The following is a 57671-nucleotide window of genomic DNA, read 5'->3' on the forward strand; positions in this document are numbered from 1 at the left end:
TTGGAACACTTAGACGAATTATGGTCGAGTGTCTTAGCCCAAGTTGAAACCAAAATCTCCAAACCGAGTTTTGAAACGTGGTTAAAATCGACAAAGCTTTTATCCTATCAGGATGATACAGTCACTATTTCAGCGCCTAATTCTTTTGCACGTGATTGGTTAGAAAACCACTATGTGCATTTGATCACCGGAATTTTATCCGACACTACTGGCGATGATATGATGATTAAATTTGTTGTGCCTAAAGATCAGGATATGGATGATTTTCAACTTCCTGCGCCTCGCGTTAAACCGGGACAAGACCAGCAGCACGAGTTTTTACCTGGCATGCTAAACCCAAAATACACTTTCGATACATTTGTAATTGGTTCAGGCAACCGTTTCGCACACGCCGCCTCTTTGGCTGTGGCCGAAGCGCCAGCAAAAGCTTATAATCCGCTGTTTATCTATGGGGGAGTAGGACTTGGCAAGACACATTTAATGCATGCAATCGGACATTATGTCCTCGAACACAATCCAAATGCGAAAGTCGTTTATTTATCTTCAGAAAAATTTACGAACGAATTTATCAATTCCATTCGCGACAATAAAACAGGTGAATTCCGCGACAAATATAGAAGTGTCGACATTCTTTTAATCGATGATATTCAGTTTTTAGCGGGCAAAGAACAGACTCAAGAAGAGTTTTTCCATACGTTTAACACATTGCACGAAGAGTCAAAGCAAATCATCATTTCAAGTGATCGGCCGCCAAAAGAGATTCCAACACTGGAAGATCGGCTCCGCTCCCGCTTTGAATGGGGCTTAATCACAGACATTACGCCGCCCGATTTGGAAACACGTATCGCTATATTGCGTAAAAAAGCAAAAGCAGATGGACTTGATATTCCGAATGATGTAATGACGTATATTGCAAATTCAATTGACTCGAATATTCGGGAACTTGAAGGTGCATTGATCCGAGTTGTGGCTTATTCTTCTTTGATCAACCGTGATATGAGCGCAGAACTTGCTTCAGAAGCGTTAAAAGATATTATGCCGAACTCCAAACCTAAAATTATTACTATTTTGGACATTCAAAACGCTGTTGGTGAGCAATTCAACGTTAAATTAGAAGATTTTAAAACAAAACGCCGCACGAAAGATATTGCTTATCCACGTCAAGTTGCTATGTACTTGTCACGTGAGATGACGGATTTCTCGCTGCCTAAAATTGGCGAAGAGTTTGGTGGACGTGACCATACAACCGTGATTCACGCCCACGATAAAATTTCTAAAATGTTAACGGATAATCAGCAGCTTCAACAAGACGTCAAGGACATCAAAAGTGCGCTTGGCAAGTAAAAATGATTGTGGATAAACCCATAAATCATCAAGCAGTTTATGCACAGGCTGTCTACATGTGGATAAACTGCTTTTATTGACTTTTAAAGGCTTATCCACATATTCACAGGCCCTACTACTACTATTACTTTAAAAGCCCTTAAATAAAATATATATATAAGCGAGGTTCGAGAATGAAATTCGAGATAAAACGTGAGCGACTAGTTGAAGGATTAAACGATGTAATGAAAGCAGTAAGTTCAAAAACAACCATTCCGATTTTAACGGGGATTAAAATGGATGTGTCTTCAGAAGGAATGAGATTAACAGGAAGTGATTCGGATATTACAATCCAAACATTTATTCCTGCAGAAGAAGATGGCGAACAAATCATCCAAGTTACTAATGGAGGAAGCATTGTTCTTCAAGCTAAAGTTTTCGGCGAAATCATCCGTAAGTTGCCAACAAACGAAGTTGAAATTGAAATTACAGGAAACTTCCAAACACATATCCGTTCAGGAAAATCTGAATTTCATTTAATCGGCTTGGATGCAATGGATTATCCACAATTACCTGATATTCAAGACGATCGCTTGTTTACCATTCCAGCAGATCTATTAAAAACGATTAACCGTGAAACGGTGTTTGCTGTTTCAAGTTCAGAAACACGTCCTGTACTAACAGGCGTTCACTGGGAAGTGAAAGATGGCGAATTGGTTTGTGTGGCAACAGATAGTCACCGTCTAGCTCGTCGTAAAACAAAACTTGAGACATTGCCAGAAGGGGAGTACAGCGTTGTAATTCCAGGGAAAAGCTTAACTGAGCTTAACAAAATCCTTGATGACACTTCTGAAGCAGTTGAAATCGTGATGACGAACCAACAAGTATTGTTCAAGTCAAAACACATTCTTTTCTTTTCTCGTCTATTAGAAGGCAACTATCCAGATACAAGTCGTTTAATTCCAGCGGAATACAAAACAACTGTAACTGTAAACGGCCGTTCACTTTTACAAGCAATCGATCGTGCGTCTTTGTTAGCTCGAGAAGAACGTAATAATGTAGTGCGCTTTTCTGCAAAAGAAGGTACTGATGTTGAAGTTTCTTCTAATTCACCTGAAGTAGGTAAAGTAGAAGAGCAATTGCAAGCTCAAAGTATAGAAGGAGAAGAACTAAAAATCTCTTTCAGCGCTAAATTCATGATGGATGCACTTAAAGCCATCGATGGACAAGATGTGGTGATTCAATTTACTGGAGCTATGCGTCCATTTATCTTGAAATCAGCATTAGATGACTCAATTTTGCAGTTGATTCTTCCTGTCCGAACATATTAAAAATAAAACAAACCCTCAGGATAGCCATATAGGCTATCCTTTTTTACTTTTTAGCTAAAATAGGGTAAAATAGAGGGATAGACTATGAATCGAAGGATGAGTGCATTTTGAGAGAAATCGGGATTGAGACTGAATATATAACATTAGGACAATTGTTAAAAATGACGGATACAATAAGTTCAGGCGGAATGGCCAAATGGTTTTTAAGTGAGCATGAAGTTTTTGTCAATGGTGAAGCTGAAAATCGTAGAGGACGCAAGTTGCGTGCAAGCGATCTTGTAAATATTCCAGGGTTTGGAGATTTTCGTATCGTGACGGCTGAAGGCATGAGCTTCGATGCGGATTGACCGCCTTGAGCTTGTCAATTATCGAAACTACGAATCATTAGAACTGGAATTTTCTCCAGAGATTAATGTGTTCATAGGAGAAAATGCGCAAGGCAAAACCAATGTCATGGAATCTCTGTATGTTTTATCTATGGCAAAATCGCATCGCACGTCTAATGACAAGGAATTGATACGTTGGGATGCTGATTATGGTAAAATTAAAGCTGATGTTTTCCGGAAATACGGCAAACTGCCCCTGGAAATCTCTTTGTCAAAAAAGGGAAAGAAAGCGAAAGTCAATCATTTAGAACAACGTAGGTTGAGTGATTATATTGGCCAATTAAATGTTGTCATGTTTGCTCCAGAGGATCTTCACCTTGTAAAAGGAAGTCCACAAGTGCGCAGACGTTTTATCGACATGGAAATTGGGCAGATCTCTCCCGTCTATTTGCACGATCTAGTAAATTATCAAAAACTCCTCAAACAAAGAAATCATATATTGAAACAACATTATGGAAAACAAACAATCAATGACGTCATGTTCGATGTGTATACCGAACAATTTATCGAAGCAGCCGTCAAAATTATCCGCAAACGGTATCAGTTTATGGAGCTTTTGCAAAAATGGGCTGAACCAATTCATCACGGCATTTCTCGGGGGCTCGAACAACTTCAAATCCGCTATCAACCGATTAGCGGTTTAAAGCCTGAATGGACGCCTGAAGAAATGGCGTCTTTTTTAGAGCAGAAACTGATAGAAGTCCGCAAACGAGAAATAGAACGTGGCGTGACACTTGTCGGACCTCATCGTGATGAACTGCAATTTTTTGTGAACGGCTACGATGTTCAAACTTACGGTTCACAAGGACAACAGCGCACAACTGCTTTATCGTTGAAATTGGCCGAAATTGAGCTGATCAAACAAGAAGTTGGAGAAGCACCTGTGCTATTGCTCGATGATGTACTTTCTGAACTCGATGATTACCGCCAATCACATTTATTAAATACGATTAAAGGCTCGGTCCAAACTTTTGTTACCACCACGAGTGTTGAAGGTATACAACATGAAACAATTCAAAACGCGCGTCTTTTCGAAGTTTCACACGGCACTGTAACAAAGTGAAAACACTTTAATATAGCAATATAACGTTGATCGGGAATAAATAGGATTATGAAATGCGTAAGAAAGAGCAGGTGAATGGAATGGCTATGGAAGAAAAAGGTCTACAAGGATCATATGAAGCGAGTCAGATTCAAGTACTAGAAGGATTAGAAGCGGTTCGTAAAAGACCAGGTATGTATATAGGATCTACAGGTGCAAGAGGGCTACACCATTTAGTTTGGGAAATTGTTGATAATAGTATCGATGAAGCATTGGCTGGTCATTGTACAGAGATTCGTGTATCGATCGAACCGGACAATTGGATTCGTGTAGAAGATAATGGACGCGGAATTCCTGTTGGGATGCAAGAGAAAATGGGGCGTCCAGCAGTAGAAGTTATTATGACCGTCCTTCATGCAGGCGGTAAATTTGGTGGCGGCGGTTACAAAGTATCCGGTGGTCTCCACGGCGTAGGCGCTTCTGTAGTAAACGCTTTGTCTGAAACAACTGAAGTATATGTAAATCGCGATGAAAAAAGACATTATATTAAATTTGAGCGTGGAGCGGTCACCGAAGAACTGAAAGTGATTGGAGATTCAGATCACACAGGGACGACAATCCGTTTTAAAGCAGATGCAGAAATCTTCAAAGAAACTACGGTTTATGAATTTGATATTTTAGACCATCGCTTGCGTGAACTTGCTTACTTAAACCGTGGCTTGAAAATTGTTGTAAAAGACGAGCGCGAAGGCGAAGAAAAAGAAAAAGTCTACCATTTCGAAGGCGGCATAAAGTCGTACGTCGAACATTTAAATAAATCAAAAGATCCTCTTCATGAAGAAGCTATTTTTGTTGAAGCGGAAAGAGATGGCATTACCGTTGAAGTTGCGATGCAATACAATGCGGGCTATGCAGCCAATATTTTCTCTTTTGCCAATAACATTAATACGCACGAAGGCGGAACACATGAATCTGGATTTAAAACGGCTTTGACACGCGTGGTCAATGATTATGGCCGTAAAAAAGGCATGTTAAAAGAACAAGATCTTAATTTGACTGGAGACGACGTGCGTGAAGGGTTAACAGCCATTATTTCGGTTAAACATCCAGACCCACAATTTGAAGGTCAAACAAAAACCAAATTGGGCAATACGGAAGTTAGCACCATCGTCAATAATTTGTTCTCAAACGGATTTGAACGATTCTTATTAGAGAATCCTGCTGTTTCGAAGAAGATTGTTGAAAAAGGGATTATGGCTTCTCATGCACGAATGGCCGCTAAAAAAGCGCGTGAATTCACACGCCGTAAATCGGTGCTAGAAGTATCGAGTCTTCCAGGGAAACTTGCTGATTGTTCATCGCGTGATCCAAAAATCAGTGAAATTTACATCGTTGAGGGTGACTCGGCTGGTGGATCGGCTAAATCAGGCCGTGATCGTCATTTCCAAGCAATTTTACCGTTGCGCGGAAAAATTTTAAACGTTGAAAAAGCACGACTGGACCGTATTCTAACTAACGATGAAATTCGCAATATCATTACCGCATTAGGTACTGGAATCGGCGAAGAATTCAACCTTGAAAAAGCTCGTTACCACAAAATTGTTATTATGACAGATGCCGATGTTGATGGAGCGCACATTCGTACATTGTTGTTAACATTCCTTTTCCGTTATATGCGTCCATTGCTTGAAGCTGGTTATATTTATATTGCTCAGCCCCCATTGTTCCAAATCAAACAAGGGAAGCATGTGGAATATGTCTACACAGACGCCCAGCTAAAAACGGCACTAGAAAACTTATCTCCAACGCCAAAACCAAATATTCAGCGCTATAAAGGGTTAGGAGAAATGAATGCAACACAATTATGGGACACAACAATGGATCCAGATGTTCGTACGTTGTTGCAAGTCACATTAAACGATGCGATGGTCGCAGACGAAACTTTCCATATTTTAATGGGGGACGAAGTTGAACCACGCCGTAATTTTATCGAAGAAAATGCGAAATACGTTAAAAACTTGGACGTTTAAGTGATATAGAGTTGAGAGGAGGCTGCGGATATGGCTGAACGGCCGAGCAGTGGTGTTGAAGAAATAAATATAAGTACGGAAATGCGGACTTCATTTTTAGATTATGCGATGAGTGTTATTGTGTCCCGTGCCTTACCGGATGTACGTGATGGATTAAAGCCAGTTCATCGCCGCATTCTTTATGCAATGCATGATTTAGGAATTACAGCAGATAAAGGCTATAAAAAATCAGCGCGTATCGTCGGAGATGTAATTGGTAAATACCATCCTCACGGTGACTCAGCTGTTTATGAAACAATGGTTCGGATGGCGCAAGATTTTAGTTACCGTTACATGCTTGTTGATGGACACGGTAACTTCGGATCAGTTGATGGAGATTCTGCGGCGGCAATGCGTTATACAGAATCCAAAATGTCGAAAATTTCGATGGAATTATTACGTGATTTAAATAAAAACACGGTTGATTATCGCGATAACTATGATGGCCAAGAAAAAGAACCAATCGTATTGCCAAGTCGATTCCCAAACCTTTTAGTAAACGGTACATCAGGGATCGCTGTTGGTATGGCTACGAATATTCCGCCACACCATTTAGGTGAAACAATTGATGCGGTTTTGGCACTTGCTGATAATCCAGCAATCACAACGGAAGAGCTAATGGAACATATTGAAGGACCTGATTTCCCGACTGGTGGTATTATCCTCGGCCGTAGCGGGATTCGTCGTGCTTACGAAACAGGGAAAGGTTCTGTTTTAATTCGTTCTGTTGTAGATATTGAAACAAAACCAAATGGCAAAGAAGTCATTATCGTTAACGAAATTCCTTTCCAAGTCAATAAAGCTCGATTGATTGAAAAAATCGCAGAACTTGTGCGTGACAAGAAAATTGACGGCATTACTGATTTACGTGATGAGTCTGACCGTAACGGCATGCGCATCGTCATCGAAGTTCGCCGAGATGCTAGTGCAAGTGTTCTTTTAAATAATTTATATAAACAAACGGCGATGCAAACAAGCTTTGGTCTTAATATGCTGGCACTTGTAGATGGCAGACCCAAAGTGCTGAGCTTAAAAGAAATTCTTTTCCATTACCTTGAGCATCAAAAAGTGGTGATTCGTCGTCGCACACAGTTCGAATTGACGAAAGCAGAAGACCGCGCTCATATTTTGGAAGGTTTGCGAATTGCCTTAGATCATATTGATGCCATTATTGCGTTGATTCGTGGATCTCAAACGGCAGAACAAGCGCGCAATGGCTTAATGACGGATTTCAATTTAACTGAACGCCAATCTCAAGCCATTTTAGATATGCGCTTGCAACGTTTAACTGGGTTGGAACGAGATAAAATTGAAGAAGAATATCAAGCATTAGTGAAATTAATTGAAGAATTGAGATATATTCTTGCAAATGAATACCGCATTCTTGAAATCATTAAAGAAGAAATGCTTGAAATTAAAGACCGTTTCAGCGATAAGCGTAGAACTGAAATTACGACTGGCGGAGCGGAAATGTTTGAAGATGAAGATTTGATCCCGGTGGAAGCAACGGTATTAACATTGACGCATAACGGTTATATCAAACGTTTGCCGGCGAACACTTACCGTAGTCAAAAACGTGGTGGACGTGGTGTACAAGGAATGGGCACAAACGAAGATGATTTTGTCGAACATTTATTGTATACATCAACTCACGACACAATCTTGTTCTTTACGAACAAAGGGAAAGTATATCGTAAAAAAGGATATCAAATTCCTGAATATGGCCGCACTGCCAAAGGCTTACCATTGGTCAACCTTTTGGAAATTAGTAAAGAAGAGAAAGTTACAGCTGTTATTCGTGTGAAAGAATTCAAAGAAGACTCATTCTTCTTCTTTACAACACGTGAAGGTCTTAGCAAACGGACCCCTGTAACAAATTATGCCAACATCCGTCAAAATGGTTTGATTGCGATCAGTCTTCGTGAAGAAGATGAGCTCATTTCAGTGAAACTAACAGATGGCACTAAGGAAATGGTCATCGGTACTAAAGATGGCGCATTGATTCGTTTCCCAGAAACCGATATTCGCAGCATGGGCCGAACAGCTAGTGGAGTTCGTGGCATTCGTCTTCGTGAAGGCGACGCAGTAGTCGGTATGGAGATTTTGGATCCTAACGACAATGTATTGGTTATTACGGAGAAAGGATATGGTAAGCAGACGAAAGAATCTGAGTACCGTGTTCAATCTCGTGGTGGTATGGGAATCAAGACGTGTCAGATTACAGACAAAAACGGACCACTTGTTGCGGTGCGGACTGTTAACGGCACAGAAGATATCATGCTAATCACGGTTAATGGTATTTTAATTCGTATGGATGTTAACGATATTTCAACTACAGGTAGAAGCACCCAAGGCGTTCGTTTAATTCGATTAGGTGACGACGAGGTAGTAGCGACTGTAGCTAAAGTTAAAAAGGATATCGACGTGCCGGAAGAGTTAGAAGAAGGCGAAGAAGATAATGCTGAAACAACAATCAACGAAAATTCTGAAGCAAACGAAAGTGTTGTAGACGATCAAGTTAGTTCTATAGAAGAAACGCCAGAAAAAGATGGAGAATAAGTTTAAACCCCTTGATTAAATCAAGGGGTTTTTGTTATGGAGAACTTTATTACGCGTTGACTAGCGCGTTGCATCTAGAAGCAAGGGTCGCGTAAACTTTTCTGAGCTTAAGAGCAAAGTAGCTGATTGATGAATAGAGCGTCAATATTTTGGAGCAACCGAGCCTGTTCGGAAGAAATTTGTAGAGCTGCGATAAAAGAGAGCCGCGATTTTTTATTCGTGAATTTTTTTCGAACCCTTACTATTCTAATAAGCGGATAATGAAAACAATCATTTGTTTAGGAAGGCTTAGTTTACCTAGCTGATCCAGTGAAAAAGGAATTTATAGAAAAACGTTTTTGAAAGTAGAGCTCTAGAGTTGAAATCGTAATATTAATTTTGTTAAATCATTTACAAAGCGCTTATCGAAGAAACGCTACAGTTGAAGGCTGACTGTTTTATTAGTTGGATGGATAGTTAAAGTTGAGTTTAGGATAAAAAATTCCCGATAATAAATTAGCATTTTTCTATGGTGTCATATGAAAAATAACAGGAAGTAAATAAGATAAGAAAATCAAGTCGTAGCAAGGTTTCAAGCACTCGTCGATAGATAGCTATCTCTATTTAAAGTGGAATATAAAGTTAGGAATTCTTATTTTAAAATAGACTTTTTTTATAAAATCAAAGATTTATTTGCATAAAGTGTTGACTCTGATATATCAGCATGGTATATTAGTTGAGTCGCCAATGAGCGCGGCAAACAAAATGAAACAAACTGAACCTTGAAAACTGAACAGCAAAACGTCAACAAACAGCAACGGCCGCGCAAAACGGCCCGCGCAAAACTTACTGATCAGCATTATGCAGATCAAAGCGAATCGTGCGTCTTCGGACGGCGATACGCCAGCAGTATTGAGCAATCAACACTACTCTATAATGGAGAGTTTGATCCTGGCTCAGGACGAACGCTGGCGGCGTGCCTAATACATGCAAGTCGAGCGGAACCAGAGGAGCTTGCTCCTTCTGGTTTAGCGGCGGACGGGTGAGTAACACGTGGGCAACCTGCCCTGCAGATCGGGATAACTCCGGGAAACCGGTGCTAATACCGAATAGTTTGCGGCCTCTCCTGAGGCTGCACGGAAAGACGGTTTCGGCTGTCACTGCAGGATGGGCCCGCGGCGCATTAGCTAGTTGGTGGGGTAATGGCCTACCAAGGCGACGATGCGTAGCCGACCTGAGAGGGTGATCGGCCACACTGGGACTGAGACACGGCCCAGACTCCTACGGGAGGCAGCAGTAGGGAATCTTCCGCAATGGACGAAAGTCTGACGGAGCAACGCCGCGTGAGTGACGAAGGTTTTCGGATCGTAAAACTCTGTTGTGAGGGAAGAACAAGTACCAACTAACTACTGGTACCTTGACGGTACCTCACCAGAAAGCCACGGCTAACTACGTGCCAGCAGCCGCGGTAATACGTAGGTGGCAAGCGTTGTCCGGAATTATTGGGCGTAAAGCGCGCGCAGGCGGTCCTTTAAGTCTGATGTGAAAGCCCACGGCTCAACCGTGGAGGGTCATTGGAAACTGGAGGACTTGAGTGCAGAAGAGGAAAGTGGAATTCCATGTGTAGCGGTGAAATGCGTAGAGATGTGGAGGAACACCAGTGGCGAAGGCGACTTTCTGGTCTGTAACTGACGCTGAGGCGCGAAAGCGTGGGGAGCAAACAGGATTAGATACCCTGGTAGTCCACGCCGTAAACGATGAGTGCTAAGTGTTAGGGGGTTTCCGCCCCTTAGTGCTGCAGCTAACGCATTAAGCACTCCGCCTGGGGAGTACGGCCGCAAGGCTGAAACTCAAAGGAATTGACGGGGGCCCGCACAAGCGGTGGAGCATGTGGTTTAATTCGAAGCAACGCGAAGAACCTTACCAGGTCTTGACATCCCACTGCCCGGTGTAGAGATACGCTTTTCCCTTCGGGGACAGTGGTGACAGGTGGTGCATGGTTGTCGTCAGCTCGTGTCGTGAGATGTTGGGTTAAGTCCCGCAACGAGCGCAACCCTTGATCTTAGTTGCCAGCATTTAGTTGGGCACTCTAAGGTGACTGCCGGTGACAAACCGGAGGAAGGTGGGGATGACGTCAAATCATCATGCCCCTTATGACCTGGGCTACACACGTGCTACAATGGACGGTACAAAGGGTTGCCAACCCGCGAGGGGGAGCCAATCCCATAAAACCGTTCTCAGTTCGGATTGTAGGCTGCAACTCGCCTGCATGAAGCCGGAATCGCTAGTAATCGTGGATCAGCATGCCACGGTGAATACGTTCCCGGGCCTTGTACACACCGCCCGTCACACCACGAGAGTTTGTAACACCCGAAGTCGGTGAGGTAACCCTTGTGGAGCCAGCCGCCGAAGGTGGGACAGATGATTGGGGTGAAGTCGTAACAAGGTAGCCGTATCGGAAGGTGCGGCTGGATCACCTCCTTTCTAAGGATAAATTCGGAACCGGGCGCCTAGCGCTCCGGGGTTGACGTTTTGCGTTCAGTTTTGAAGGTTCACCTTCAGGCGGCAACGCCTTTTTTTGTGACTTTCAACAACTTGTTCTTTGAAAACTGGATAAAACGACATTGAAACAAATGCAAGAAATTCAAGTACGCGTGACATTTTGTCACAACTTTTTAATTAACCATTGGTTAAGTTAGAAAGGGCGCACGGTGGATGCCTTGGCACTAGGAGCCGAAGAAGGACGGCACTAACACCGATATGCTTCGGGGAGCTGTAAGTGAGCTGTGATCCGGAGATTTCCGAATGGGGGAACCCACTACTTTTAATCGAGTAGTATCCATGTGTGAATCTATAGCACATGAGAAGGCAGACCCAGGGAACTGAAACATCTAAGTACCTGGAGGAAGAGAAAGCAAATGCGATTCCCTGAGTAGCGGCGAGCGAAACGGGATCAGCCCAAACCAAGAGGCTTGCCTCTTGGGGTTGTAGGACACTCTATACGGAGTTACAAAAGGTAGGATTAGGCGAAGCGACCTGGAACGGTCCGCCGCAGTGGGTAACAGCCCCGTAGCCGAAAACCTTGCCCCTCCAGAGTGGATCCTGAGTACGGCGGAACACGTGAAATTCCGTCGGAATCTGGGAGGACCATCTCCCAAGGCTAAATACTTCCTAGTGACCGATAGTGAACCAGTACCGTGAGGGAAAGGTGAAAAGCACCCCGGAAGGGGAGTGAAATAGATCCTGAAACCGTGTGCCTACAAGTAGTCAAAGCCCGTTAATGGGTGATGGCGTGCCTTTTGTAGAATGAACCGGCGAGTTACGATTGCATGCAAGGTTAAGCTGAGAAGGCGGAGCCGCAGCGAAAGCGAGTCTGAATAGGGCGACAGAGTATGCAGTTGTAGACCCGAAACCAGGTGATCTACCCATGTCCAGGGTGAAGGTAAGGTAACACTTACTGGAGGCCCGAACCCACGCACGTTGAAAAGTGCGGGGATGAGGTGTGGGTAGCGGAGAAATTCCAATCGAACCTGGAGATAGCTGGTTCTCTCCGAAATAGCTTTAGGGCTAGCCTCAAGATAGAGAATCCTGGAGGTAGAGCACTGTTTGGACTAGGGGCCCATCCCGGGTTACCGAATTCAGACAAACTCCGAATGCCAGTGATTTATGCTTGGGAGTCAGACTGCGAGTGATAAGATCCGTAGTCAAGAGGGAAACAGCCCAGACCACCAGCTAAGGTCCCCAAATATCCGTTAAGTGGAAAAGGATGTGGCGTTGCTTAGACAACCAGGATGTTGGCTTAGAAGCAGCCATCATTTAAAGAGTGCGTAATAGCTCACTGGTCGAGTGACACTGCGCCGAAAATGTACCGGGGCTAAACGGATTACCGAAGCTGTGGATGGATCTCGTAAGAGATCCGTGGTAGGAGAGCGTTCTAAGGGCGTTGAAGTCAGACCGGAAGGACTGGTGGAGCGCTTAGAAGTGAGAATGCCGGTATGAGTAACGAAAGACGGGTGAGAATCCCGTCCACCGAATGCCTAAGGTTTCCTGAGGAAGGCTCGTCCGCTCAGGGTTAGTCGGGACCTAAGTCGAGGCCGATAGGCGTAGACGATGGACAACAGGTTGATATTCCTGTACCACCTCCCCGCCGTTTGAGCAATGGGGGGACGCAGAAGGATAAGGTGAGCGTGCCGTTGGTTGTGCACGTCCAAGCAGTGAGGCGTGGAATGAGGCAAATCCCATTCCTGATACGTTGAGCTGTGATGGCAAGAGACTGAGTCTCAGAGTCCCTGATTTCACACTGCCAAGAAAAGCCTCTAGCGAGGCGGGAGGTGCCCGTACCGCAAACCGACACAGGTAGGCGAGAAGAGAATTCTAAGGTGAGCGAGTGAACTCTCGTTAAGGAACTCGGCAAAATGACCCCGTAACTTCGGGAGAAGGGGTGCTCTGGTAGGGTGTATAGCCCGAGAGAGCCGCAGTGAATAGGCCCAGGCGACTGTTTAGCAAAAACACAGGTCTCTGCAAAACCGTAAGGTGACGTATAGGGGCTGACGCCTGCCCGGTGCTGGAAGGTTAAGAGGAGTGCTTAGCGCAAGCGAAGGTGCGAATTGAAGCCCCAGTAAACGGCGGCCGTAACTATAACGGTCCTAAGGTAGCGAAATTCCTTGTCGGGTAAGTTCCGACCCGCACGAAAGGCGTAACGATCTGGGCACTGTCTCAACGAGAGACTCGGTGAAATTATAGTACCTGTGAAGATGCAGGTTACCCGCGACAGGACGGAAAGACCCCGTGGAGCTTTACTGTAGCCTGATATTGAATTTTGGTGCAACTTGTACAGGATAGGTAGGAGCCTTAGAGCCCGGAGCGCCAGCTTCGGAGGAGGCGTCGGTGGGATACTACCCTGGTTGTATTGAAATTCTAACCCACAAGCCTGATCGGCTTGGGAGACAGTGTCAGGCGGGCAGTTTGACTGGGGCGGTCGCCTCCTAAAGAGTAACGGAGGCGCCCAAAGGTTCCCTCAGAATGGTTGGAAATCATTCGCAGAGTGTAAAGGCAGAAGGGAGCTTGACTGCGAGACGTACATGTCGAGCAGGGTCGAAAGACGGGCTTAGTGATCCGGTGGTTCCGCATGGAAGGGCCATCGCTCAACGGATAAAAGCTACCCCGGGGATAACAGGCTTATCTCCCCCAAGAGTCCACATCGACGGGGAGGTTTGGCACCTCGATGTCGGCTCATCGCATCCTGGGGCTGTAGTCGGTCCCAAGGGTTGGGCTGTTCGCCCATTAAAGCGGTACGCGAGCTGGGTTCAGAACGTCGTGAGACAGTTCGGTCCCTATCCGTCGCGGGCGCAGGAAATTTGAGAGGAGCTGTCCTTAGTACGAGAGGACCGGGATGGACACACCGCTGGTGTACCAGTTGTTCTGCCAAGGGCATCGCTGGGTAGCTATGTGTGGCCGGGATAAGTGCTGAAAGCATCTAAGCACGAAGCCCCCCTCAAGATGAGATTTCCCATTGCGCAAGCAAGTAAGATCCCTCAAAGACGATGAGGTAGATAGGTTCGAGGTGGAAGCGTGGCGACATGTGCAGCTGACGAATACTAATCGATCGAGGACTTAACCAAAACCATGTACACGAAGACTTGCCCGTTCCAATGTCGTTTATCCAGTTTTGAGTGAACAAGCACTCAACCAAATAGTCCAGTGATGATGGCAAAGAGGCCACACCCGTTCCCATCCCGAACACGGCAGTTAAGCTCTTTTGCGCCGATGGTAGTTGGGGGTTTCCCCCTGTGAGAGTAGGACGTCGCTGGACCATGAAAGAAAGTCGTTACCGATTCCGGTAACGGCTTTTTTTGTGTTAAAAAACAGTAAACCTAACCTAAAGTATGCAAAGCGACCACTATTCAGCCAATGAATTTTTCTGGTAGAACTTTTAATAATAGAAGAAATACGAATATCCACATACTTATGATTAATTATTCTAAATTTTTTTTCTTTTAGTAGTTTCTTGACACACCATATGGACGCTGATAACCTTAACAATAATATTTAAAGGAAGCAGGAGGCGCGTTTATTTATGTGGGAGTCAAAATTTGTAAAAGAAGGCTTAACGTTTGATGATGTATTACTTGTACCAGCTCATTCGGAGGTATTACCAAAAGACATTGATTTAGCAGTTGAATTAACACCAACTCTTAAATTGAAAATTCCAGTAATCAGTGCAGGCATGGATACCGTAACAGAAGCGAAGATGGCGATTGCTATGGCTCGTCAAGGCGGGCTAGGAATTGTTCATAAAAATATGAGTATTGAAGAACAAGCTGAACAGGTCGTGACTGTAAAACGCTCAGAGAACGGCGTAATTACAGATCCTTTCTTTTTGACTCCTGAACATCAAGTATATGATGCTGAACATTTAATGGGGAAATATCGAATTTCAGGTGTTCCAATTGTAAACAATGAAGATGAGCTAAAACTTGTCGGAATTATTACGAACCGTGATTTGCGCTTTATTCAAGATTACTCTTTGAAAATTAATGACGTAATGACTAAAGAGCAATTAGTTACTGCTCCGGTCGGAACAACATTAGAAGATGCTGAAAAGATTTTACAGCAATACAAGATTGAGAAATTACCAATCGTTGATAGCGAAGGCGTCTTAAAAGGATTAATCACAATTAAAGATATTGAAAAAGTGATTGAATTTCCGAATGCTGCAAAAGACAGCCATGGTCGCTTGCTCGTAGGTGCGGCTGTAGGTGTAACTTCAGATACAATGAAGCGTGTTGAGAAATTAGTAAAAGCTTCAGTAGACGTTGTGGTATTAGATACAGCTCATGGTCATTCAGAAGGCGTTTTAGGCATGGTTAGACAAATTCGTGCAACGTATCCGGAATTATCAATTATCGCTGGAAACGTAGCTACTGCTGAAGGCACAAAGGCATTGATCGAAGCTGGTGCGGATGTAGTTAAAGTTGGTATCGGACCTGGTTCTATTTGTACGACACGTGTCGTAGCAGGTGTTGGGGTTCCTCAAATAACAGCTGTGTATGACTGTGCAACAGAAGCTCGTAAACACGGCAAAGCAGTCATTGCTGATGGTGGAATCAAGTATTCTGGAGACATCATCAAAGCATTAGCAGCTGGTGGACATGTGGTCATGTTAGGTAGCTTGTTAGCTGGTACAACTGAGAGTCCTGGAGACACAGAAATTTTCCAAGGTCGTCGTTTTAAAACGTATCGTGGAATGGGATCAATTGCTTCGATGGAAAAAGGTTCGAAAGACCGTTATTTCCAAGACGATGCAAAAAAACTAGTTCCAGAAGGTATTGAAGGCCGCATGCCGTACAAAGGACCTTTATCTGATACGATTCACCAACTACTAGGTGGCATTCGTGCAGGAATGGGTTATTGCGGAACAAAAGATTTACAGGTTTTACGGGAAGAAGCACAATTCATTCGTATGACTGGAGCCGGCTTACGTGAAAGCCATCCTCACGATGTGCAAATCACAAAAGAATCTCCAAACTATTCGATTTAACAAACTAAAAGCACTTGATTCATCATCTTTATTGGTGAATCGAGTGCTTTTTTGATGTTTTTGTATTTGAGTCTAATGAATATGCTAAAATAGCATGTGGAAACTTATAGATGGAGGTATTTAAACAAGTGAGAAATTTGGTAAATAAAGGACTATTGATAGCGTTACTAGCTGTATTTATGATAACTGGAATTACTCCGCAACAAGTAAATGCTGAGGAGTCGTTAACGATAATGGCAGAAGCTGCAATTTTAGTAGACGCTGAAAGTGGTAAAATTTTATATGAAAAAAATGCTGAAAAACCTTTAGGGGTTGCCAGTATGACAAAAATGATGACCGAGTATTTATTGTTTGAAGCGATTGAAGAAGGCAAGGTTGCATGGGATCAGGAGTATCAAGTAACGGATTATACTTATCAAATTTCTCAAGACATGCGCTTGAGCAATGTACCGTTCCGCGAAGACGGATCTTATACGATTAAAGAAATGTATGAAGCAATGGCCATATTCTCTGCCAATGCTGCAACAATTGGCATTGCTGAAACCATTGCCGGCACAGAAAGTGAATTTGTTGAGCTAATGAATGAAAAAGCCAAAGAAATGGGCTTAGAAAAAACAACTTTCGTCAATTCAACGGGTCTTAGTAATTCAAGTTTGATGGGGATGCATCCAGAAGGTACGAAAGAAACAGATGAAAACATTATGCCAGCACGTGCAGTTGCTAAATTGACGAAAATTTTATTGGATGATTATCCAGAAGTATTAGAAACGACGAAAATTCCATTAAAAATGTTTCGTGAAGGCACGTCTGACGAAACTCGTATGGAAAACTGGAATTCAATGCTCCCAGGGTTGATTTATGAATACGAAGGTGTCGACGGATTAAAAACCGGCAGCACTGATTTTGCGGGGTATTCGTTTGCAGGAACAGCCAAACGTGACGATACACGGTTTATCGCAGTAGTAATGGGAGCCTTAGATAGCGAAGGAGCTGGGTCTTATAAAGCACGGTTTGATGCAACTCGTGTGTTATTCGACTACGGTTTTGATGAATTTACGAAAGAAGAGCTTATTCCTGCAGGCTATCAGTTTAAAGAACAAGGCACGTTAGAAGTTGAAAAAGGTGTAGAAGAAAAGGTTGCGATCGCAGTAAAAGAGCCTGTAACAATGATGATTCGGACAGCCGAAAAAGAATTGTACCAACCGGAACTAGTATTAGATGATGCGGTTGTTGAAAATGGCAAGTTAGAAGCTGAAGTAGAAAAAGATTTAGTCGTAGGAGCTATTCAGTTTACCAAAACCGAAGGAACGGAATATGGTTATTTAAGTGGTAATGAAACCAACATCGAAGTTGCCACAACTGAATCTGTAAAACGTGCAAACTGGGTATCTTTATCGTTCCGTAGTGCAGGAGAATTTTTGTCTTCTTTATGGGATGATGCGGGCACTTTTGTAAAAGAGTTATTTTAATAGGAAAGCCGTTCATCTTTTAAGATGAACGGCTTTTTTTACTGAATTTCCCAACAAGACATCAATTCAGTAATTCCCGTATGAATTTCCTCTTCTGCCAAACCACCAAATCCAAGGACAATTTTTGGGAAGTCACTGTCTTTTTTGTGAACATCATAGGATTGTAAGCCAGTGACGCGAATCCCAACTTGTTTTGCGCGTTGTACCAATTCGCTTTCGCTCAATGGGGTTTGGATAGTCAAAACAATATGCATCCCTGCTTGTTCACCAGAAACTGTTACTGCTGGAGCAAATGGAGTGAGAGATAAACTAAGGCGTTTTATTTTCTTTTGGTATAACTTACGCATGCGATTCAAATGACGTGCGAAATGACCATCTTTCATAAATTTGGCGACCATGTGTTGATCGTGTCTCGGTACGGACGAAGAGTAATGTCGAAATGTCTGCTGATACGCAGGCAACAATCGTTTAGGCAATACCATATAAGCAAGGCGCAAAGAAGGCATAAGCGATTTAGAAAAAGTACTAATGTAAATGACGCGGTCACTCAAATCCATACTTTGAAGAGCAGGGATAGGCTGACTAGTATAACGGAACTCACTGTCATAATCGTCTTCAATAATATACCGTTCGGATTTCGCTGCTGCCCAGTTCAGTAGCTGTGCCCGTTTTGTAGCACTTAATACGGAGCCGGATGGAAATTGGTGTGAAGGAGTTACATAAGCCACATCCACGACAGATGCTTCTAGTTGGCTAATATTCAATCCGTCCTGTTCTAAGTCAATGGGAATTGCTTGACGATCGTGATGATTGAAAATGCTATGTGTTAGAGCGTAACCAGGGTTTTCGTAGCCATAAACCAATTTTTTATCGAGTAGTCGAATCAATAAAGGCAATAATTGTTCTGTTCCTGAACCAATGACGATTTGATCTGGCTGACAAACCACACCACGCGATTGATACAAATAGCGAGTGATTTCTTGACGTAAGACGTCATCTCCTTGAGGATGCCCAGATAATAATAATTCATGATTGGAATCATCTAAAATATCACGTGTTAATTTCCGCCAAGTTAAAAAAGGAAAAGACTGCGTATCAATACTGCCAGAGTTGAAATCTATTTTATACGAAACAGGTTCTTCTACAACCGGTTCATCATGCGGCATATCCAAATAGGCGAGTTCTTCAACCGGCTGGGCATAAAATCCTTTGCGTGGTCGTGATTCTATAAATCCTTCAGCTACTAGTTGAGCGTAAGCGAGTTCTACAGTTGTTTGACTAATTTGTAGGTAGTCGGCTAATTTTCGCTTACTTGGTAATTTAGTGTCGACAAGTATTTTACCTTCGATAATGGCTTTTTTTATTTCACGATAAAGCTGCTTATATAAAGGGGTTTGTGATTGTTTTTGAAGCTGAAACATCAGCATATCCATGTGAACTCCTCCAACTGACCTTATTGAAATGATTATAACTGAGTCTTTTTATATGGTCAATCTCTATTATACTGAATTTATCAACAAATTAGGAGGAATTCACAAATGACTGAGCAAGGAACAGATCGTGTAAAAAGAGGAATGGCTGAAATGCAAAAAGGTGGCGTGATCATGGATGTGGTCAACGCAGAACAAGCACGTATTGCAGAAGCTGCAGGAGCTACTGCTGTTATGGCACTTGAACGAGTGCCTTCTGATATTCGTAGAGATGGCGGAGTCGCACGTATGGCAGATCCACGCATCACAGAAGAAGTAATGAAAGCAGTATCGATTCCAGTGATGGCAAAAGCACGTATTGGTCATATTGTAGAAGCTCGTATTTTAGAAGCGATGGGTGTCGATTATATTGATGAAAGCGAAGTGTTGACACCGGCCGATGAAGAGTTTCATTTATTGAAAAACCAATACACCGTTCCTTTTGTTTGTGGGTGTCGGAACTTAGGGGAAGCGGCTCGTCGAATTGGTGAAGGTGCTTCAATGCTACGGACAAAAGGCGAACCGGGCACAGGAAATATTGTTGAAGCCGTCCGTCATTTACGACAAGTAAATGCAGAAATCCGCAAAGTGGTCGCAATGAGCGAAGATGAATTAATGACAGAAGCACGTAACTTAGGAGCTTCTTATGAATTTTTAAAAGAAGTTAAAAGTTTAGGGCGTTTGCCAGTAGTTAATTTTGCAGCTGGCGGGATTGCTACACCTGCAGACGCAGCATTAATGATGGAATTAGGAGCAGATGGTGTGTTTGTTGGGTCTGGTATTTTCAAATCAGACAACCCAGAGCGATTTGCACGGGCGATTGTTGAAGCGACGACGCATTACCAAGATTACAAATTGATCGCTGAGTTATCAAAAGACCTTGGCATTGCGATGAAGGGCATTGAAATTTCAACCATTGCTGCAGGCGAACGTATGCAAGAGCGAGGCTGGTAAGATGAAACGAGTGGGGGTTCTTGCGTTGCAAGGAGCTGTTCGTGAGCATATTAAGTCGGTTCAAGCGTGCGGAGCGGAAGCGATTGCTGTTAAGTGGCCGAAAGACCTTGAAAATTTAGATGGGTTAATCTTACCAGGTGGGGAAAGCACAACGATGCGCCGTTTAATTGATCGCTACGGCTTGATGGAACCACTTCGTGAGTTTGCCCAAACAGGAAAACCGATGTTTGGCACATGTGCGGGATTGATACTACTTGCTGAAACAGTCGTTGGTAACCAAGATGCACATTTAGGTGTGATGGATGTTACCGTTGAACGAAATTCATTTGGTCGACAAGTGGATAGTTTTGAAGCACCGCTTGAGATTAGAGGTATTGATGGAGCTTTTGAAGCGGTCTTTATCCGAGCGCCGCATATTGTCAGTGTCGGAGCAGAAGCTGAGGTGTTGTGTGTGCATAATGACAAAATTGTGATGGCGAGAGATGGCCAATTTCTCGGCTGTTCCTTCCATCCCGAATTGACAGATGATCACCGCATCACCGATTATTTTTTAAGCATGATTCAAGACAAGTCAGACCTTCTCTTGCCAAACCCATCAACTTATAGTAAAGTATGATTAATTTAAAAGACGAAACGTTGATGGGAAATAGTAAAATGAATGTTTTTCCAAAGAGAGCCGGTGGTTGGTGCGAACCGGTGAAAAACACATTTGAATCCACCCCGGAGTTGCATGGCGAAAAAAGCCATTGCCGGTTTTAATGCCGTTATGTGATGAAGAGGATTGGCTTTTGCCGATCAATCAGGGTGGCAACGCGGGTAGCTCTCGTCCCTTTACCAAGGGACGGGGGCTATTTTTGTTGTCTTTTTTTGTTATTAAAACTTGAGGAGGAAACGGTATGTTAGATATTCGTTTTGTACGTGCCAATTTTGAAGAAGTAAAAGCAAAACTTGCAAAGCGCGGAGAAGATATTTCTGTGCTTGATGATTTTGAAGGATTAGATGTAAAACGTCGTGAACTAATTGCACAAACAGAAAAATTAAAGGCAGAGCGTAACGAGGCATCTCAAAATATTGCAGCGATGAAACGTGCAAAAGAAAATGCGGACGAAGCCATTACAAAAATGCGTGAAGTCGGCGATCAAATTAAAGTGATTGATGAAGAGTTAAAAGCTGTAGAAGAAAGCTTAAACTATATTATGATGCGTGTTCCAAATATTCCGCATGATAGTGTTCCATTTGGCGATTCTGAAGATGATAATGAAGAAATTCGCACATGGGGCGATAAGCCAGCGTTTGATTTTGAAGTTAAGCCACATTGGGATTTGGGAACGGATTTAAACATCATTGATTTTGAACGTGCAGCGAAAGTAACAGGCAGCCGTTTTGTCTTTTACCGCGGACTAGGCGCTCGCTTAGAACGCGCATTGATCAATTTTATGATGGACCTTCACCAAGAAGAGCATGGTTATGAAGAAATGTTGCCGCCTTATATGGTTAACCGTGAGAGCTTAACGGGTACTGGTCAATTGCCGAAGTTTGAAGAAGATGCATTCTTGATCGAAAAAGAAGATTATTTCCTTATTCCAACTTCGGAAGTACCGGTAACCAACTTCTACCGTGATGAAATTTTAACGGCAGATATGTTGCCACAAGCCTTTGCTTCTTACAGCTCAAATTTCCGCTCTGAAGCGGGTTCTGCAGGCCGTGACACACGCGGGTTAATCAGACAACACCAATTCAATAAAGTCGAGCTAGTACGCTTTGTAAAGCCAGAGGATTCTTATGACGAACTTGAAAAATTGACTGGTCACGCGGAGAAAGTACTTCAGCTTTTAGGACTGCCATACCGCGTATTGAAGATGTGTACAGCTGATCTTGGATTTACAGCTGCAAAAAAATACGACATCGAAGTATGGATCCCGAGCCAAGAAACATACCGTGAAATATCTTCTTGCAGTAATTTTGAAGATTTCCAAGCAAGACGTGCCAATATTAAATTCCGTCGTGAAGCAACAGGTAAGCCAGAATTTGTCCATACATTAAACGGCAGTGGACTAGCCATTGGTCGTACTGTGGCAGCTTTGCTTGAAAACTGTCAGCAAAAGACGGTTCAATCAACATTCCAGAAGTATTGCAGCCTTATATGGGTGGCAAAAAGACCATTGGATAATATTTCAAAAAAAGCGCAAAAGCACTTGCTTTTGCGCTTTTTTATGTGGAAAAGAGGGTAGTGAAAAGGTAAAGAGTGAGGCAGAAAGGAGTAATTACGATGGACAACCTAAACTTTCGCTATATCGAGACGAACGGCATCACACTACATACGGCCATAGCTGGTCCAGAAGACGGCCCTTTAGTTGTTTTGTTGCACGGCTTTCCAGAATTTTGGTTTGGTTGGAAAAATCAAATTCAGCCCTTGGCGGAAAAAGGCTACCGAGTAGTGGCACCTGATCAACGTGGCTATAACTTGAGTGATAAGCCTGAAGGAATCAATCATTACACCATTGATTATTTACGAGATGATGTGATTGGGATTATTGAATTTTTTCATAAAAAGAAAGCGATTATTATTGGTCATGATTGGGGTGGTGCAGTGGCTTGGCATTTAGCAGCTACGCGTCCAGAATATGTCGAGAAATTGATCGTGTTGAACATTCCTCACCCACGGGCAATGCCACGGGTGTTAATGAAAAATCCATTGCAATGGATGAAAAGCTCTTATATTGCGTTTTTCCAATTGCCAAACTTGCCTGAGAAAGCTCTCGGAATGCGAGAGTTTAAAGTTATGCAGCGGGGCATTGAAAAATCTAGCAATCCAGCTGCTTTTTCAACATCCGAAATTGCCCAATATAAAACGGCGTGGTCGCAGTCAGATGCACTGACGGCGATGCTTAACTGGTACCGAGCTATCCGAAAAGGCAGCTTTAAGCAACTGGCTGAATCAAAAATCAACGTACCGGTCCGAATTATTTGGGGAGTAGGCGATCAGTTTTTGTCACCCATGCTAGCAAAAGAGAGTATGTCTTTTTGTAAAGAAGTCAATTTGGCATTTGTCGGAGAAGCGACGCATTGGATTCAGCACGAACAACCAGAAATCGTCAATCACTTGATCGATCAGTTTATTAACGAATAAAAAACGGAAAACCCTTATAGTTGGGTTTTCCGTTTTTGTTTTTTTAGTTCTCGCAAATTCCGAAAAAACTGTGTTAATAATTGACCACATTCGTCAGCGAGCACATTTTCGGTTACTTGGCACTGATGATTAAAACGATCATCGTTTAGCAACCGATATAAAGAATCGACACAGCCGGCTTTGGCATCACGCGCTCCATAAACAATATGGGGAATGCGGGATTGTAAAATAGCACCCGCACACATCGGACAAGGCTCTAACGTAACGTAAAGCTTTGTGTCTTCAAGTCGCCAATTATCGAGGTGCAGACAAGCTTGTTGAATGGCTAACAATTCAGCGTGTGTGACAGCGTTGTTTGTCGTTTCACGTAAATTATGTGCTCGTGCAATCACTTCGTCGTTATAGACGATCACAGCGCCAATCGGAACTTCGCCTTTGGCAGCTGCTTTATTGGCTTCTTCGATCGCCAATTGCATATAAAAATGATCTTTTTCCATTCCGTTCATGATGCATCGCTCCTTGAATCTAGTGTAGCATTTTCTCTTCAAGAAAAGAGTCGTGCAGACAAAAAACCCAGAACAACGTAGAATAGAGGGACCAGATACTAAACGGTGAGGAGTGATATAAGAATGAAACAACACAAAAAGAAAAGAAACTCCACTTTATTCTGCGGTATATCTTTATCTTTATAGGGGCAACAATGGCTGCAGCTGCGATTGAGTTGTTTTTAGTTCCTAACTCAATTATTGATGGGGGCATTATTGGGATTTCGTTAATATTGAACTATTTAACTGTTATTCCTTTTGGTGTGTTAATCGTAGCGATCAATTTACCATTCCTTTATTTTGGATATAAACATATCGGCCGGACTTTTTCATTTCTTCTATTTTTGCGATTGTCTCATTAGCATTGATAGAAATTCCTATGCACCACATTGAACCTTTTGTAGATGACCCACTTTTAGCGACAGTCTTCGGCGGTTTGTTGCTCGGTGTTGGTGTTGGACTCGTTATTCGTAATGGTGGTGCACTGGATGGCACAGAAATTCTCGGAATTTATTGGACCAAAAATTACCATTTTCAATCGGTGAATTTGTGATGTTTTTCAATGTCTTTATCTTTGGATGGGCTGGTTTTGTTCTCGGACTCGAGCAGGCAATGTATTCGGTTTTGACTTATTATATTGCCTCTAAAACCATTGACGTAGTCATACAAGGTCTTGATGATACGAAAGCGGTGTTGATCGTATCAGAAGAATACGAAGAAGTCGGATCTGCTATTAATGATCGCCTTGGTCGAAGTTTTACAAAACTCCATGGTCAAGGAGGCTATTTGAATACCCCTAAGGATGTTATTTACGTAGTCGTGACTCGTCTGGAGCTAACAAAACTCAAACAAATTGTTGCTGATGTTGATTCGAAAGCCTTTTTAACTATTATGGCCACCCAAGAAGTTCATGGTGCGACTTTTAAAGTACCTATTCATTGATCCAATTGCGGACTTTTCACTCTACTTTTCATAGGGAGGGTGTGTTAAAATAAATGGCATTGCAATTTACTTGAATCGAAAAAGGAGGACTTCGCATGCCGGTTCCATTCATCACGGTAGAAGGTCCGATTGGTGTAGGTAAGACTTCGCTAACCAAAGCGCTCGCCAATCAAAATCAATTTCAGCTATTAAAAGAAATTGTTGACGAAAACCCGTTTTTAAATAAATTCTACGAAGATATAGAAGAGTGGAGCTTCCAGACAGAGATGTTCTTTTTATGCAATCGCTACAAGCAACTAGCCGATATCCAAAAAAAGTTCATTTCCAATCACGAACCTGTGGTTGCGGATTACCATATCTTTAAAAACCTTATTTTTGCGAAGCGTACCTTGCCAACGGCTGAATACGCTAAGTACGAAGCTATCTATAAAATTTTAACAGTAGATATGCCGAAGCCGAATATGGTGATTTACTTGCATGCAAGTCTAGATACGTTAATGAAACGCATCAAATTGCGTGGGCGTGAGTTTGAACAAATGATTACCCCAGAATACATGGAAGTTAGCTGCTGATTATCATGAGTTTATCGAACGCTTTGAACGAGAGCATCCGGAAATTCCTGTTTTGCGTTTTAATGGGGATGAAATCGATTTTGTTCAAAACAATGGCGACTTGCAACTGATCTTGGACAAAGTAGACAACTTTACAGAAGAGGAGTTTGACCTTATGAATTTACGCGAAAAATACGGCATTCCACAAAATGCAGTAATTACAATAGCCGGCACAGTAGGTGTGGGAAAATCCACCATGACAAAAGCGTTGGCAGATGCATTGCAATTCCGCACATCGTTTGAAAATGTTGATACGAACCCATATTTAGATTTGTTTTATGAAGATTTTGAGAAGTGGAGTTTCCATTTACAAATTTATTTCCTGGCTGAACGTTTTAAAGAACAGAAACGGATGTTTGAATATGGTGGTGGGTTTATCCAAGACCGTTCCATCTATGAAGATACCGGGATTTTTGCGAAAATGCATTGGGATAAAGGCACGATGAACAAAGTGGACTACGAAACGTACACGAATTTGTTTGAAGCAATGGTGATGACACCTTATTTCCCACATCCAGATTTTTGTTGATTTACTTGGAAGGATCGATTGAAGATATTCTTTCACGTATACAAGAACGCGGACGTGCTATGGAACAGCAAACGCCAGTGGATTACTGGTTGGAAATGCATCAGCGCTATGAAAGCTGGATCAATTCGTTTAACGGTTGTCCGGTATTGCGATTAAACATCAACGATTACGATTTAATGAAGAACCCAGAGTGTTCGGAACAAATTGTTGAACGCATTGGTGATTTTATGCAACAAACTTCTATTCTTCGCAAATAAAAAAACCCCTTGAGTTTTTGCTCAAGGGGTTTTAACTATTTCCCGGGAAATATAAAAAGAGACATAAAAAACCCGGAAGGCGAGAGCCTTCCGGGTTGCTATATCGAAGTTATGTATAAGTTAAATTAAAAATGGAGGAGGAAAGGATTCGAACCCCCGCGGGATTTGACTCCCCTGTCGGTTTTCAAGACCGATCCCTTCAGCCAAACTTGGGTATTCCTCCGTGTAAGACAAGAATTAATTTATCATGGATGAATAATAACTGTCAACAGTTTTTGATGTTTTTTTAAATTTATTTTAAAAAACCTTATTGGGTGTGCAAAAGAACAGTATCAATAACAAGTTTAGAAAATAAATCTGTCTTTCTTGAATTGGGAGTACGAAGCCAAAGTATTTAACATTAGAAAGTGGAAATTGAACAAAGTACTGACTTGAACTCTAGGAATAAAAAGAAATTCTCACTAAATGATGGTTACGGATTGATTTTTCGAAGATTAATTCGTATACTAGTAAATGCCGTGCTAGGTGGGAAGATAGCGGTGTCCTGTAACCTGCAATCCGCTTTAGCAGGACTGAATTCCTTTCTGAGGCTGTTTGTATGTAAGGTCTGCCTCTTGCACGTAGTGTTGACATCTGGGTCCTGCGCAATGGGATCCCATGAACCATGTCAGGTCCGGAAGGAAGCAGCATTAAGTGGAACATTCCATGTGCCGCGGGATCGCCTAGATCGAGCCAACGACAAGGGTAACGCTTATGTACAGCAGTCGAAGAAAGGTGCACGGCAAAAATTCGTAATTTCAAACCTGTCCGCTCTCGTAGCGGGCAGGTTTTTTTATTTTCTGAGTTGCAGAATCGTCACGTGAATCGTAGGGAATCGTTCAGAAAAACCTGTCTTTTATGGTATAATGACAGGACGAAAAACAGATTCTTCAAAAGGAGAGAACAAGTTGGCGTATCAAGCTTTTTACCGTGTTTACAGACTCAGTCCTTTTCTGAAATGACAGGTCAAACGCATGTCAAACAAACCCTTCAAAATGCTCTCCTTTACAATAAGACAACACATGCTTATTTGTTCTCGGGACCAAGAGGGACAGGGAAAACCAGTGCCGCTAAAATATTCGCAAAAGCGTTAAACTGCGAACAAGCTCCAACGGCGGAACCTTGTAATGAATGTACTTCTTGCAGAAGCATTAATGAAGGATCTAATACCGACGTGATTGAATTCGATGCGGCTTCCAATTCTCGAGTAGAAGAGATGCGGGAAATCATTGAAAAAGTTCGGTTTTCACCGGCCAACTCACGTTTTAAAATTTATATTATCGATGAAGTGCACATGTTATCAAATAGCGCCTTTAACGCGTTGTTGAAAACATTAGAAGAACCACCAGAACATGTGGTCTTCATCTTAGCGACAACAGAACCTCACAAACTGCCATTGACGATTATTTCTCGCTGTCAGCGCTTTGATTTTAAATCCCATACGCAAGTGGACATTGTTTCCCGTATGGTAGAAGTGTTAATAGATGCAGATATTCCTTATAACGAACAAGTGCTTAAAATTATTGCACAAGCTGCAGCAGGTGGAATGCGTGATGCCCTGAGTTTACTAGACCAAGTTGTCTCGTTTAGTGGAGATGAAATGACGGTTGAAGACGCATTACTCGTAACAGGTTCTGTGAGTCAAGATGTCTTTTACGGCATCGCAGAAGCGTTACTCGCCAAAGACATCGGTCAAGCTTTAACGTTATTGGAACAATTGGTGCGAGACGGCAAAGATCCTGTGCGATTAGTTGAAGATTTCATTACTTTCTTCCGTGATTTGCTATTGATTCAAACAGCACCTGATCTCCATGACATGTTAGAGTTGGCAGCGCACGAACCACGTTTTGAAGAGTTGGCTAATCGATTCGAGCCGTCAACGCTTTATAACTGGATTGAAATTTTATCGAAAACGCAGCAAGAAATGCGCTTTTCAAACCATACCAAAATTTACATGGAAACAGCTTTGCTGAAAATGGCACAAGCAGACGTTCCGGCACAAAGCGCGGCTTCAGCTGCATCACCTGAACTAGAAGCAAAAGTGATCCAGTTGGAAAATTTGGTGCGTGAATTGCAGCAGCAAGTGAAAAATGGAGCAGGAGGCGGCGCACAAGCAGCGCCGACTGAGCAGAAAAAACGTCAACGCGTACAAAGTAGCTTTAAAATACCAACTGGACGCATTCAAGATGTTTTAAGAAATGCGACAAAAGCAGATATTCAAGCAATTAAACCAATTGGGCAACTGTCATGAATCAATTGCAGCGGTCACATTCGGCTTTATTGAATGATGCGGAGCCAGTAGCGGCATCGGCGGATGCATTTGTGTTAAAATTCAAGTATGATATTCATTGCCAGATGGCTTCTGAAAACCAAACCTTTGCTGCGACATTCAGCCAGTTGCTGGAGCAGTATGCGGGCAAAGCATATACACCGTTTTCGTACCAGATGCCAGTTGGCTGAAAATCCGTGAAGAATTTATTAAAAGAGCGGGTTAAAGTCAGGCACTGAAGAAAAGCAGTCAGAGTCTGAAGAAGAAAATCCGTTTTCGGGTGATGGGGCAGTAGCGGAAGAAGATCCGTTTATCTCAGAAGCCGAGCGTCTTTTCGGAAAAGACTTTGTCGAAGTTCATGATGATTAAAATGAAAATTCTAAGGAGGAACTAATTATGCGCGGTGGAGGAAATATGCAAGGCATGATGAAACAAATGCAAAAAATGCAAAAAGAAATGGCAGTGGCTCAAGAAGAGCTTGGAACATTAAAGTTTGAAGGATCAGCAGGAGGCGGTATGGTCAAAGTTACTGTATCCGGTCATAAAGAAGTATTGGATATCGTTCTTGATCCAACAGTAGTGGACCCAGAAGATGTTGAAATGTTACAAGATCTTTTAGTTGTTGCGACAAACGAAGCGTTTAAAAAAGCGGATGAACATGCGAATTCCACAATGGGGAAATTCACGAAGGGCTTAAATCTCCCGGCATGTTCTAGGAGGTAAACTAGATGCATTATCCAGAACCCATTTCGAAATTAATGGAGAGTTTTATGAAATTGCCAGGAATCGGGCCAAAAACAGCGGCCCGTCTGGCGTTTTTTGTTCTTGGCATGAAAGAGGATACAGTGCTTGATTTTGCAAAGGCATTAGTCGATGCAAAGCGAAACTTAAGCTTTTGTTCGGTTTGCGGCCATATTACCGATGTGGATCCTTGTCATATTTGTCAAGACCAACAACGGGACCGTACGACAATTTGTGTAGTGCAAGATCCGAAAGATGTTATTGCGATGGAAAAGATGCGTGATTACAAAGGCTTGTATCATGTTTTGCAAGGAGCGATTTCTCCAATGGATGGAGTTGGCCCTGAAGACATCAATGTGCCATCTTTACTGAAACGCCTTCAAGATGAAGAGGTAGAAGAGTTGATCTTAGCTACCAACCCGACAATTGAAGGAGAAGCAACAGCCATGTACATTTCTCGTCTCGTAAGACCGTCTGGAATTAGAACAACTCGAATTGCCCACGGACTTCCAGTAGGTGGAGATTTAGAGTATGCCGATGAAGTGACGTTGTCGAAAGCGTTTAGAAGGTCGAAGAGAGCTTTAATAGTAAAGTACCTATTTTAAACTTCCGTGAAATTGGAAAATATTCTGACATATTATGTTTTGGCTATAATTGTTAGAGAAGTAGTTTATCTAGTATATATAGAGAGAAAAAGAAGTTGGGTTAAAACGGCTTTTTAAGTGATTAAAACAACTTCTTTTTTTAGCTCTTATATAGAAGGAAACCGCAGTCTATTGATTAATGTTTTATAAATATAATTTTATTTACCAAAAGTGTTGACAGTCTGAAGTATATGCTTTAGTATCATAGGAGTCGTCAAGAACGACACAAAACTTGAAACAAACTGAACCTTGAAAACTGAACAGCAAAACGTCAACAAACAGCAACGGCCGCGCAAAACGGCCCGCGCAAAACTTACTGATCAGCGTTATGCAGATCAAAGCGAATCGTGCGTCTTCGGACGGCGATACGCCAGCAGTATTGAGCAATCAACACTACTCTATAATGGAGAGTTTGATCCTGGCTCAGGACGAACGCTGGCGGCGTGCCTAATACATGCAAGTCGAGCGGAACCAGAGGAGCTTGCTCCTTCTGGTTTAGCGGCGGACGGGTGAGTAACACGGGCAACCTGCCCTGCAGATCGGGATAACTCCGGGAAACCGGTGCTAATACCGAATAGTTTGCGGCCTCTCCTGAGGCTGCACGGAAAGACGGTTTCGGCTGTCACTGCAGGATGGGCCCGCGCGCATTAGCTAGTTGGTGGGGTAATGGCCTACCAAGGCGACGATGCGTAGCCGACCTGAGAGGGTGATCGGCCACACTGGGACTGAGACACGGCCCAGACTCCTACGGGAGGCAGCAGTAGGGAATCTTCCGCAATGGACGAAAGTCTGACGGAGCAACGCCGCGTGAGTGACGAAGGTTTTCGGATCGTAAAACTCTGTTGTGAGGGAAGAACAAGTACCAACTAACTACTGGTACCTTGACGGTACCTCACCAGAAAGCCACGGCTAACTACGTGCCAGCAGCCGCGGTAATACGTAGGTGGCAAGCGTTGTCCGGAATTATTGGGCGTAAAGCGCGCGCAGGCGGTCCTTTAAGTCTGATGTGAAAGCCCACGGCTCAACCGTGGAGGGTCATTGGAAACTGGAGGACTTGAGTGCAGAAGAGGAAAGTGGAATTCCATGTGTAGCGGTGAAATGCGTAGAGATGTGGAGGAACACCAGTGGCGAAGGCGACTTTCTGGTCTGTAACTGACGCTGAGGCGCGAAAGCGTGGGGAGCAAACAGGATTAGATACCCTGGTAGTCCACGCCGTAAACGATGAGTGCTAAGTGTTAGGGGTTTCCGCCCCTTAGTGCTGCAGCTAACGCATTAAGCACTCCGCCTGGGGAGTACGGCCGCAAGGCTGAAACTCAAAGGAATTGACGGGGGCCCGCACAAGCGGTGGAGCATGTGGTTTAATTCGAAGCAACGCGAAGAACCTTACCAGGTCTTGACATCCCACTGCCCGGTGTAGAGATACGCTTTTCCCTTCGGGGACAGTGGTGACAGGTGGTGCATGGTTGTCGTCAGCTCGTGTCGTGAGATGTTGGGTTAAGTCCCGCAACGAGCGCAACCCTTGATCTTAGTTGCCAGCATTTAGTTGGGCACTCTAAGGTGACTGCCGGTGACAAACCGGAGGAAGGTGGGGATGACGTCAAATCATCATGCCCCTTATGACCTGGGCTACACACGTGCTACAATGGACGGTACAAAGGGTTGCCAACCCGCGAGGGGGAGCCAATCCCATAAAACCGTTCTCAGTTCGGATTGTAGGCTGCAACTCGCCTGCATGAAGCCGGAATCGCTAGTAATCGTGGATCAGCATGCCACGGTGAATACGTTCCCGGGCCTTGTACACACCGCCCGTCACACCACGAGAGTTTGTAACACCCGAAGTCGGTGAGGTAACCCTTGTGGAGCCAGCCCCGAAGGTGGGACAGATGATTGGGGTGAAGTCGTAACAAGGTAGCCGTATCGGAAGGTGCGGCTGGATCACCTCCTTTCTAAGGATAAATTCGGAACCGGGCGCCTAGCGCTCCGGGGTTGACGTTTTTGCGTTCAGTTTTGAAGGTTCACCTTCAGGCGGCAACGCCTTTTTTTGTGACTTTCAACAACTTGTTCTTTGAAAACTGGATAAAACGACATTGAAACAAATGCAAGAAATTCAAGTACGCGTGACATTTTGTCACAACTTTTTAATTAACCATTGGTTAAGTTAGAAAGGGCGCACGGTGGATGCCTTGGCACTAGGAGCCGAAGAAGGACGGCACTAACACCGATATGCTTCGGGGAGCTGTAAGTGAGCTGTGATCCGGAGATTTCCGAATGGGGGAACCCACTACTTTTAATCGAGTAGTATCCATGTGTGAATCTATAGCACATGAGAAGGCAGACCCAGGGAACTGAAACATCTAAGTACCTGGAGGAAGAGAAAGCAAATGCGATTCCCTGAGTAGCGGCGAGCGAAACGGGATCAGCCCAAACCAAGAGGCTTGCCTCTTGGGGTTGTAGACACTCTATACGGAGTTACAAAAGGTAGGATTAGGCGAAGCGACCTGGAACGGTCCGCCGCAGTGGGTAACAGCCCCGTAGCCGAAAACCTTGCCCCTCCAGAGTGGATCCTGAGTACGGCGGAACACGTGAAATTCCGTCGGAATCTGGGAGGACCATCTCCCAAGGCTAAATACTTCCTAGTGACCGATAGTGAACCAGTACCGTGAGGGAAAGGTGAAAAGCACCCCGGAAGGGGAGTGAAATAGATCCTGAAACCGTGTGCCTACAAGTAGTCAAAGCCCGTTAATGGGTGATGGCGTGCCTTTTGTAGAATGAACCGGCGAGTTACGATTGCATGCAAGGTTAAGCTGAGAAGGCGGAGCCGCAGCGAAAGCGAGTCTGAATAGGGCGACAGAGTATGCAGTTGTAGACCCGAAACCAGGTGATCTACCCATGTCCAGGGTGAAGGTAAGGTAACACTTACTGGAGGCCCGAACCCACGCACGTTGAAAAGTGCGGGGATGAGGTGTGGGTAGCGGAGAAATTCCAATCGAACCTGGAGATAGCTGGTTCTCTCCGAAATAGCTTTAGGGCTAGCCTCAAGATAGAGAATCCTGGAGGTAGAGCACTGTTTGGACTAGGGGCCCATCCCGGGTTACCGAATTCAGACAAACTCCGAATGCCAGTGATTTATGCTTGGGAGTCAGACTGCGAGTGATAAGATCCGTAGTCAAGAGGGAAACAGCCCAGACCACCAGCTAAGGTCCCCAAATATCCGTTAAGTGGAAAAGGATGTGGCGTTGCTTAGACAACCAGGATGTTGGCTTAGAAGCAGCCATCATTTAAAGAGTGCGTAATAGCTCACTGGTCGAGTGACACTGCGCCGAAAATGTACCGGGGCTAAACGGATTACCGAAGCTGTGGATGGATCTCGTAAGAGATCCGTGGTAGGAGAGCGTTCTAAGGGCGTTGAAGTCAGACCGGAAGGACTGGTGGAGCGCTTAGAAGTGAGAATGCCGGTATGAGTAACGAAAGACGGGTGAGAATCCCGTCCACCGAATGCCTAAGGTTTCCTGAGGAAGGCTCGTCCGCTCAGGGTTAGTCGGGACCTAAGTCGAGGCCGATAGGCGTAGACGATGGACAACAGGTTGATATTCCTGTACCACTCCCCGCCGTTTGAGCAATGGGGGGACGCAGAAGGATAAGGTGAGCGTGCCGTTGGTTGTGCACGTCCAAGCAGTGAGGCGTGGAATGAGGCAAATCCCATTCCTGATACGTTGAGCTGTGATGGCAAGAGACTGAGTCTCAGAGTCCCTGATTTCACACTGCCAAGAAAAGCCTCTAGCGAGGCGGGAGGTGCCCGTACCGCAAACCGACACAGGTAGGCGAGAAGAGAATTCTAAGGTGAGCGAGTGAACTCTCGTTAAGGAACTCGGCAAAATGACCCCGTAACTTCGGGAGAAGGGGTGCTCTGGTAGGTGTATAGCCCGAGAGAGCCGCAGTGAATAGGCCCAGGCGACTGTTTAGCAAAAACACAGGTCTCTGCAAAACCGTAAGGTGACGTATAGGGGCTGACGCCTGCCCGGTGCTGGAAGGTTAAGAGGAGTGCTTAGCGCAAGCGAAGGTGCGAATTGAAGCCCCAGTAAACGGCGGCCGTAACTATAACGGTCCTAAGGTAGCGAAATTCCTTGTCGGGTAAGTTCCGACCCGCACGAAAGGCGTAACGATCTGGGCACTGTCTCAACGAGAGACTCGGTGAAATTATAGTACCTGTGAAGATGCAGGTTACCCGCGACAGGACGGAAAGACCCCGTGGAGCTTTACTGTAGCCTGATATTGAATTTTGGTGCAACTTGTACAGGATAGGTAGGAGCCTTAGAGCCCGGAGCGCCAGCTTCGGAGGAGGCGTCGGTGGGATACTACCCTGGTTGTATTGAAATTCTAACCCACAAGCCTGATCGGCTTGGGAGACAGTGTCAGGCGGGCAGTTTGACTGGGGCGGTCGCCTCCTAAAGAGTAACGGAGGCGCCCAAAGGTTCCCTCAGAATGGTTGGAAATCATTCGCAGAGTGTAAAGGCAGAAGGGAGCTTGACTGCGAGACGTACATGTCGAGCAGGGTCGAAAGACGGGCTTAGTGATCCGGTGGTTCCGCATGGAAGGGCCATCGCTCAACGGATAAAAGCTACCCCGGGGATAACAGGCTTATCTCCCCCAAGAGTCCACATCGACGGGGAGGTTTGGCACCTCGATGTCGGCTCATCGCATCCTGGGGCTGTAGTCGGTCCCAAGGGTTGGGCTGTTCGCCCATTAAAGCGGTACGCGAGCTGGGTTCAGAACGTCGTGAGACAGTTCGGTCCCTATCCGTCGCGGGCGCAGGAAATTTGAGAGGAGCTGTCCTTAGTACGAGAGGACCGGGATGGACACACCGCTGGTGTACCAGTTGTTCTGCCAAGGGCATCGCTGGGTAGCTATGTGTGGCCGGGATAAGTGCTGAAAGCATCTAAGCACGAAGCCCCCCTCAAGATGAGATTTCCCATTGCGCAAGCAAGTAAGATCCCTCAAAGACGATGAGGTAGATAGGTTCGAGTGGAAGCGTGGCGACATGTGCAGCTGACGAATACTAATCGATCGAGGACTTAACCAAAACCATGTACACGAAGACTTGCCCGTTCCAATGTCGTTTATCCAGTTTTGAGTGAACAAGCACTCAACCAAATAGTCCAGTGATGATGGCAAAGAGGCCACACCCGTTCCCATCCCGAACACGGCAGTTAAGCTCTTTTGCGCCGATGGTAGTTGGGGGTTTCCCCCTGTGAGAGTAGGACGTCGCTGGACCATGAAAGAAAGTCGTTACCGATTCCGGTAACGGCTTTTTTTGTGTTAAAAAACAGTAAACCTAACCTAAAGTATGCAAAGCGACCACTATTCAGCCAATGAATTTTTCTGGTAGAACTTTTAATAATAGAAGAAATACGAATATCCACATACTTATGATTAATTATTCTAAATTTTTTTTCTTTTAGTAGTTTCTTGACACACCATATGGACGCTGATAACCTTAACAATAATATTTAAAGGAAGCAGGAGGCGCGTTTATTTATGTGGGAGTCAAAATTTGTAAAAGAAGGCTTAACGTTTGATGATGTATTACTTGTACCAGCTCATTCGGAGGTATTACCAAAAGACATTGATTTAGCAGTTGAATTAACACCAACTCTTAAATTGAAAATTCCAGTAATCAGTGCAGGCATGGATACCGTAACAGAAGCGAAGATGGCGATTGCTATGGCTCGTCAAGGCGGGCTAGGAATTGTTCATAAAAATATGAGTATTGAAGAACAAGCTGAACAGGTCGTGACTGTAAAACGCTCAGAGAACGGCGTAATTACAGATCCTTTCTTTTTGACTCCTGAACATCAAGTATATGATGCTGAACATTTAATGGGGAAATATCGAATTTCAGGTGTTCCAATTGTAAACAATGAAGATGAGCTAAAACTTGTCGGAATTATTACGAACCGTGATTTGCGCTTTATTCAAGATTACTCTTTGAAAATTAATGACGTAATGACTAAAGAGCAATTAGTTACTGCTCCGGTCGGAACAACATTAGAAGATGCTGAAAAGATTTTACAGCAATACAAGATTGAGAAATTACCAATCGTTGATAGCGAAGGCGTCTTAAAAGGATTAATCACAATTAAAGATATTGAAAAAGTGATTGAATTTCCGAATGCTGCAAAAGACAGCCATGGTCGCTTGCTCGTAGGTGCGGCTGTAGGTGTAACTTCAGATACAATGAAGCGTGTTGAGAAATTAGTAAAAGCTTCAGTAGACGTTGTGGTATTAGATACAGCTCATGGTCATTCAGAAGGCGTTTTAGGCATGGTTAGACAAATTCGTGCAACGTATCCGGAATTATCAATTATCGCTGGAAACGTAGCTACTGCTGAAGGCACAAAGGCATTGATCGAAGCTGGTGCGGATGTAGTTAAAGTTGGTATCGGACCTGGTTCTATTTGTACGACACGTGTCGTAGCAGGTGTTGGGGTTCCTCAAATAACAGCTGTGTATGACTGTGCAACAGAAGCTCGTAAACACGGCAAAGCAGTCATTGCTGATGGTGGAATCAAGTATTCTGGAGACATCATCAAAGCATTAGCAGCTGGTGGACATGTGGTCATGTTAGGTAGCTTGTTAGCTGGTACAACTGAGAGTCCTGGAGACACAGAAATTTTCCAAGGTCGTCGTTTTAAAACGTATCGTGGAATGGGATCAATTGCTTCGATGGAAAAAGGTTCGAAAGACCGTTATTTCCAAGACGATGCAAAAAAACTAGTTCCAGAAGGTATTGAAGGCCGCATGCCGTACAAAGGACCTTTATCTGATACGATTCACCAACTACTAGGTGGCATTCGTGCAGGAATGGGTTATTGCGGAACAAAAGATTTACAGGTTTTACGGGAAGAAGCACAATTCATTCGTATGACTGGAGCCGGCTTACGTGAAAGCCATCCTCACGATGTGCAAATCACAAAAGAATCTCCAAACTATTCGATTTAACAAACTAAAAGCACTTGATTCATCATCTTTATTGGTGAATCGAGTGCTTTTTTGATGTTTTTGTATTTGAGTCTAATGAATATGCTAAAATAGCATGTGGAAACTTATAGATGGAGGTATTTAAACAAGTGAGAAATTTGGTAAATAAAGGACTATTGATAGCGTTACTAGCTGTATTTATGATAACTGGAATTACTCCGCAACAAGTAAATGCTGAGGAGTCGTTAACGATAATGGCAGAAGCTGCAATTTTAGTAGACGCTGAAAGTGGTAAAATTTTATATGAAAAAAATGCTGAAAAACCTTTAGGGGTTGCCAGTATGACAAAAATGATGACCGAGTATTTATTGTTTGAAGCGATTGAAGAAGGCAAGGTTGCATGGGATCAGGAGTATCAAGTAACGGATTATACTTATCAAATTTCTCAAGACATGCGCTTGAGCAATGTACCGTTCCGCGAAGACGGATCTTATACGATTAAAGAAATGTATGAAGCAATGGCCATATTCTCTGCCAATGCTGCAACAATTGGCATTGCTGAAACCATTGCCGGCACAGAAAGTGAATTTGTTGAGCTAATGAATGAAAAAGCCAAAGAAATGGGCTTAGAAAAAACAACTTTCGTCAATTCAACGGGTCTTAGTAATTCAAGTTTGATGGGGATGCATCCAGAAGGTACGAAAGAAACAGATGAAAACATTATGCCAGCACGTGCAGTTGCTAAATTGACGAAAATTTTATTGGATGATTATCCAGAAGTATTAGAAACGACGAAAATTCCATTAAAAATGTTTCGTGAAGGCACGTCTGACGAAACTCGTATGGAAAACTGGAATTCAATGCTCCCAGGGTTGATTTATGAATACGAAGGTGTCGACGGATTAAAAACCGGCAGCACTGATTTTGCGGGGTATTCGTTTGCAGGAACAGCCAAACGTGACGATACACGGTTTATCGCAGTAGTAATGGGAGCCTTAGATAGCGAAGGAGCTGGGTCTTATAAAGCACGGTTTGATGCAACTCGTGTGTTATTCGACTACGGTTTTGATGAATTTACGAAAGAAGAGCTTATTCCTGCAGGCTATCAGTTTAAAGAACAAGGCACGTTAGAAGTTGAAAAAGGTGTAGAAGAAAAGGTTGCGATCGCAGTAAAAGAGCCTGTAACAATGATGATTCGGACAGCCGAAAAAGAATTGTACCAACCGGAACTAGTATTAGATGATGCGGTTGTTGAAAATGGCAAGTTAGAAGCTGAAGTAGAAAAAGATTTAGTCGTAGGAGCTATTCAGTTTACCAAAACCGAAGGAACGGAATATGGTTATTTAAGTGGTAATGAAACCAACATCGAAGTTGCCACAACTGAATCTGTAAAACGTGCAAACTGGGTATCTTTATCGTTCCGTAGTGCAGGAGAATTTTTGTCTTCTTTATGGGATGATGCGGGCACTTTTGTAAAAGAGTTATTTTAATAGGAAAGCCGTTCATCTTTTAAGATGAACGGCTTTTTTTACTGAATTTCCCAACAAGACATCAATTCAGTAATTCCCGTATGAATTTCCTCTTCTGCCAAACCACCAAATCCAAGGACAATTTTTGGGAAGTCACTGTCTTTTTTGTGAACATCATAGGATTGTAAGCCAGTGACGCGAATCCCAACTTGTTTTGCGCGTTGTACCAATTCGCTTTCGCTCAATGGGGTTTGGATAGTCAAAACAATATGCATCCCTGCTTGTTCACCAGAAACTGTTACTGCTGGAGCAAATGGAGTGAGAGATAAACTAAGGCGTTTTATTTTCTTTTGGTATAACTTACGCATGCGATTCAAATGACGTGCGAAATGACCATCTTTCATAAATTTGGCGACCATGTGTTGATCGTGTCTCGGTACGGACGAAGAGTAATGTCGAAATGTCTGCTGATACGCAGGCAACAATCGTTTAGGCAATACCATATAAGCAAGGCGCAAAGAAGGCATAAGCGATTTAGAAAAAGTACTAATGTAAATGACGCGGTCACTCAAATCCATACTTTGAAGAGCAGGGATAGGCTGACTAGTATAACGGAACTCACTGTCATAATCGTCTTCAATAATATACCGTTCGGATTTCGCTGCTGCCCAGTTCAGTAGCTGTGCCCGTTTTGTAGCACTTAATACGGAGCCGGATGGAAATTGGTGTGAAGGAGTTACATAAGCCACATCCACGACAGATGCTTCTAGTTGGCTAATATTCAATCCGTCCTGTTCTAAGTCAATGGGAATTGCTTGACGATCGTGATGATTGAAAATGCTATGTGTTAGAGCGTAACCAGGGTTTTCGTAGCCATAAACCAATTTTTTATCGAGTAGTCGAATCAATAAAGGCAATAATTGTTCTGTTCCTGAACCAATGACGATTTGATCTGGCTGACAAACCACACCACGCGATTGATACAAATAGCGAGTGATTTCTTGACGTAAGACGTCATCTCCTTGAGGATGCCCAGATAATAATAATTCATGATTGGAATCATCTAAAATATCACGTGTTAATTTCCGCCAAGTTAAAAAAGGAAAAGACTGCGTATCAATACTGCCAGAGTTGAAATCTATTTTATACGAAACAGGTTCTTCTACAACCGGTTCATCATGCGGCATATCCAAATAGGCGAGTTCTTCAACCGGCTGGGCATAAAATCCTTTGCGTGGTCGTGATTCTATAAATCCTTCAGCTACTAGTTGAGCGTAAGCGAGTTCTACAGTTGTTTGACTAATTTGTAGGTAGTCGGCTAATTTTCGCTTACTTGGTAATTTAGTGTCGACAAGTATTTTACCTTCGATAATGGCTTTTTTTATTTCACGATAAAGCTGCTTATATAAAGGGGTTTGTGATTGTTTTTGAAGCTGAAACATCAGCATATCCATGTGAACTCCTCCAACTGACCTTATTGAAATGATTATAACTGAGTCTTTTTATATGGTCAATCTCTATTATACTGAATTTATCAACAAATTAGGAGGAATTCACAAATGACTGAGCAAGGAACAGATCGTGTAAAAAGAGGAATGGCTGAAATGCAAAAAGGTGGCGTGATCATGGATGTGGTCAACGCAGAACAAGCACGTATTGCAGAAGCTGCAGGAGCTACTGCTGTTATGGCACTTGAACGAGTGCCTTCTGATATTCGTAGAGATGGCGGAGTCGCACGTATGGCAGATCCACGCATCACAGAAGAAGTAATGAAAGCAGTATCGATTCCAGTGATGGCAAAAGCACGTATTGGTCATATTGTAGAAGCTCGTATTTTAGAAGCGATGGGTGTCGATTATATTGATGAAAGCGAAGTGTTGACACCGGCCGATGAAGAGTTTCATTTATTGAAAAACCAATACACCGTTCCTTTTGTTTGTGGGTGTCGGAACTTAGGGGAAGCGGCTCGTCGAATTGGTGAAGGTGCTTCAATGCTACGGACAAAAGGCGAACCGGGCACAGGAAATATTGTTGAAGCCGTCCGTCATTTACGACAAGTAAATGCAGAAATCCGCAAAGTGGTCGCAATGAGCGAAGATGAATTAATGACAGAAGCACGTAACTTAGGAGCTTCTTATGAATTTTTAAAAGAAGTTAAAAGTTTAGGGCGTTTGCCAGTAGTTAATTTTGCAGCTGGCGGGATTGCTACACCTGCAGACGCAGCATTAATGATGGAATTAGGAGCAGATGGTGTGTTTGTTGGGTCTGGTATTTTCAAATCAGACAACCCAGAGCGATTTGCACGGGCGATTGTTGAAGCGACGACGCATTACCAAGATTACAAATTGATCGCTGAGTTATCAAAAGACCTTGGCATTGCGATGAAGGGCATTGAAATTTCAACCATTGCTGCAGGCGAACGTATGCAAGAGCGAGGCTGGTAAGATGAAACGAGTGGGGGTTCTTGCGTTGCAAGGAGCTGTTCGTGAGCATATTAAGTCGGTTCAAGCGTGCGGAGCGGAAGCGATTGCTGTTAAGTGGCCGAAAGACCTTGAAAATTTAGATGGGTTAATCTTACCAGGTGGGGAAAGCACAACGATGCGCCGTTTAATTGATCGCTACGGCTTGATGGAACCACTTCGTGAGTTTGCCCAAACAGGAAAACCGATGTTTGGCACATGTGCGGGATTGATACTACTTGCTGAAACAGTCGTTGGTAACCAAGATGCACATTTAGGTGTGATGGATGTTACCGTTGAACGAAATTCATTTGGTCGACAAGTGGATAGTTTTGAAGCACCGCTTGAGATTAGAGGTATTGATGGAGCTTTTGAAGCGGTCTTTATCCGAGCGCCGCATATTGTCAGTGTCGGAGCAGAAGCTGAGGTGTTGTGTGTGCATAATGACAAAATTGTGATGGCGAGAGATGGCCAATTTCTCGGCTGTTCCTTCCATCCCGAATTGACAGATGATCACCGCATCACCGATTATTTTTTAAGCATGATTCAAGACAAGTCAGACCTTCTCTTGCCAAACCCATCAACTTATAGTAAAGTATGATTAATTTAAAAGACGAAACGTTGATGGGAAATAGTAAAATGAATGTTTTTCCAAAGAGAGCCGGTGGTTGGTGCGAACCGGTGAAAAACACATTTGAATCCACCCCGGAGTTGCATGGCGAAAAAAGCCATTGCCGGTTTTAATGCCGTTATGTGATGAAGAGGATTGGCTTTTGCCGATCAATCAGGGTGGCAACGCGGGTAGCTCTCGTCCCTTTACCAAGGGACGGGGGCTATTTTTGTTGTCTTTTTTTGTTATTAAAACTTGAGGAGGAAACGGTATGTTAGATATTCGTTTTGTACGTGCCAATTTTGAAGAAGTAAAAGCAAAACTTGCAAAGCGCGGAGAAGATATTTCTGTGCTTGATGATTTTGAAGGATTAGATGTAAAACGTCGTGAACTAATTGCACAAACAGAAAAATTAAAGGCAGAGCGTAACGAGGCATCTCAAAATATTGCAGCGATGAAACGTGCAAAAGAAAATGCGGACGAAGCCATTACAAAAATGCGTGAAGTCGGCGATCAAATTAAAGTGATTGATGAAGAGTTAAAAGCTGTAGAAGAAAGCTTAAACTATATTATGATGCGTGTTCCAAATATTCCGCATGATAGTGTTCCATTTGGCGATTCTGAAGATGATAATGAAGAAATTCGCACATGGGGCGATAAGCCAGCGTTTGATTTTGAAGTTAAGCCACATTGGGATTTGGGAACGGATTTAAACATCATTGATTTTGAACGTGCAGCGAAAGTAACAGGCAGCCGTTTTGTCTTTTACCGCGGACTAGGCGCTCGCTTAGAACGCGCATTGATCAATTTTATGATGGACCTTCACCAAGAAGAGCATGGTTATGAAGAAATGTTGCCGCCTTATATGGTTAACCGTGAGAGCTTAACGGGTACTGGTCAATTGCCGAAGTTTGAAGAAGATGCATTCTTGATCGAAAAAGAAGATTATTTCCTTATTCCAACTTCGGAAGTACCGGTAACCAACTTCTACCGTGATGAAATTTTAACGGCAGATATGTTGCCACAAGCCTTTGCTTCTTACAGCTCAAATTTCCGCTCTGAAGCGGGTTCTGCAGGCCGTGACACACGCGGGTTAATCAGACAACACCAATTCAATAAAGTCGAGCTAGTACGCTTTGTAAAGCCAGAGGATTCTTATGACGAACTTGAAAAATTGACTGGTCACGCGGAGAAAGTACTTCAGCTTTTAGGACTGCCATACCGCGTATTGAAGATGTGTACAGCTGATCTTGGATTTACAGCTGCAAAAAAATACGACATCGAAGTATGGATCCCGAGCCAAGAAACATACCGTGAAATATCTTCTTGCAGTAATTTTGAAGATTTCCAAGCAAGACGTGCCAATATTAAATTCCGTCGTGAAGCAACAGGTAAGCCAGAATTTGTCCATACATTAAACGGCAGTGGACTAGCCATTGGTCGTACTGTGGCAGCTTTGCTTGAAAACTGTCAGCAAAAAGACGGTTCAATCAACATTCCAGAAGTATTGCAGCCTTATATGGGTGGCAAAAAGACCATTGGATAATATTTCAAAAAAAGCGCAAAAGCACTTGCTTTTGCGCTTTTTTATGTGGAAAAGAGGGTAGTGAAAAGGTAAAGAGTGAGGCAGAAAGGAGTAATTACGATGGACAACCTAAACTTTCGCTATATCGAGACGAACGGCATCACACTACATACGGCCATAGCTGGTCCAGAAGACGGCCCTTTAGTTGTTTTGTTGCACGGCTTTCCAGAATTTTGGTTTGGTTGGAAAAATCAAATTCAGCCCTTGGCGGAAAAAGGCTACCGAGTAGTGGCACCTGATCAACGTGGCTATAACTTGAGTGATAAGCCTGAAGGAATCAATCATTACACCATTGATTATTTACGAGATGATGTGATTGGGATTATTGAATTTTTTCATAAAAAGAAAGCGATTATTATTGGTCATGATTGGGGTGGTGCAGTGGCTTGGCATTTAGCAGCTACGCGTCCAGAATATGTCGAGAAATTGATCGTGTTGAACATTCCTCACCCACGGGCAATGCCACGGGTGTTAATGAAAAATCCATTGCAATGGATGAAAAGCTCTTATATTGCGTTTTTCCAATTGCCAAACTTGCCTGAGAAAGCTCTCGGAATGCGAGAGTTTAAAGTTATGCAGCGGGGCATTGAAAAATCTAGCAATCCAGCTGCTTTTTCAACATCCGAAATTGCCCAATATAAAACGGCGTGGTCGCAGTCAGATGCACTGACGGCGATGCTTAACTGGTACCGAGCTATCCGAAAAGGCAGCTTTAAGCAACTGGCTGAATCAAAAATCAACGTACCGGTCCGAATTATTTGGGGAGTAGGCGATCAGTTTTTGTCACCCATGCTAGCAAAAGAGAGTATGTCTTTTTGTAAAGAAGTCAATTTGGCATTTGTCGGAGAAGCGACGCATTGGATTCAGCACGAACAACCAGAAATCGTCAATCACTTGATCGATCAGTTTATTAACGAATAAAAAACGGAAAACCCTTATAGTTGGGTTTTCCGTTTTTGTTTTTTTAGTTCTCGCAAATTCCGAAAAAACTGTGTTAATAATTGACCACATTCGTCAGCGAGCACATTTTCGGTTACTTGGCACTGATGATTAAAACGATCATCGTTTAGCAACCGATATAAAGAATCGACACAGCCGGCTTTGGCATCACGCGCTCCATAAACAATATGGGGAATGCGGGATTGTAAAATAGCACCCGCACACATCGGACAAGGCTCTAACGTAACGTAAAGCTTTGTGTCTTCAAGTCGCCAATTATCGAGGTGCAGACAAGCTTGTTGAATGGCTAACAATTCAGCGTGTGTGACAGCGTTGTTTGTCGTTTCACGTAAATTATGTGCTCGTGCAATCACTTCGTCGTTATAGACGATCACAGCGCCAATCGGAACTTCGCCTTTGGCAGCTGCTTTATTGGCTTCTTCGATCGCCAATTGCATATAAAAATGATCTTTTTCCATTCCGTTCATGATGCATCGCTCCTTGAATCTAGTGTAGCATTTTCTCTTCAAGAAAAGAGTCGTGCAGACAAAAAACCCAGAACAACGTAGAATAGAGGGACCAGATACTAAACGGTGAGGAGTGATATAAGAATGAAACAACACAAAAAAGAAAAGAAACTCCACTTTATTCTGCGGTATATCTTTATCTTTATAGGGGCAACAATGGCTGCAGCTGCGATTGAGTTGTTTTTAGTTCCTAACTCAATTATTGATGGGGGCATTATTGGGATTTCGTTAATATTGAACTATTTAACTGTTATTCCTTTTGGTGTGTTAATCGTAGCGATCAATTTACCATTCCTTTATTTTGGATATAAACATATCGGCCGGAACTTTTTCATTTCTTCTATTTTTGCGATTGTCTCATTAGCATTGATAGAAATTCCTATGCACCACATTGAACCTTTTGTAGATGACCCACTTTTAGCGACAGTCTTCGGCGGTTTGTTGCTCGGTGTTGGTGTTGGACTCGTTATTCGTAATGGTGGTGCACTGGATGGCACAGAAATTCTCGGAATTTTATTGACCAAAAAATTACCATTTTCAATCGGTGAATTTGTGATGTTTTTCAATGTCTTTATCTTTGGATGGGCTGCTTTTGTTCTCGGACTCGAGCAGGCAATGTATTCGGTTTTGACTTATTATATTGCCTCTAAAACCATTGACGTAGTCATACAAGGTCTTGATGATACGAAAGCGGTGTTGATCGTATCAGAAGAATACGAAGAAGTCGGATCTGCTATTAATGATCGCCTTGGTCGAAGTTTTACAAAACTCCATGGTCAAGGAGGCTATTTGAATACCCCTAAGGATGTTATTTACGTAGTCGTGACTCGTCTGGAGCTAACAAAACTCAAACAAATTGTTGCTGATGTTGATTCGAAAGCCTTTTTAACTATTATGGCCACCCAAGAAGTTCATGGTGCGACTTTTAAAGTACCTATTCATTGATCCAATTGCGGACTTTTCACTCTACTTTTCATAGGGAGGGTGTGTTAAAATAAATGGCATTGCAATTTACTTGAATCGAAAAAGGAGGACTTCGCATGCCGGTTCCATTCATCACGGTAGAAGGTCCGATTGGTGTAGGTAAGACTTCGCTAACCAAAGCGCTCGCCAATCAAAATCAATTTCAGCTATTAAAAGAAATTGTTGACGAAAACCCGTTTTTAAATAAATTCTACGAAGATATAGAAGAGTGGAGCTTCCAGACAGAGATGTTCTTTTTATGCAATCGCTACAAGCAACTAGCCGATATCCAAAAAAAGTTCATTTCCAATCACGAACCTGTGGTTGCGGATTACCATATCTTTAAAAACCTTATTTTTGCGAAGCGTACCTTGCCAACGGCTGAATACGCTAAGTACGAAGCTATCTATAAAATTTTAACAGTAGATATGCCGAAGCCGAATATGGTGATTTACTTGCATGCAAGTCTAGATACGTTAATGAAACGCATCAAATTGCGTGGGCGTGAGTTTGAACAAATGATTACCCCAGAATACATGGAACAGTTAGCTGCTGATTATCATGAGTTTATCGAACGCTTTGAACGAGAGCATCCGGAAATTCCTGTTTTGCGTTTTAATGGGGATGAAATCGATTTTGTTCAAAACAATGGCGACTTGCAACTGATCTTGGACAAAGTAGACGGAACTTTACAGAAGAGGAGTTTGACCTTATGAATTTACGCGAAAAATACGGCATTCCACAAAATGCAGTAATTACAATAGCCGGCACAGTAGGTGTGGGAAAATCCACCATGACAAAAGCGTTGGCAGATGCATTGCAATTCCGCACATCGTTTGAAAATGTTGATACGAACCCATATTTAGATTTGTTTTATGAAGATTTTGAGAAGTGGAGTTTCCATTTACAAATTTATTTCCTGGCTGAACGTTTTAAAGAACAGAAACGGATGTTTGAATATGGTGGTGGGTTTATCCAAGACCGTTCCATCTATGAAGATACCGGGATTTTTGCGAAAATGCATTGGGATAAAGGCACGATGAACAAAGTGGACTACGAAACGTACACGAATTTGTTTGAAGCAATGGTGATGACACCTTATTTCCCACATCCAGATTTGTTGATTTACTTGGAAGGATCGATTGAAGATATTCTTTCACGTATACAAGAACGCGGACGTGCTATGGAACAGCAAACGCCAGTGGATTACTGGTTGGAAATGCATCAGCGCTATGAAAGCTGGATCAATTCGTTTAACGGTTGTCCGGTATTGCGATTAAACATCAACGATTACGATTTAATGAAGAACCCAGAGTGTTCGGAACAAATTGTTGAACGCATTGGTGATTTTATGCAACAAACTTCTATTCTTCGCAAATAAACAAACCCCTTGAGTTTTTGCTCAAGGGGTTTTAACTATTTCCCGGGAAATATAAAAAGAGACATAAAAAACCCGGAAGGCGAGAGCCTTCCGGGTTGCTATATCGAAGTTATGTATAAGTTAAATTAAAAATGGAGGAGGAAGAGGGATTCGAACCCCCGCGGGATTTGACTCCCCTGTCGGTTTTCAAGACCGATCCCTTCAGCCAAACTTGGGTATTCCTCCGTGTAAGACAAGAATTAATTTATCATGGATGAATAATAACTGTCAACAGTTTTTGATGTTTTTTTAAATTTATTTTAAAAAACCTTATTGGGTGTGCAAAAGAACAGTATCAATAACAAGTTTAGAAAATAAATCTGTCTTTCTTGAATTGGGAGTACGAAGCCAAAGTATTTAACATTAGAAAGTGGAAATTGAACAAAGTACTGACTTGAACTCTAGGAATAAAAAGAAATTCTCACTAAATGATGGTTACGGATTGATTTTTCGAAGATTAATTCGTATACTAGTAAATGCCGTGCTAGGTGGGAAGATAGCGGTGTCCTGTAACCTGCAATCCGCTTTAGCAGGACTGAATTCCTTTCTGAGGCTGTTTGTATGTAAGGTCTGCCTCTTGCACGTAGTGTTGACATCTGGGTCCTGCGCAATGGGATCCCATGAACCATGTCAGGTCCGGAAGGAAGCAGCATTAAGTGGAACATTCCATGTGCCGCGGGATCGCCTAGATCGAGCCAACGACAAGGGTAACGCTTATGTACAGCAGTCGAAGAAAGGTGCACGGCAAAAATTCGTAATTTCAAACCTGTCCGCTCTCGTAGCGGGCAGGTTTTTTTATTTTCTGAGTTGCAGAATCGTCACGTGAATCGTAGGGAATCGTTCAGAAAAACCTGTCTTTTATGGTATAATGACAGGACGAAAAACAGATTCTTCAAAAGGAGAGAACAAGTTGGCGTATCAAGCTTTTTACCGTGTTTACAGACCTCAGTCCTTTTCTGAAATGACAGGTCAAACGCATGTCAAACAAACCCTTCAAAATGCTCTCCTTTACAATAAGACAACACATGCTTATTTGTTCTCGGGACCAAGAGGGACAGGGAAAACCAGTGCCGCTAAAATATTCGCAAAAGCGTTAAACTGCGAACAAGCTCCAACGGCGGAACCTTGTAATGAATGTACTTCTTGCAGAAGCATTAATGAAGGATCTAATACCGACGTGATTGAATTCGATGCGGCTTCCAATTCTCGAGTAGAAGAGATGCGGGAAATCATTGAAAAAGTTCGGTTTTCACCGGCCAACTCACGTTTTAAAATTTATATTATCGATGAAGTGCACATGTTATCAAATAGCGCCTTTAACGCGTTGTTGAAAACATTAGAAGAACCACCAGAACATGTGGTCTTCATCTTAGCGACAACAGAACCTCACAAACTGCCATTGACGATTATTTCTCGCTGTCAGCGCTTTGATTTTAAATCCCATACGCAAGTGGACATTGTTTCCCGTATGGTAGAAGTGTTAATAGATGCAGATATTCCTTATAACGAACAAGTGCTTAAAATTATTGCACAAGCTGCAGCAGGTGGAATGCGTGATGCCCTGAGTTTACTAGACCAAGTTGTCTCGTTTAGTGGAGATGAAATGACGGTTGAAGACGCATTACTCGTAACAGGTTCTGTGAGTCAAGATGTCTTTTACGGCATCGCAGAAGCGTTACTCGCCAAAGACATCGGTCAAGCTTTAACGTTATTGGAACAATTGGTGCGAGACGGCAAAGATCCTGTGCGATTAGTTGAAGATTTCATTACTTTCTTCCGTGATTTGCTATTGATTCAAACAGCACCTGATCTCCATGACATGTTAGAGTTGGCAGCGCACGAACCACGTTTTGAAGAGTTGGCTAATCGATTCGAGCCGTCAACGCTTTATAACTGGATTGAAATTTTATCGAAAACGCAGCAAGAAATGCGCTTTTCAAACCATACCAAAATTTACATGGAAACAGCTTTGCTGAAAATGGCACAAGCAGACGTTCCGGCACAAAGCGCGGCTTCAGCTGCATCACCTGAACTAGAAGCAAAAGTGATCCAGTTGGAAAATTTGGTGCGTGAATTGCAGCAGCAAGTGAAAAATGGAGCAGGAGGCGGCGCACAAGCAGCGCCGACTGAGCAGAAAAAACGTCAACGCGTACAAAGTAGCTTTAAAATACCAACTGGACGCATTCAAGATGTTTTAAGAAATGCGACAAAAGCAGATATTCAAGCAATTAAAACCAATTGGGCAACTGTCATGAATCAATTGCAGCGGTCACATTCGGCTTTATTGAATGATGCGGAGCCAGTAGCGGCATCGGCGGATGCATTTGTGTTAAAATTCAAGTATGATATTCATTGCCAGATGGCTTCTGAAAACCAAACCTTTGCTGCGACATTCAGCCAGTTGCTGGAGCAGTATGCGGGCAAAGCATATACACCGGTTTTCGTACCAGATGCCAGTTGGCTGAAAATCCGTGAAGAATTTATTAAACAGAGCGGGTTAAAGTCAGGCACTGAAGAAAAGCAGTCAGAGTCTGAAGAAGAAAATCCGTTTTCGGGTGATGGGGCAGTAGCGGAAGAAGATCCGTTTATCTCAGAAGCCGAGCGTCTTTTCGGAAAAGACTTTGTCGAAGTTCATGATGATTAAAATGAAAATTCTAAGGAGGAACTAATTATGCGCGGTGGAGGAAATATGCAAGGCATGATGAAACAAATGCAAAAAATGCAAAAAGAAATGGCAGTGGCTCAAGAAGAGCTTGGAACATTAAAGTTTGAAGGATCAGCAGGAGGCGGTATGGTCAAAGTTACTGTATCCGGTCATAAAGAAGTATTGGATATCGTTCTTGATCCAACAGTAGTGGACCCAGAAGATGTTGAAATGTTACAAGATCTTTTAGTTGTTGCGACAAACGAAGCGTTTAAAAAAGCGGATGAACATGCGAATTCCACAATGGGGAAATTCACGAAGGGCTTAAATCTCCCGGGCATGTTCTAGGAGGTAAACTAGATGCATTATCCAGAACCCATTTCGAAATTAATGGAGAGTTTTATGAAATTGCCAGGAATCGGGCCAAAAACAGCGGCCCGTCTGGCGTTTTTTGTTCTTGGCATGAAAGAGGATACAGTGCTTGATTTTGCAAAGGCATTAGTCGATGCAAAGCGAAACTTAAGCTTTTGTTCGGTTTGCGGCCATATTACCGATGTGGATCCTTGTCATATTTGTCAAGACCAACAACGGGACCGTACGACAATTTGTGTAGTGCAAGATCCGAAAGATGTTATTGCGATGGAAAAGATGCGTGATTACAAAGGCTTGTATCATGTTTTGCAAGGAGCGATTTCTCCAATGGATGGAGTTGGCCCTGAAGACATCAATGTGCCATCTTTACTGAAACGCCTTCAAGATGAAGAGGTAGAAGAGTTGATCTTAGCTACCAACCCGACAATTGAAGGAGAAGCAACAGCCATGTACATTTCTCGTCTCGTAAGACCGTCTGGAATTAGAACAACTCGAATTGCCCACGGACTTCCAGTAGGTGGAGATTTAGAGTATGCCGATGAAGTGACGTTGTCGAAAGCGTTAGAAGGTCGAAGAGAGCTTTAATAGTAAAGTACCTATTTTAAACTTCCGTGAAATTGGAAAATATTCTGACATATTATGTTTTGGCTATAATTGTTAGAGAAGTAGTTTATCTAGTATATATAGAGAGAAAAAGAAGTTGGGTTAAAACGGCTTTTTATAAGTGATTAAAACAACTTCTTTTTTTAGCTCTTATATAGAAGGAAACCGCAGTCTATTGATTAATGTTTTATAAATATAATTTTATTTACCAAAAGTGTTGACAGTCTGAAGTATATGCTTTAGTATCATAGGAGTCGTCAAGAACGACACAATAACTTGAAACAAACTGAACCTTGAAAACTGAACAGCAAAACGTCAACAAACAGCAACGGCCGCGCAAAACGGCCCGCGCAAAACTTACTGATCAGCGTTATGCAGATCAAAGCGAATCGTGCGTCTTCGGACGGCGATACGCCAGCAGTATTGAGCAATCAACACTACTCTATAATGGAGAGTTTGATCCTGGCTCAGGACGAACGCTGGCGGCGTGCCTAATACATGCAAGTCGAGCGGAACCAGAGGAGCTTGCTCCTTCTGGTTTAGCGGCGGACGGGTGAGTAACACGTGGGCAACCTGCCCTGCAGATCGGGATAACTCCGGGAAACCGGTGCTAATACCGAATAGTTTGCGGCCTCTCCTGAGGCTGCACGGAAAGACGGTTTCGGCTGTCACTGCAGGATGGGCCCGCGGCGCATTAGCTAGTTGGTGGGGTAATGGCCTACCAAGGCGACGATGCGTAGCCGACCTGAGAGGGTGATCGGCCACACTGGGACTGAGACACGGCCCAGACTCCTACGGGAGGCAGCAGTAGGGAATCTTCCGCAATGGACGAAAGTCTGACGGAGCAACGCCGCGTGAGTGACGAAGGTTTTCGGATCGTAAAACTCTGTTGTGAGGGAAGAACAAGTACCAACTAACTACTGGTACCTTGACGGTACCTCACCAGAAAGCCACGGCTAACTACGTGCCAGCAGCCGCGGTAATACGTAGGTGGCAAGCGTTGTCCGGAATTATTGGGCGTAAAGCGCGCGCAGGCGGTCCTTTAAGTCTGATGTGAAAGCCCACGGCTCAACCGTGGAGGGTCATTGGAAACTGGAGGACTTGAGTGCAGAAGAGGAAAGTGGAATTCCATGTGTAGCGGTGAAATGCGTAGAGATGTGGAGGAACACCAGTGGCGAAGGCGACTTTCTGGTCTGTAACTGACGCTGAGGCGCGAAAGCGTGGGGAGCAAACAGGATTAGATACCCTGGTAGTCCACGCCGTAAACGATGAGTGCTAAGTGTTAGGGGGTTTCCGCCCCTTAGTGCTGCAGCTAACGCATTAAGCACTCCGCCTGGGGAGTACGGCCGCAAGGCTGAAACTCAAAGGAATTGACGGGGGCCCGCACAAGCGGTGGAGCATGTGGTTTAATTCGAAGCAACGCGAAGAACCTTACCAGGTCTTGACATCCCACTGCCCGGTGTAGAGATACGCTTTTCCCTTCGGGGACAGTGGTGACAGGTGGTGCATGGTTGTCGTCAGCTCGTGTCGTGAGATGTTGGGTTAAGTCCCGCAACGAGCGCAACCCTTGATCTTAGTTGCCAGCATTCAGTTGGGCACTCTAAGGTGACTGCCGGTGACAAACCGGAGGAAGGTGGGGATGACGTCAAATCATCATGCCCCTTATGACCTGGGCTACACACGTGCTACAATGGACGGTACAAAGGGTTGCCAACCCGCGAGGGGGAGCCAATCCCATAAAACCGTTCTCAGTTCGGATTGTAGGCTGCAACTCGCCTGCATGAAGCCGGAATCGCTAGTAATCGTGGATCAGCATGCCACGGTGAATACGTTCCCGGGCCTTGTACACACCGCCCGTCACACCACGAGAGTTTGTAACACCCGAAGTCGGTGAGGTAACCCTTGTGGAGCCAGCCGCCGAAGGTGGGACAGATGATTGGGGTGAAGTCGTAACAAGGTAGCCGTATCGGAAGGTGCGGCTGGATCACCTCCTTTCTAAGGATAAATTCGGAACCGGGCGCCTAGCGCTCCGGGGTTGACGTTTTGCGTTCAGTTTTGAAGGTTCACCTTCAGGCGGCAACGCCTTTTTTTGTGACTTTCAACAACTTGTTCTTTGAAAACTGGATAAAACGACATTGAAACAAATGCAAGAAATTCAAGTACGCGTGACATTTTGTCACAACTTTTTAATTAACCATTGGTTAAGTTAGAAAGGGCGCACGGTGGATGCCTTGGCACTAGGAGCCGAAGAAGGACGGCACTAACACCGATATGCTTCGGGGAGCTGTAAGTGAGCTGTGATCCGGAGATTTCCGAATGGGGGAACCCACTACTTTTAATCGAGTAGTATCCATGTGTGAATCTATAGCACATGAGAAGGCAGACCCAGGGAACTGAAACATCTAAGTACCTGGAGGAAGAGAAAGCAAATGCGATTCCCTGAGTAGCGGCGAGCGAAACGGGATCAGCCCAAACCAAGAGGCTTGCCTCTTGGGGTTGTAGGACACTCTATACGGAGTTACAAAAGGTAGGATTAGGCGAAGCGACCTGGAACGGTCCGCCGCAGTGGGTAACAGCCCCGTAGCCGAAAACCTTGCCCCTCCAGAGTGGATCCTGAGTACGGCGGAACACGTGAAATTCCGTCGGAATCTGGGAGGACCATCTCCCAAGGCTAAATACTTCCTAGTGACCGATAGTGAACCAGTACCGTGAGGGAAAGGTGAAAAGCACCCCGGAAGGGGAGTGAAATAGATCCTGAAACCGTGTGCCTACAAGTAGTCAAAGCCCGTTAATGGGTGATGGCGTGCCTTTTGTAGAATGAACCGGCGAGTTACGATTGCATGCAAGGTTAAGCTGAGAAGGCGGAGCCGCAGCGAAAGCGAGTCTGAATAGGGCGACAGAGTATGCAGTTGTAGACCCGAAACCAGGTGATCTACCCATGTCCAGGGTGAAGGTAAGGTAACACTTACTGGAGGCCCGAACCCACGCACGTTGAAAAGTGCGGGGATGAGGTGTGGGTAGCGGAGAAATTCCAATCGAACCTGGAGATAGCTGGTTCTCTCCGAAATAGCTTTAGGGCTAGCCTCAAGATCGAGAATCCTGGAGGTAGAGCACTGTTTGGACTAGGGGCCCATCCCGGGTTACCGAATTCAGACAAACTCCGAATGCCAGTGATTTATGCTTGGGAGTCAGACTGCGAGTGATAAGATCCGTAGTCAAGAGGGAAACAGCCCAGACCACCAGCTAAGGTCCCCAAATATCCGTTAAGTGGAAAAGGATGTGGCGTTGCTTAGACAACCAGGATGTTGGCTTAGAAGCAGCCATCATTTAAAGAGTGCGTAATAGCTCACTGGTCGAGTGACACTGCGCCGAAAATGTACCGGGGCTAAACGGATTACCGAAGCTGTGGATGGATCTCGTAAGAGATCCGTGGTAGGAGAGCGTTCTAAGGGCGTTGAAGTCAGACCGGAAGGACTGGTGGAGCGCTTAGAAGTGAGAATGCCGGTATGAGTAACGAAAGACGGGTGAGAATCCCGTCCACCGAATGCCTAAGGTTTCCTGAGGAAGGCTCGTCCGCTCAGGGTTAGTCGGGACCTAAGTCGAGGCCGATAGGCGTAGACGATGGACAACAGGTTGATATTCCTGTACCACCTCCCCGCCGTTTGAGCAATGGGGGGACGCAGAAGGATAAGGTGAGCGTGCCGTTGGTTGTGCACGTCCAAGCAGTGAGGCGTGGAATGAGGCAAATCCCATTCCTGATACGTTGAGCTGTGATGGCAAGAGACTGAGTCTCAGAGTCCCTGATTTCACACTGCCAAGAAAAGCCTCTAGCGAGGCGGGAGGTGCCCGTACCGCAAACCGACACAGGTAGGCGAGAAGAGAATTCTAAGGTGAGCGAGTGAACTCTCGTTAAGGAACTCGGCAAAATGACCCCGTAACTTCGGGAGAAGGGGTGCTCTGGTAGGGTGTATAGCCCGAGAGAGCCGCAGTGAATAGGCCCAGGCGACTGTTTAGCAAAAACACAGGTCTCTGCAAAACCGTAAGGTGACGTATAGGGGCTGACGCCTGCCCGGTGCTGGAAGGTTAAGAGGAGTGCTTAGCGCAAGCGAAGGTGCGAATTGAAGCCCCAGTAAACGGCGGCCGTAACTATAACGGTCCTAAGGTAGCGAAATTCCTTGTCGGGTAAGTTCCGACCCGCACGAAAGGCGTAACGATCTGGGCACTGTCTCAACGAGAGACTCGGTGAAATTATAGTACCTGTGAAGATGCAGGTTACCCGCGACAGGACGGAAAGACCCCGTGGAGCTTTACTGTAGCCTGATATTGAATTTTGGTGCAACTTGTACAGGATAGGTAGGAGCCTTAGAGCCCGGAGCGCCAGCTTCGGAGGAGGCGTCGGTGGGATACTACCCTGGTTGTATTGAAATTCTAACCCACAAGCCTGATCGGCTTGGGAGACAGTGTCAGGCGGGCAGTTTGACTGGGGCGGTCGCCTCCTAAAGAGTAACGGAGGCGCCCAAAGGTTCCCTCAGAATGGTTGGAAATCATTCGCAGAGTGTAAAGGCAGAAGGGAGCTTGACTGCGAGACGTACATGTCGAGCAGGGTCGAAAGACGGGCTTAGTGATCCGGTGGTTCCGCATGGAAGGGCCATCGCTCAACGGATAAAAGCTACCCCGGGGATAACAGGCTTATCTCCCCCAAGAGTCCACATCGACGGGGAGGTTTGGCACCTCGATGTCGGCTCATCGCATCCTGGGGCTGTAGTCGGTCCCAAGGGTTGGGCTGTTCGCCCATTAAAGCGGTACGCGAGCTGGGTTCAGAACGTCGTGAGACAGTTCGGTCCCTATCCGTCGCGGGCGCAGGAAATTTGAGAGGAGCTGTCCTTAGTACGAGAGGACCGGGATGGACACACCGCTGGTGTACCAGTTGTTCTGCCAAGGGCATCGCTGGGTAGCTATGTGTGGCCGGGATAAGTGCTGAAAGCATCTAAGCACGAAGCCCCCCTCAAGATGAGATTTCCCATTGCGCAAGCAAGTAAGATCCCTCAAAGACGATGAGGTAGATAGGTTCGAGGTGGAAGCGTGGCGACATGTGCAGCTGACGAATACTAATCGATCGAGGACTTAACCAAAACCATGTACACGAAGACTTGCCCGTTCCAATGTCGTTTATCCAGTTTTGAGTGAACAAGCACTCAACCAAATAATCCAGTGATGATGGCAAAGAGGCCACACCCGTTCCCATCCCGAACACGGCAGTTAAGCTCTTTTGCGCCGATGGTAGTTGGGGGTTTCCCCCTGTGAGAGTAGGACGTCGCTGGGCCATAAAAAGAAAGGCGTTACCGATTCCGGTAACGGCTTTTTTTGTGTTTGAAGAAAATTAATAAAAAAGAACAGTCTAGTCTTTTGAGTTCAAAACCACGATTTCCAGACGGAATTGTTATAATAGAATCAATTAATCAATGTGAGGATGAAAGTTTATGACGCAACGACGTCCGATTGTAGATGCTTTAATTCAATTTCAAAAAAAACAACCGATTTCTTTCCATGTACCGGGACATAAGCACGGAATACTATCGGGTTTACCAAAAGAAATTCACCCCGCACTGTCCTATGATTTAACAGAATTAACAGGGCTAGACGACCTTCATTATCCAGAAGGTGTGATTCAAGAAGCCCAGCTTTTATTGGCAGAGGCTTATGGGGCCAAAGAGAGCTTTTTACTAATCAATGGTTCAACTGTAGGGAATTTGGCGATGATCCATGCGGCATGTAGAGAAGGCGACGTGGTGATTGTTCAGCGCAATTCTCACAAGTCAATTTTCCATGCCTTAGAACTTGCTCATGTGCGTCCTGTATATGTCGCACCACAATGGGACGAATATTCTATGACGGCTGCTGCAGTGTCTCTAAAAGCAATTAAAACGGCAATTGAAGCATATCCTGAGGCAAAGGCAGTCGTGCTCACTTATCCGAATTATTATGGGGTTGTTTCGGATGAACTTTCTGAAATTATCTCCTTATGTCATGAAAAAGACATTGCGGTTTTGGTAGATGAAGCACACGGTGCTCATTTTCAGGCAGGAGCGCCGTTTCCAGTTTCAGCACTCGAGTTAGGGGCAGACGTTGTCGTGCAATCAGCGCATAAAACTTTACCCGCTATGACTATGGGGTCATTTTTACATAGGGGTAGCAATCGTGTAAGTGGGAAAAGAATTCAAAAGTATTTGCGAATGTTTCAATCGAGCAGTCCCTCTTATTTGATATTGGCGTCTTTAGATGATGCACGGGCTTATCTTCAAAGTTATTCGCCACCCGATATTCGATCATTTAATGAAAAGCGTGAACGTTTTTTAAGCAGTTTACGGATGATTCCACAATTACTCGTAGTCGAATCGGATGATCCGTTAAAAATTATGTTGCGTGTGGCTCATCATAGTGGCTACCAGCTAAAAGAAAAGCTAGAACAAGTTGGTATTGAAGCTGAATTAGCTGACCCGTTTCAAGTATTGTTGATTTTGCCTTTATTAAAACAGCGTCATGCGTATCCGTTTGCGGAAATTCGCAGTCGTTTAAAAGAGGCAGTAGCGATGCTTGAAAGAGAAGATAGACAAGTAACAACAATAGAGGTTAAACAGATAGCTGATGTAACAGTGCCAGAGTTCTCTTTTGAAGAAATCGATTTAGCCGACCAAGAATGGGTATCTTACACACAAATTATTGGGCGCATTGCAGCAGGAATGGTGATACCTTACCCACCGGGGATTCCGTTAATTGTGGCTGGGGAAAAATGGACCATGCTTAAAGTAGAAGAATTAATGAATCACCTTGCTACAAATGCCCAAATTCAAGGTGACCATCGTTTAGCTTTTAAGCAATTGCCGGTTCTGATGCAAGACACTGAAGTAGTAAGCAACGTATAAAAGGGTATACTAAAGCATCAACTAGGATGAGGAGGGTTTTCATGAAGCAAGAAAAGTATGCAATCATTGATATCGGTTCGAATACCATTCGACTTGTTATATATACACGGGACAAAAGCGGCCGTTTTACTGAAAGTGAGAACGTGAAAGCAGTGGCTCGACTTCGAAGTTATTTAAATGAAGAGAATGTTCTAGAGCAAGAAGGTATCGATATATTAGTGAAGACATTAAAGAGCTTTCAGGAAGTGACTCGTCATCATCAGTTAAAGTCTATTAAATGCGTAGCTACAGCTGCAGTACGCCAAGCAGAAAATCAAGCTGCCATTTTAGCAACAGTAGAAAATGACACCG

30 protein-coding genes, 2 tRNA genes, 9 rRNA genes, 2 other RNA genes, 6 pseudogenes and 2 other annotated features (1 of these 51 running past the window's edge) are annotated in these 57671 nt (G+C 43.9%); of the genes and pseudogenes, 43 read left to right on the plus strand and 6 right to left on the minus strand.

Features of this window, described 5'->3' with window-relative positions:
- The 11 genes from dnaA (at position 1) to BCM40_RS00055 (ending at position 17698) form a co-directional block, all read left to right on the plus strand.
- Positions 1-1344 (plus strand): chromosomal replication initiator protein DnaA, encoded by a 1344-nt coding sequence (gene dnaA / locus BCM40_RS00005; RefSeq protein ID WP_065524966.1) that lies wholly within the window; start codon positions 1-3, stop codon positions 1342-1344.
- 173 nt (positions 1345-1517) lie between these two features.
- A complete protein-coding gene (gene dnaN, locus BCM40_RS00010; protein ID WP_008427675.1) occupies positions 1518-2654 on the plus strand; it encodes a DNA polymerase III subunit beta in 1137 nt (378 codons plus the stop codon).
- Between the two features lie 107 nt (positions 2655-2761).
- The gene (yaaA, locus tag BCM40_RS00015; RefSeq protein WP_008427673.1) at positions 2762-3001 is read left to right on the plus strand and encodes a S4 domain-containing protein YaaA; all 240 of its coding nucleotides are present in this window, start codon (positions 2762-2764) and stop codon (positions 2999-3001) included.
- Positions 2991-4103, plus strand: a complete 1113-nt coding sequence (recF, locus tag BCM40_RS00020) for a DNA replication/repair protein RecF (RefSeq protein ID WP_065524965.1) — start codon at positions 2991-2993, stop codon at positions 4101-4103. Before yaaA ends, recF begins: the two co-directional genes overlap by 11 nt.
- A gap of 80 nt (positions 4104-4183) precedes the next feature.
- The gene (gene gyrB, locus BCM40_RS00025) at positions 4184-6112 is read left to right on the plus strand and encodes a DNA topoisomerase (ATP-hydrolyzing) subunit B (protein WP_065524964.1); all 1929 of its coding nucleotides are present in this window, start codon (positions 4184-4186) and stop codon (positions 6110-6112) included.
- Positions 6113-6142: 30 nt separating this feature from the next.
- Complete coding sequence (gyrA, locus tag BCM40_RS00030; protein ID WP_065524963.1) at positions 6143-8710, plus strand: DNA gyrase subunit A; 2568 nt, start codon at positions 6143-6145, stop codon at positions 8708-8710.
- Between the two features lie 912 nt (positions 8711-9622).
- A 16S ribosomal RNA gene (locus BCM40_RS00035) occupies positions 9623-11173 on the plus strand.
- 204 nt (positions 11174-11377) lie between these two features.
- Positions 11378-14310: ribosomal RNA gene (locus tag BCM40_RS00040) — 23S ribosomal RNA — on the plus strand.
- Positions 14311-14385: 75 nt separating this feature from the next.
- Positions 14386-14501 (plus strand): 5S ribosomal RNA (gene rrf / locus BCM40_RS00045).
- The 16S, 23S and 5S rRNA genes sit together here, the layout of an rRNA operon.
- A 264-nt stretch (positions 14502-14765) precedes the next feature.
- A complete protein-coding gene (guaB, locus tag BCM40_RS00050) occupies positions 14766-16229 on the plus strand; it encodes an IMP dehydrogenase (RefSeq protein WP_065524962.1) in 1464 nt (487 codons plus the stop codon).
- 110 nt (positions 16230-16339) lie between these two features.
- Entirely contained in the window at positions 16340-17698 is a 1359-nt protein-coding gene (locus BCM40_RS00055) for a serine hydrolase (protein WP_065524961.1), read from the plus strand.
- 38 nt (positions 17699-17736) lie between these two features.
- Here the strand turns inward: BCM40_RS00055 and pdxR (BCM40_RS00060) are convergent, their stop codons facing one another.
- The gene (gene pdxR, locus BCM40_RS00060) at positions 17737-19131 is read right to left on the minus strand and encodes a MocR-like pyridoxine biosynthesis transcription factor PdxR (protein ID WP_065524960.1); all 1395 of its coding nucleotides are present in this window, start codon (positions 19129-19131) and stop codon (positions 17737-17739) included.
- 105 nt (positions 19132-19236) lie between these two features.
- Between pdxR (BCM40_RS00060) and pdxS (BCM40_RS00065) the strand changes: the two genes are divergently transcribed.
- The 4 genes and pseudogenes from pdxS (BCM40_RS00065) (at position 19237) to BCM40_RS00080 (ending at position 23251) form a co-directional block, all read left to right on the plus strand.
- The gene (gene pdxS / locus BCM40_RS00065) at positions 19237-20121 is read left to right on the plus strand and encodes a pyridoxal 5'-phosphate synthase lyase subunit PdxS (RefSeq protein ID WP_008431888.1); all 885 of its coding nucleotides are present in this window, start codon (positions 19237-19239) and stop codon (positions 20119-20121) included.
- Position 20122: 1 nt separating this feature from the next.
- Positions 20123-20737 carry a pyridoxal 5'-phosphate synthase glutaminase subunit PdxT gene (gene pdxT, locus BCM40_RS00070; protein ID WP_065524959.1) on the plus strand — a complete coding sequence of 205 codons (615 nt, stop codon included), beginning with the start codon at positions 20123-20125 and terminating at the stop codon, positions 20735-20737.
- Positions 20738-20748: 11 nt separating this feature from the next.
- Positions 20749-20955, plus strand: a binding site (T-box leader).
- A 62-nt stretch (positions 20956-21017) separates the two neighbouring features.
- A pseudogene (gene serS / locus BCM40_RS00075) lies at positions 21018-22291 on the plus strand (serine--tRNA ligase).
- A 99-nt stretch (positions 22292-22390) separates the two neighbouring features.
- Entirely contained in the window at positions 22391-23251 is an 861-nt protein-coding gene (locus tag BCM40_RS00080) for an alpha/beta fold hydrolase (protein ID WP_065524958.1), read from the plus strand.
- 14 nt (positions 23252-23265) lie between these two features.
- Here BCM40_RS00080 and tadA (BCM40_RS00085) read toward each other — a convergent pair whose 3' ends face one another.
- Positions 23266-23757: a tRNA adenosine(34) deaminase TadA gene (gene tadA / locus BCM40_RS00085; RefSeq protein WP_156851238.1), complete on the minus strand. Its 492-nt coding sequence runs from the start codon at positions 23755-23757 to the stop codon at positions 23266-23268.
- Positions 23758-23951: 194 nt separating this feature from the next.
- On the opposite strand from tadA (BCM40_RS00085), the pseudogene BCM40_RS00090 reads away from it, so the two are divergent.
- The 3 pseudogenes from BCM40_RS00090 to BCM40_RS00100 all read left to right on the plus strand — a co-directional run bounded on the left by BCM40_RS00090 (position 23952) and on the right by BCM40_RS00100 (position 26135).
- Positions 23952-24738: pseudogene (locus BCM40_RS00090) on the plus strand (YitT family protein).
- A 95-nt stretch (positions 24739-24833) separates the two neighbouring features.
- Positions 24834-25468, plus strand: a pseudogene (locus BCM40_RS00095) (deoxynucleoside kinase).
- A pseudogene (locus BCM40_RS00100) lies at positions 25465-26135 on the plus strand (deoxynucleoside kinase). Before BCM40_RS00095 ends, BCM40_RS00100 begins: the two co-directional pseudogenes overlap by 4 nt.
- 132 nt (positions 26136-26267) lie before the next feature.
- Here the strand turns inward: BCM40_RS00100 and BCM40_RS00105 are convergent.
- Positions 26268-26358: transfer RNA gene (locus BCM40_RS00105), tRNA-Ser, on the minus strand.
- A 293-nt stretch (positions 26359-26651) separates the two neighbouring features.
- Here BCM40_RS00105 and ffs (BCM40_RS00110) point away from each other — a divergent pair.
- From ffs (BCM40_RS00110) to BCM40_RS00150, 9 genes and pseudogenes are all read left to right on the plus strand, one after another.
- Positions 26652-26917: signal recognition particle sRNA large type (ffs, locus tag BCM40_RS00110), an RNA gene on the plus strand.
- 165 nt (positions 26918-27082) lie between these two features.
- Positions 27083-28812 (plus strand): annotated as a pseudogene (gene dnaX / locus BCM40_RS00115) (DNA polymerase III subunit gamma/tau).
- Between the two features lie 27 nt (positions 28813-28839).
- The gene (locus tag BCM40_RS00120; RefSeq protein WP_065527635.1) at positions 28840-29166 is read left to right on the plus strand and encodes a YbaB/EbfC family nucleoid-associated protein; all 327 of its coding nucleotides are present in this window, start codon (positions 28840-28842) and stop codon (positions 29164-29166) included.
- Between the two features lie 5 nt (positions 29167-29171).
- Positions 29172-29769 (plus strand): annotated as a pseudogene (recR, locus tag BCM40_RS00125) (recombination mediator RecR).
- Between the two features lie 459 nt (positions 29770-30228).
- Positions 30229-31774: ribosomal RNA gene (locus tag BCM40_RS00130) — 16S ribosomal RNA — on the plus strand.
- Positions 31775-31979: 205 nt separating this feature from the next.
- Positions 31980-34908, plus strand: a 23S ribosomal RNA gene (locus BCM40_RS00135).
- 75 nt (positions 34909-34983) lie between these two features.
- Positions 34984-35099, plus strand: a 5S ribosomal RNA gene (rrf, locus tag BCM40_RS00140).
- 264 nt (positions 35100-35363) lie between these two features.
- Positions 35364-36827: an IMP dehydrogenase gene (gene guaB, locus BCM40_RS00145; RefSeq protein ID WP_065524962.1), complete on the plus strand. Its 1464-nt coding sequence runs from the start codon at positions 35364-35366 to the stop codon at positions 36825-36827.
- Between the two features lie 110 nt (positions 36828-36937).
- The gene (locus BCM40_RS00150; protein ID WP_065524961.1) at positions 36938-38296 is read left to right on the plus strand and encodes a serine hydrolase; all 1359 of its coding nucleotides are present in this window, start codon (positions 36938-36940) and stop codon (positions 38294-38296) included.
- A 38-nt stretch (positions 38297-38334) separates the two neighbouring features.
- Here the strand turns inward: BCM40_RS00150 and pdxR (BCM40_RS00155) are convergent, their stop codons facing one another.
- Positions 38335-39729 carry a MocR-like pyridoxine biosynthesis transcription factor PdxR gene (pdxR, locus tag BCM40_RS00155; protein ID WP_065524960.1) on the minus strand — a complete coding sequence of 465 codons (1395 nt, stop codon included), beginning with the start codon at positions 39727-39729 and terminating at the stop codon, positions 38335-38337.
- 105 nt (positions 39730-39834) lie between these two features.
- Here pdxR (BCM40_RS00155) and pdxS (BCM40_RS00160) point away from each other — a divergent pair, with 105 nt between their 5' ends.
- The 4 genes from pdxS (BCM40_RS00160) (at position 39835) to BCM40_RS00175 (ending at position 43850) form a co-directional block, all read left to right on the plus strand.
- The gene (gene pdxS, locus BCM40_RS00160) at positions 39835-40719 is read left to right on the plus strand and encodes a pyridoxal 5'-phosphate synthase lyase subunit PdxS (protein WP_008431888.1); all 885 of its coding nucleotides are present in this window, start codon (positions 39835-39837) and stop codon (positions 40717-40719) included.
- A gap of 1 nt (position 40720) precedes the next feature.
- Positions 40721-41335, plus strand: coding sequence for a pyridoxal 5'-phosphate synthase glutaminase subunit PdxT (pdxT, locus tag BCM40_RS00165; protein WP_065524959.1), 615 nt, complete (start codon positions 40721-40723; stop codon positions 41333-41335).
- A gap of 11 nt (positions 41336-41346) precedes the next feature.
- Positions 41347-41553, plus strand: a binding site (T-box leader).
- A 62-nt stretch (positions 41554-41615) separates the two neighbouring features.
- Positions 41616-42890, plus strand: coding sequence for a serine--tRNA ligase (gene serS / locus BCM40_RS00170; protein ID WP_065527634.1), 1275 nt, complete (start codon positions 41616-41618; stop codon positions 42888-42890).
- 99 nt (positions 42891-42989) lie between these two features.
- Complete coding sequence (locus BCM40_RS00175) at positions 42990-43850, plus strand: alpha/beta fold hydrolase (RefSeq protein ID WP_065524958.1); 861 nt, start codon at positions 42990-42992, stop codon at positions 43848-43850.
- 14 nt (positions 43851-43864) lie between these two features.
- Here BCM40_RS00175 and tadA (BCM40_RS00180) read toward each other — a convergent pair whose 3' ends face one another.
- A complete protein-coding gene (gene tadA, locus BCM40_RS00180) occupies positions 43865-44356 on the minus strand; it encodes a tRNA adenosine(34) deaminase TadA (RefSeq protein ID WP_156851238.1) in 492 nt (163 codons plus the stop codon).
- A 123-nt stretch (positions 44357-44479) separates the two neighbouring features.
- On the opposite strand from tadA (BCM40_RS00180), the gene BCM40_RS00185 reads away from it, so the two are divergent.
- The 3 genes from BCM40_RS00185 to BCM40_RS00195 all read left to right on the plus strand — a co-directional run bounded on the left by BCM40_RS00185 (position 44480) and on the right by BCM40_RS00195 (position 46739).
- Positions 44480-45340 (plus strand): YitT family protein, encoded by an 861-nt coding sequence (locus BCM40_RS00185; RefSeq protein ID WP_065527633.1) that lies wholly within the window; start codon positions 44480-44482, stop codon positions 45338-45340.
- A gap of 95 nt (positions 45341-45435) precedes the next feature.
- The gene (locus tag BCM40_RS00190) at positions 45436-46074 is read left to right on the plus strand and encodes a deoxynucleoside kinase (protein ID WP_065527632.1); all 639 of its coding nucleotides are present in this window, start codon (positions 45436-45438) and stop codon (positions 46072-46074) included.
- Positions 46071-46739, plus strand: a complete 669-nt coding sequence (locus BCM40_RS00195; RefSeq protein ID WP_008429152.1) for a deoxynucleoside kinase — start codon at positions 46071-46073, stop codon at positions 46737-46739. The genes BCM40_RS00190 and BCM40_RS00195 overlap by 4 nt, the downstream gene beginning before the upstream one ends.
- Positions 46740-46871: 132 nt before the next feature.
- Here BCM40_RS00195 and BCM40_RS00200 read toward each other — a convergent pair.
- Positions 46872-46964 (minus strand) — tRNA-Ser (locus BCM40_RS00200).
- A gap of 293 nt (positions 46965-47257) precedes the next feature.
- On the opposite strand from BCM40_RS00200, the gene ffs (BCM40_RS00205) reads away from it, so the two are divergent.
- The 9 genes from ffs (BCM40_RS00205) to ppx form a co-directional block, all read left to right on the plus strand.
- Positions 47258-47523: signal recognition particle sRNA large type (ffs, locus tag BCM40_RS00205), an RNA gene on the plus strand.
- A gap of 165 nt (positions 47524-47688) precedes the next feature.
- Positions 47689-49422: a DNA polymerase III subunit gamma/tau gene (gene dnaX / locus BCM40_RS00210; protein ID WP_065527631.1), complete on the plus strand. Its 1734-nt coding sequence runs from the start codon at positions 47689-47691 to the stop codon at positions 49420-49422.
- A gap of 27 nt (positions 49423-49449) precedes the next feature.
- Entirely contained in the window at positions 49450-49770 is a 321-nt protein-coding gene (locus tag BCM40_RS00215; protein ID WP_008429155.1) for a YbaB/EbfC family nucleoid-associated protein, read from the plus strand.
- 12 nt (positions 49771-49782) lie between these two features.
- Positions 49783-50379 carry a recombination mediator RecR gene (recR, locus tag BCM40_RS00220; RefSeq protein ID WP_065527630.1) on the plus strand — a complete coding sequence of 199 codons (597 nt, stop codon included), beginning with the start codon at positions 49783-49785 and terminating at the stop codon, positions 50377-50379.
- A 462-nt stretch (positions 50380-50841) separates the two neighbouring features.
- Positions 50842-52392 (plus strand): 16S ribosomal RNA (locus BCM40_RS00225).
- 204 nt (positions 52393-52596) lie between these two features.
- Positions 52597-55529 (plus strand): 23S ribosomal RNA (locus BCM40_RS00230).
- A 75-nt stretch (positions 55530-55604) separates the two neighbouring features.
- A 5S ribosomal RNA gene (gene rrf / locus BCM40_RS00235) occupies positions 55605-55720 on the plus strand.
- A 157-nt stretch (positions 55721-55877) separates the two neighbouring features.
- Positions 55878-57320: an aminotransferase class I/II-fold pyridoxal phosphate-dependent enzyme gene (locus BCM40_RS00240; protein ID WP_065527629.1), complete on the plus strand. Its 1443-nt coding sequence runs from the start codon at positions 55878-55880 to the stop codon at positions 57318-57320.
- A 41-nt stretch (positions 57321-57361) separates the two neighbouring features.
- On the plus strand, positions 57362-57671 hold the 5' portion of the coding sequence (ppx, locus tag BCM40_RS00245; RefSeq protein ID WP_083394446.1) for an exopolyphosphatase. The gene runs 1217 nt beyond the window's last position; the window shows 310 of its 1527 coding nt (coding positions 1-310); the start codon lies at positions 57362-57364; the stop codon falls past the right edge of the window.

The organism is Planococcus donghaensis (assembly GCF_001687665.2).
GTDB lineage: Bacteria > Bacillota > Bacilli > Bacillales_A > Planococcaceae > Planococcus > Planococcus donghaensis.

What these genes read in the sequence shown, in the direction of transcription:
- pdxS (WP_008431888.1), top strand. Translation starts at nt 19,237, where the DNA reads ATGACTGAGCAAGGAACAGATCGTGTAAAAAGAGGAATGGCTGAAATG.
- BCM40_RS00195 (WP_008429152.1), top strand. Translation starts at nt 46,071, where the DNA reads ATGAATTTACGCGAAAAATACGGCATTCCACAAAATGCAGTAATTACA.
- BCM40_RS00080 (WP_065524958.1), top strand. Translation starts at nt 22,391, where the DNA reads ATGGACAACCTAAACTTTCGCTATATCGAGACGAACGGCATCACACTA.
- BCM40_RS00240 (WP_065527629.1), top strand. Translation starts at nt 55,878, where the DNA reads ATGACGCAACGACGTCCGATTGTAGATGCTTTAATTCAATTTCAAAAA.
- serS (WP_065527634.1), top strand. Translation starts at nt 41,616, where the DNA reads ATGTTAGATATTCGTTTTGTACGTGCCAATTTTGAAGAAGTAAAAGCA.
- dnaN (WP_008427675.1), top strand. Translation starts at nt 1,518, where the DNA reads ATGAAATTCGAGATAAAACGTGAGCGACTAGTTGAAGGATTAAACGAT.
- recF (WP_065524965.1), top strand. Translation starts at nt 2,991, where the DNA reads ATGCGGATTGACCGCCTTGAGCTTGTCAATTATCGAAACTACGAATCA.
- gyrA (WP_065524963.1), top strand. Translation starts at nt 6,143, where the DNA reads ATGGCTGAACGGCCGAGCAGTGGTGTTGAAGAAATAAATATAAGTACG.
- pdxR (WP_065524960.1), bottom strand. Translation starts at nt 19,131, where the DNA reads ATGGATATGCTGATGTTTCAGCTTCAAAAACAATCACAAACCCCTTTA.
- guaB (WP_065524962.1), top strand. Translation starts at nt 14,766, where the DNA reads ATGTGGGAGTCAAAATTTGTAAAAGAAGGCTTAACGTTTGATGATGTA.
- guaB (WP_065524962.1), top strand. Translation starts at nt 35,364, where the DNA reads ATGTGGGAGTCAAAATTTGTAAAAGAAGGCTTAACGTTTGATGATGTA.
- BCM40_RS00190 (WP_065527632.1), top strand. Translation starts at nt 45,436, where the DNA reads ATGCCGGTTCCATTCATCACGGTAGAAGGTCCGATTGGTGTAGGTAAG.
- BCM40_RS00215 (WP_008429155.1), top strand. Translation starts at nt 49,450, where the DNA reads ATGCGCGGTGGAGGAAATATGCAAGGCATGATGAAACAAATGCAAAAA.
- pdxT (WP_065524959.1), top strand. Translation starts at nt 40,721, where the DNA reads ATGAAACGAGTGGGGGTTCTTGCGTTGCAAGGAGCTGTTCGTGAGCAT.
- gyrB (WP_065524964.1), top strand. Translation starts at nt 4,184, where the DNA reads ATGGCTATGGAAGAAAAAGGTCTACAAGGATCATATGAAGCGAGTCAG.
- pdxR (WP_065524960.1), bottom strand. Translation starts at nt 39,729, where the DNA reads ATGGATATGCTGATGTTTCAGCTTCAAAAACAATCACAAACCCCTTTA.
- BCM40_RS00150 (WP_065524961.1), top strand. Translation starts at nt 36,938, where the DNA reads ATGGAGGTATTTAAACAAGTGAGAAATTTGGTAAATAAAGGACTATTG.
- recR (WP_065527630.1), top strand. Translation starts at nt 49,783, where the DNA reads ATGCATTATCCAGAACCCATTTCGAAATTAATGGAGAGTTTTATGAAA.
- tadA (WP_156851238.1), bottom strand. Translation starts at nt 44,356, where the DNA reads ATGAACGGAATGGAAAAAGATCATTTTTATATGCAATTGGCGATCGAA.
- BCM40_RS00055 (WP_065524961.1), top strand. Translation starts at nt 16,340, where the DNA reads ATGGAGGTATTTAAACAAGTGAGAAATTTGGTAAATAAAGGACTATTG.
- BCM40_RS00185 (WP_065527633.1), top strand. Translation starts at nt 44,480, where the DNA reads ATGAAACAACACAAAAAAGAAAAGAAACTCCACTTTATTCTGCGGTAT.
- pdxS (WP_008431888.1), top strand. Translation starts at nt 39,835, where the DNA reads ATGACTGAGCAAGGAACAGATCGTGTAAAAAGAGGAATGGCTGAAATG.
- pdxT (WP_065524959.1), top strand. Translation starts at nt 20,123, where the DNA reads ATGAAACGAGTGGGGGTTCTTGCGTTGCAAGGAGCTGTTCGTGAGCAT.
- BCM40_RS00175 (WP_065524958.1), top strand. Translation starts at nt 42,990, where the DNA reads ATGGACAACCTAAACTTTCGCTATATCGAGACGAACGGCATCACACTA.
- BCM40_RS00120 (WP_065527635.1), top strand. Translation starts at nt 28,840, where the DNA reads ATGCGCGGTGGAGGAAATATGCAAGGCATGATGAAACAAATGCAAAAA.
- tadA (WP_156851238.1), bottom strand. Translation starts at nt 23,757, where the DNA reads ATGAACGGAATGGAAAAAGATCATTTTTATATGCAATTGGCGATCGAA.